Here is a 55,280-nt window from a genome sequence, read left to right as displayed (position 1 = left end):
AGGCCGCGACCGGAGAGGTGGTCACGGCCGAGGATCTGGGCGGCGGCGATGTGCATACGCGCCTCTCGGGCGTGGCGGATTACCTGGCCGAGGATGACGGGCACGCGCTGGCACTGGCGCGGCGCGCGGTGGGCAATCTGGGCGCGGCCCCCCAGCCCATGCAGGACTGGCAGAGCCCGGAGGCACCCGCCTATGACCCCGAGGAGATCCTCGGCGTGGTGCCCGCCGATCTGCGCACGCCCTATGATATCCGCGAGGTGATCGCGCGGCTGGTCGATGGCAGTCGTTTCGACGAGTTCAAGGCGCGGTTCGGCGAGACGCTGGTGACGGGCTTTGCTCACGTAACGGGCTGCCCGGTGGGAATCGTGGCCAATAATGGCGTGCTGTTCTCGGAGGCCGCAGCGAAGGGCGCGCATTTCATCGAGCTGTGTTCGCAGCGCCGCATCCCGCTGGTATTCCTGCAAAACATCACCGGCTTCATGGTCGGGCGCAAATACGAGAACGAGGGCATCGCGCGGCATGGCGCCAAGATGGTGACGGCGGTGGCGACCACGAGCGTCCCGAAGATCACCATGCTGGTGGGCGGCTCTTTCGGCGCGGGCAATTACGGCATGGCGGGGCGGGCCTATCAGCCCCGGTTCCTCTGGACATGGCCCAACAGCCGCATCTCGGTGATGGGCGGCGCGCAGGCGGCGGGGGTGCTGGCCACCGTCAGGCGCGACGCGATGGAAAAGCGCGGCGAGACCTGGTCGGCAGCAGATGAAGAAGCGTTCAAGCGGCCCACGGTGGAGATGTTCGAGCGGCAGTCGCATCCGCTCTATGCCTCTGCGCGGCTTTGGGATGATGGCTGCATTGACCCGCGCAAGAGCCGGGATGTGCTGGCGCTTTCGCTCAGGGCGGCGCTCAACGCGCCGGTGGCGGAGACGCGCTTTGGCGTCTTCCGGATGTGAGGGTGGCGATGATGGGATTTGGATATTTGAGGCAAGATGAAGCTGGGAGCACGGGCCATGTTTGAGCGAATCCTTGTGGCCAACCGGGGCGAGATCGCAGCCCGTGTGATGCGCACGGCGCGCGCGATGGGTGTGGAGGTGGTGGCGGTCTATTCCGATGCCGATGCGGGGGCCGCGCATGTGGCGATGGCCGATCTTGCGGTGCATATCGGCGGCCCGGCCCCAGCGGAGAGCTATCTGCGCGGCGAGGCGATCATCGCGGCGGCGCTGGAGACGGGGGCGGAGGCCATTCATCCCGGTTACGGGTTTCTGAGCGAGAACCCCGATTTCGTGGAGGCGGTGGAGGCGGCGGGGCTCAGGTTCATCGGGCCGTCGGCGCGGGCCATTCGGGCGATGGGGCTGAAGGATGCCGCCAAGGCGCTGATGGAGAAAGCGGGCGTGCCGGTGGTGCCGGGTTATCACGGGGCCAATCAGGACCCCGAGCATCTGGCGGGGGCGGCGGACGCCATCGGTTATCCGGTGCTGATCAAGGCCGTGGCAGGCGGCGGCGGCAAGGGGATGCGGCTGGTCGAGCGGGCGCAGGATTTCATGGATGCGCTGGAAAGTGCGCGGGGCGAGGCCAGGACGGCCTTTGGCAATTCGGATGTGCTGGTCGAGAAATACATCCTCAAGCCCAGGCATATCGAGGTTCAGGTGTTCGGCGACGGCACGCGGGCCGTGCATCTTTTCGAGCGCGATTGCTCGTTGCAGCGCCGCCATCAGAAGGTGATCGAGGAGGCCCCGGCGCCCGGCATGACGCCAGAGATGCGCGCGGCCATGGGCGGGGCGGCGGTGCGCGCGGCGGAGGCGATCGGCTATAGCGGTGCGGGCACGGTGGAGTTCATCGTCGATGGCGCGCATGGGCTGCGCCCCGACGGGTTCTGGTTCATGGAGATGAACACGCGGTTGCAGGTGGAGCATCCGGTGACCGAGGCGATTACCGGCGTCGATCTGGTGGAATGGCAGTTGCGGGTGGCCGCGGGCGAGGCGCTGCCTGCGCGGCAGGAGGATTTGAGCATCACCGGCCACGCGTTCGAGGCGCGGCTTTATGCCGAGGATGTGCCCAAGGGGTTTTTGCCCGCGACGGGGCGGCTCACGCATCTGGCCTTCCCGGGAGGGGCGCGCGCCGATAGCGGCGTGCGGGCGGGTGACGAGATCAGCCCGTTCTATGACCCGATGATCGCCAAGCTGGTGACGCATGGGCCGACGCGCGCGGTGGCGCTGCGGCGGCTGGCGACGGCGCTGGCGCGCACGCAGGTGGCCGGGACGGTGACCAATCTCGGGTTTCTGGGGGCGCTGGCGCGGCATGAGGGGTTCGCGCGCGGCGATGTGGATACCGGGCTGATTGCGCGCGATATCGACGCGCTGGTGGTGGTGCCGGAGCCGGGGCCGCGCGAAGTGGCTTGGGCCGCGCTGGCGGGGCTGGGGCTGTTGGAGGGCGCACCGCAGGATGCGGGCTTTGTCCTGTGGCAGCCGCTGGAGCGCGAGGTGGTGTTGATCCATGCCGGTGAGGAGATCACGGTGCGGTTGCGCACGCTGTCGGCCAGCGCGCATGATCTGCGCGTGGGCGAGGTCTGGGTCGCGGCGCGGCGCGTGGACGGGGGCTGGCGGCTCGACGGGCAGCCTGCGGCCCCGGTGGCGGTGGATGGCGCGCGGGTGACGGTCTTCGCGCAATATGGCCTTGCCTTCGATCTGGTCGATCCGCTGGCGCGCGATAGTGCGGCGGGCGGCGATGCCGCGTTGATCGAGGCCCCGATGCCGGGGCTGGTGAAGGCGGTCCATGCCGTGGCCGGGCAGGCGGTGGCCAAGGGCGACCGGCTGGCGGTGCTGGAGGCGATGAAGATGGAGCACAGCCTTCTGGCCGCGCGCGACGGGGTGGTGGCCGAGGTGCTGGCGCGCGCGGGCGATCAGGTGAGCGCGGGGGCGGCGCTGATCCGGCTGGAGGCGGAGGCGTGATCCGGCTGCACCATGTGCCGCTGGCGCGCTCGCTGCGGGTGATGTGGCTCTTGGAGGAGCTGGGGCTGGACTATGAGGTGGCCTATTACTCGATCCGTGACGGCTCCATGCGCACGCCCGCGTTCCTTGCGTTGTCGCCTGCCGGTCGGGTGCCGGTGCTGGAGCATGGGGGGGATGTGTGGTTCGAGAGCGGGGCCATCGTGCAGATGCTGTGCGAGACCTATCCACAAGCGGGGCTGATGCCGCCGCCGGGCCATCCCGACCGGGCGCGCTTTCTGGAGATCCTGCATTATGCCGAGACGGTGGGGTCTCTGCTGGAAAATCTCAACCTCAACCTCGTTTTCCTGCGCCCGCCCGCGAAGCCCTCTGTGACGGTGGTGAAGCTGCTCAACGCGCGGTTGCGCGCAAGCCTTGCGGCGATGGAGTGGCGGGTTTCGGGCGATCATCTTTTGCCCTCCGGGTTTTCGGCCGCCGACATCATGTTCGGCTATGGGTTCGAACTGGCGCGGTATTACGTCGATCTGGACCAATACCCTCGTCTTGTGGCCTATTGGGAGGGCCTGCGCGCGCGCGCGGCCCATGCCCGCGCCAAAGCGCGCGACGGCGAGCAGGATATCTATACGCGGGAGTTCTATCCCGTGCCGGAGGAGGGGGCATGAGCGGACGGGTAGAAATCTTCGAGGTAGGTCCGCGCGACGGCTTGCAGAACGAGACAGGCCGCATCGCCACGCGCGACAAGGTCGCGCTTGTGGACCTGCTGAGCGACGCGGGCTTTGCGCGGATCGAGGTGGCGAGTTTCGTCAGCCCCAAATGGGTGCCGCAGATGGCCGACAGCGCCGAGGTGTTGCGCGGGATCCGGCGTGCGCCGGGCGTGCGCTATGCCGCGCTCACGCCCAACCTGCGGGGCTTGACCGACGCGCTCGAGGCGGGGGCGGACGAGGTGGCGATCTTCGGGTCGGCCTCGGAAGGTTTCTCGAAGGCCAATATCAACGCCACCATCGACGAGAGCCTTGCCCGCTTTGCGCCCGTCATGGAGACGGCGGGGGCCGAGGGGTTGCGCGTGCGCGGCTATGTTTCCTGCGTGGTGGAGTGCCCCTATGACGGCCCGGTGGCCCCGGCGCAGGTGGCGCGGGTGGCAGAAAACCTGTGGGAGATGGGCTGTTACGAGATCAGCCTTGGCGACACCATCGGGCGCGGCACGCCCGAGGCGGTGGACGCGATGCTTGCGGCGGTGTGCGACGCGGTGCCCGCGGAGCGGTTGGCGGGGCATTTTCACGACACGTCGGGCCGTGCGCTGGGCAATATCGAGGTGGCGCTGGGGCGCGGCCTGCGGGTGTTCGACGCGGCTGTGGGGGGCTTGGGGGGCTGTCCCTATGCGCCGGGCGCGGCGGGTAACGTGGCGACCGAGGCGGTGCATGACCGGCTGGTGGCGCTGGGCTATGAGACCGGGCTTGACCGGCACGTGCTGGCGCGTGCGGCGGACATGGCGCGGGCGATGCGGGTTGCGTCGCAAAAATCTTGAAAAGATTTTTGACAAATTTCTTTTGAAGAAATTTGGCGCGAAGAGGAGAGGGTATGAGCGGAACCATCAGCATCGAGACGGACGCGCGGGGCGTGGCCACGCTCTGGCTGGACCGTGCCGACAAGCACAATGCCATGTCGGCGCAGATGATCGCGGAGTTGCATCGGGCGGCTCTGGATCTGGGGGCTGACGATGCGGTGCGGGTCGTGGTGCTGGCGGCACGGGGCAAGACATTCTGCGCCGGTGGCGATCTGGGCTGGATGCGAGAGCAGTTCGAGGCCGATCCCGCGACCCGGAGCCACGAGGCGGGCAAGCTTGCGCATATGTTGCAGGCGCTCAACACGCTGCCCAAGCCGCTCATTGGCCGGGTGCAGGGCAATGCCTTTGGCGGCGGCGTGGGGATGATGAGCGTCTGCGATGTGGCGGTGGCGGTGGAGGGCGCGCAATTCGCGCTGACCGAAACGCGGCTGGGGCTCATTCCGGCCACCATTGGCCCCTATGTGGCGGCGCGCATGGGCGAGGCGATGGCGCGGCGGGTGTTCATGTCGGGCCGCCGATTTGACGCGGCCGAGGCGGTGCGGCTTGGCCTTCTGGCGCGCGCGGTGCCCGAATCCGCGCTCGATGAGGCGGTGGAGGCCGAGGTCGCACCTTACCTCGACTGCGCGCCGGGGGCGGTGGCGGCGGCCAAGGCGCTGCTCAGGGGCTTCGGGCCGCGCATTGACGAGGATGTGATCGCGGGCACTGTCGCGGCCCTGGCCGGGGTTTGGGCGGGCGACGAGGCTCCCGAGGGCATTGCCGCATTTTTCGAGCGCCGCAAACCACGCTGGCAGACGGGGTGAGTCGCGCGGATTTGCCGCGGCGCGGCGCGCGCGGTCTGAATCCTTGGCCAATTGCGGGAGATTGCCGCATACCACCGCATACAAATTGCAAGAATCCATCGCGGACAGGGGGCAAAGCCGCGCGGCTTCGGTTGACCGCGTGAAGGGGCAGGGGTAAACCCCGAAGGAGTATGCAGCCATCTTGATGCGCGCCGGGTGCGCGCATGAAAGGAGCCACCCCGTGGAAGAGATGCTGAGGGAATACCTCCCCATCCTGATCCTCATGGCCGTTGCCATCGGTCTGGGCCTTGTTCTCATCCTTGCCGCCGTCATCATCGCCGTGCGCAACCCCGACCCCGAGAAGGTGAGCGCCTATGAATGCGGCTTCAACGCGTTTGACGATGCGCGGATGAAATTCGACGTGCGCTTCTACCTGGTGTCGATCCTCTTCATCATCTTCGATCTGGAGATTGCCATGCTCTTTCCCTGGGCGGTGGCCTTCGCGGATCTGAGCATGGCGGCGTTCTGGTCGATGATGGTTTTCCTCGCGGTGCTGACCGCGGGCTTTGCCTATGAATGGCGCAAGGGAGCGATGGAATGGCAGTGATGACAGGGGCCAACACCGCCGGGCCGGACCGCGAGGTGGCGACACAGGCGCTCAATGCCGAGTTGCAGGACAAGGGATTTCTGCTCACCTCGACCGAGGATATCGTGAACTGGGCGCGCACCGGCTCGCTCCATTGGATGACCTTCGGCCTTGCCTGCTGCGCGGTCGAGATGATGCACACCGCCATGCCGCGCTATGACGTGGAACGTTTCGGCTTTGCGCCGCGCGCCTCCCCGCGTCAGTCGGACGTGATGATCGTGGCGGGCACGCTCACCAACAAGATGGCGCCCGCGCTGCGCAAGGTCTATGACCAGATGCCCGAGCCGCGCTATGTGATCTCGATGGGCTCCTGCGCCAATGGCGGGGGCTATTACCACTACAGCTACAGCGTCGTGCGCGGCTGCGACCGGATCGTGCCGGTCGATATCTACGTGCCGGGCTGCCCGCCGACCGCCGAGGCGCTGGTTTACGGGATCCTGCAATTGCAGCGCAAGATCCGCCGGACGGGGACGATCGTGAGATGACCAACGCACTCAGGGAACTTGGCGAATATATCGAGCTCAAGCGCGCGGATTGTGTGCTGGGCTGGGAAATCGCCCATGGCGAACTCACCGTCGATGTGTCGCTGTCCAGTATCGCCGGGCTGGCGGAATTTCTGAAAACCGATCAGAACTGCGCCTTTTCCACGTTGGTGGATATCACGGCGGTCGATTACCCCGAGCGCCCCAAGCGGTTCGACGTGGTCTATCACCTGCTGTCGATGTATCAGAACCACCGCATCCGCCTGCGCGTGGCCACGCGCGAAGAGGATATGGTCCCCTCGATCACGGCGGCCTATCCGGCGGCGAACTGGTTCGAGCGCGAGGTGTTCGACATGTTCGGCATCCTCTTCTCGGGCCACCCGGACCTGCGCCGTATCCTGACCGATTACGGCTTTCGCGGGCATCCGCTGCGCAAGGATTTCCCGACCACGGGCTACACCGAGGTGCGCTATGACGAGGCGCAAAAGCGGGTGGTCTACGAGCCGGTGAAGCTGGTGCAGGAATACCGGCAGTTCGATTTCATGTCGCCTTGGGAAGGGGCGCAATACATCCTTCCCGGTGATGAGAAGGAGGCGGGGAAATGATGGGAGGGTATGGCATGGGCGGCGGCGGTCTGATCATGATGCTGATCGTGGCGGCGCTTCTGGTGATCCCGTTCTGGCGGCTCTTGCCGAAATTCGGAATCCCCAACTGGGTAGCGCTGGCGGCGATCATCCCGCTGGGGGCGCTGGTCCTTTTGTGGGTGATGGCGTTCCGCGACAAGCTTGACGGAGGGCGCGCATGATGGACGGCTCCAAGTTCGAGGACGCGCTCACCGGCGAGCAGAAGATCCGCAATTTCAACATCAACTTCGGTCCGCAACACCCTGCGGCACATGGGGTTTTGCGTCTGGTGCTGGAGCTTGACGGCGAGTTGGTGGAGCGCTGCGATCCGCATATCGGCCTGCTGCATCGCGGCACCGAGAAGCTGATGGAAAGCCGCACCTATCTGCAAAACCTGCCCTATTTCGACCGGCTCGATTACGTGGCGCCGATGAACCAGGAACATGCCTGGTGTCTGGCCATCGAGCGGCTGACCGGCACGCCGGTGCCGCGCCGTGCGAGCCTCATCCGGGTGCTCTATTGCGAGATCGGGCGCGTTCTGAACCACCTTCTGAACGTGACCACGCAGGCGATGGATGTGGGCGCGCTGACCCCGCCGCTCTGGGGGTTCGAAGAGCGCGAAAAGCTGATGGTGTTCTACGAGCGGGCCTGCGGTGCGCGTCTGCACGCGGCCTATTTCCGCCCCGGCGGCGTGCATCAGGACCTGCCACCCGCGCTCATCGACGATATCGAGACCTGGGCCAATGAGTTCCCGCGCGTGCTCGATGACATCGACGGCCTGTTGACCGAGAACCGCATTTTCAAGCAGCGCAACGCCGATATAGGCGTGATCACGCAGCAGGAGGCGCTCGACTGGGGCTTTTCCGGCGTGATGGTGCGGGGCAGCGGCATGGCGTGGGATCTGCGCCGCGCGCAGCCCTATGAATGCTATGACGAGTTCGATTTCCTGATCCCGGTGGGCAAGAACGGCGATTGCTACGACCGCTACCTCTGCCGGATGGAGGAAATGCGCCAGAGCCTGCGCATCATCCATCAGGCGGTCGAGAAGTTGCGCGCGCCCGAGGGCCAGGGCGATGTTCTGGCGCGTGGCAAGATCACCCCGCCGTCGCGCGGCGAGATGAAGACCTCGATGGAGGCGCTCATTCACCACTTCAAGCTTTATACCGAAGGGTTTCACGTCCCCGAGGGCGAGGTCTATGCCGCCGTCGAGGCCCCCAAGGGCGAGTTTGGCGTCTATCTCGTGGCCGACGGCAGCAACCGGCCCTATCGCGCCAAGATCCGCGCGCCGGGCTTCCTGCATTTGCAGGCGATGGACCATGTCGCCAAGGGGCATCAACTGGCCGATGTGGCGGCGATCATCGGCACGATGGACGTGGTCTTCGGGGAGATCGACCGTTGATCGAGTTGGGCCGCCTGAGCGTCGCACTGGCCGGGCTTGGCCTTGTGGCCGGCTGTGTCGTGCCGCCGCAAGGCACCACGCGCGACGATCTGGCGATTTACGAGCAGGCGGCGCAAAGCCTCAACTGCACCCTCGTGACCGAGGGCGATTTTCTGGCCATGGAGATGCAGACGGGGCTGGCGCGCCAGCAACTTCTCGACATCACCGGGCGTTACCTGTCCACCGGGGGGGCCGAACGGTTGCCCGGCGGTGGCGTGAAACTGACCACAGGAGCCTGTGCCTGAGATGCTACGCCGTCTTTACCACGAGCAGCCCGCAAGCTTTGCCTTCACCCCTGCCAATCAGGAGTGGGCCGAGGCGCAGATCAGCAAATACCCCGAGGGGCGGCAGGCAAGCGCGATCATCCCGCTTTTGTGGCGCGCGCAGGAGCAGGAGGGCTGGCTGAGCCGCCCGGCCATCGAGCATGTCGCCGACCGGCTGGGCATGGATTATATCCGCGCGCTGGAAGTGGCCACGTTCTACTTCATGTTCCAGTTGCAACCTGTTGGTAGTATTGCACATTTCCAGATTTGCGGCACGCTTTCGTGCATGATCTGCGGGGCCGAGGACCTGATCGCGGTCTGCCGCGAGAAAATCGCGCCGAAGCCGCATCAGCTCTCGGAGGATGGCAAGTTTTCCTGGGAAGAGGTGGAATGCCTGGGGGCCTGTGCCAATGCGCCGATGGCGCAGATCGGCAAGGATTATTACGAGGATCTGAGTGCCGCGCGGTTCTCCGAGATCATCGACGAATTGGCCGCGGGCAAGGTGCCCGTGCCGGGGCCGCAGAACGGGCGCTATGCCGCCGAGCCGAAATCGGGGCTCACGAGCCTGACCGAGTTCGAGAGCGGGCGCGCGCAGTATAATGCCAGCGCGCAGGCGGCCGTCGATCTGGGCGAGACCGTGAAGCGCATCGACGGCACCGAGGTGCCGATCCTGGCCCCCTGGCGCGAGAAGGGGGCCAATCACAAGCCCGCGCCGTCCTCGGTCACACTCAACGCGGAACCTGTCGCCGTGACGGCAGCGGCAAAGGCCGAAGCCAAGGCCACGCCGATGGCCAAGGCCGAGAAAAAGCCCGAAGAGGCGAAGGCGCAAACGGCCAAGGCCGAGGCATCCAAAGCGGACCCCGCGCCGGACGCCAAGCAGAGCGTCGCCGAGGCCGTGCCCGCCGAGGGCAAGCGCCCCGAGGCGCTGAGCGCCCCGCGTGCGGGCAAGGCGGACGATCTCAAGCGGATCAAGGGGATCGGGCCGAAACTGGAGAAGCTGTGCAATTCCATGGGTTTTTACCATTTCGATCAGATCGCTGCATGGACGGAGGAAGAGGTCAGTTGGGTGGACCTGAACCTTGAAGGATTCAAGGGACGGGTCAGCCGTGACAACTGGGTTGAGCAGGCAAAACTGCTGGCCGAGGGCAAGGAGACGGAGTTTTCCGCCCGGGTCAAGAAAGGCGATGTCTACTGACGCGCCAATCTGAGAACCAACGGGAGAGAGTGACATGTCCACAACGTCGAAACTGAGCACTTGCCAGATTGTTTGCTGGGGCCTGGCGTCCCTGGCCGGCCTGGCCGTTCTGGTCTCTGCAACCGGCTCGGTCGGATTTCTTGCCGCGTTGCTGCTGGCGGTGGCCTTTGCGGCCTTTATCGGGCTGGTTTTCGGTCGGCTCATCTGCACCGGTTATGGGGCCGAGGATCGCGGGATCGAGGCGAAAGACGTCGAGGCAAGCCTGCGTCAGGCCACGGGCATCACGGGTTACAAGGCCCCGTTCGACGAGGATGACGACGCGCCCGCGCCCAAACCCGCCGCCGCCGCCGCATCTGCCCCTGCCCATGCCGCAGAGCCGACGGCGAGCGCTGCCACGGCGGCCCCTGCCGTCAGGGCGGGCACGCTGCTGGACGGCGAAGAAGAGCTGTCGACGCGCAAGGGCGAATGGCGTTATGGAGAGCAAGCGGCCCCGGCCGCAAAGCAGGACGAGGCCGACGTGGGCACCCGCCCCGAGGCGCTGAGCGCGCCCAAGGACGGCAAGGCCGACGATCTCAAGGCGATCAAGGGCGTGGGGCCGAAGCTGGAAAAGCTGTGCAACGAGCTGGGCTTTTATCATTACGAGCAGATCGCGAACTGGACCGCTGCCGAGGTGGCCTGGGTCGATGAGAACCTCAAGGGCTTCAAGGGCCGGGTCAGCCGCGATGGCTGGGTCGATCAGGCGAAAATCCTCGCGGCCGGGGGCGAGACCGAGTTCTCGCGCCGTGTCGGCGAGGGCGATGTATATTGAGCATGAAGGACGATGCCGCAACAGGATCAGGAGATCGCGCGCCTTGGGCGCCGCGCCGCGCTTGTGATTGCGGGGACGGGGGTGCTTTGGGTCCTCGCCTCGCTGATCGGGGCTCAATATGGACTGAGCCTGCGCATGCGCGCGCTGTTCGATCTGATGGCGCTTGGCGGCTTCGTCTACGCCTTCGTGCTGATCTATCAACTCTGGCGCGCGCGTCAGGGCAACCGGAGGTGACGGGATGCTGAAAGACCAGGATCGTATCTTTACCAATCTCTACGGGATGCATGACCGCAGCCTGAAGGGGGCCATGGCGCGGGGCCATTGGGACGGAACTGCGAAAATCCTCCAGAACGGGCGCGACTGGATCGTGAACCAGATGAAGGCGAGCGGGCTGCGCGGGCGCGGCGGCGCGGGCTTTCCCACCGGCCTCAAATGGTCCTTCATGCCGAAAGAAAGCGACGGGCGCCCCGCCTATCTGGTGGTCAACGCGGACGAGAGCGAGCCGGGCACCTGCAAAGACCGCGAGATCATGCGCCACGATCCGCATACGCTGGTCGAGGGGTGTCTGATCGCCAGTTTCGCCATGAATGCCCATGCCTGCTATATCTACATTCGCGGCGAATACATCCGCGAGAAAGAGGCGCTTCAGGCGGCCATCGACGAGGCCTACGAGGCGGGGCTCATCGGCAGGAACGCCTGCAAGTCGGGCTGGGATTTCGACCTCTACCTGCATCACGGCGCGGGCGCTTATATCTGTGGCGAGGAAACCGCCCTGCTGGAAAGCCTTGAGGGCAAAAAAGGCATGCCGCGCATGAAGCCGCCCTTCCCGGCGGGGGCGGGGCTTTATGGTTGCCCCACCACGGTGAACAATGTCGAGAGCATCGCCGTGGTGCCCACCATCCTGCGGCGCGGGCCGGAATGGTTTTCGGGCTTTGGCCGCCCCAACAACGCGGGCACCAAGCTTTTTGCCATCTCGGGCCATGTCAACACGCCTTGCGTGGTCGAGGAGGCCATGTCGATCCCCTTCGAGGAACTCATCGAGAAACATTGTGGCGGGATCCGCGGCGGCTGGGACAATCTGCTGGCGGTGATCCCGGGCGGGTCGTCCGTGCCCTGCGTGCGCGGAGAGAACATGCGCGACGCGATCATGGATTTCGACTATCTGCAAAAGGATCTGCGCTCGGGCCTCGGCACGGCGGCGGTGATCGTGATGGACCGCAGCACCGATATCGTCAAGGCAATCTGGCGGCTGTCGAAATTCTACAAGCACGAGTCGTGCGGGCAATGCACGCCCTGCCGCGAGGGCACCGGCTGGATGATGCGGGTGATGGAGCGGCTGGTGCGCGGCGAGGCCGAGATCGAGGAAATCGACATGCTGTTCGACGTGTCCAAGCAGGTCGAGGGGCACACGATCTGCGCGCTTGGCGATGCGGCGGCCTGGCCCATTCAGGGCCTCATCCGCAATTTCCGCGACGAGATCGAGGACCGTATCCGCGCGCAGAAGGCCGGGCGCATCAGCGCGGTGGCCGCAGAGTGAGCGGGGCAGGCGCATATCGGCGGGCGGGGCTGATCCTGCTTTGTGCGGTGCTTGTGGCGGGATGCGCCAAGCGCGAGGAGCGTGTGCTGTTCGACGGGAATTATTATCCGGCGAAGGCGCGCGCCGAGCGCAGCGACCGGCGTGTCTTCACCGCGTCGGTGGGCCGGGCCGGGCGTGGTGTCGAAGGCGCGCGCAAGGCGGCGGTGCATGAGGCCACGCGCCATTGCATCGCGAATTTCGGCACCTCTGCCATCGAATGGAAAGGGGCGCGCGAGGGGCAGGAGGGGCCTGTTTATACCCGTTCGGGGGATCGCGTGTCGGTGTCGGGGACCTGCGTCATATGGCGTTGACCTTTGTCATATCAGGGGTTTGGTTTGCCTGTTATTGCATGACAGGCCGCTGCCTTCCCATCTGCGACGCAGGTGGGCGGGCCGCGTTGGCCGCGCTCCGGTTTGACGGGAAAGGAGCCATGTCATGCGTGTGATTCTGGGGGCAATTCTGGGGTTCGGGCTGGCGGTGCCGGGGGCAAGTGCGGCCTCTCTGGCGCAGGAGACGGACATCAATCAGCGGCTGATGGAAATGTCTGTGGCCGACGAGATCCGCAAGCGGTGCGACAGCATTTCGGCGCGCATGTTTCGCGGTCTGGGTCTCATGAACGAGTTGAAGGCCGAGGCGGTGGCGCGCGGCTATTCGGAGGCCGAGATCGAGGCCTACGTGAAGGATCGCGAAGAGAAACGGAAGATGCGCGCGCGCGCCGATGCCTATATCCGGGCGCGCGGCGCGGAACCGAATGACGGGCCGAGCCTCTGTGTGCTTGGCCGGGACGAAATCGAGAAGCAAAGCCGGATCGGCGCGCTTCTCAGGGCAAGGTGAGACGGGATGGCGGACCTACGCAAGATCATCATCGACGGGCAGGAAATCGAGGTCGAGGCGGCGATGACGCTGATTCAGGCCTGTGAACAGGTTGGCGTCGAGGTCCCGCGCTTTTGCTATCACGAGCGCCTGTCGATCGCGGGCAACTGCCGGATGTGTCTGGTCGAGGTCCAGCCCGGCCCGCCGAAACCGGCGGCAAGCTGTGCCATGCAGGTGCGCGACATGCGCCCCTTTCCCGATGGCAGCCCGCCGCAGGTGAAAACCAATTCTCCCATGGTCAAGAAGGCGCGCGAGGGGGTGATGGAGTTTTTGCTCATCAACCACCCGCTTGACTGCCCGATCTGCGATCAGGGCGGCGAATGCGATCTTCAGGATCAGGCCATGGCCTATGGCGTGGATTTCAGCCGCTACCGCGAGCCCAAGCGCGCGACCGAGGATCTGGACCTTGGCCCGCTGGTGGAAACCCATATGACGCGCTGCATCTCCTGCACCCGCTGCGTGCGCTTTACCACCGAGGTGGCGGGGCTGCATGTCATGGGTCAGACCGGGCGCGGCGAGGATGCGGAAATCACCTCCTATCTGGGTGAGACGCTCAACAGCAATCTTCAGGGCAATATCATTGATCTGTGCCCCGTGGGTGCGCTGGTCTCCAAACCCTATGCCTTTACGGCGCGGCCGTGGGAGTTGACCAAGACCGAGACCATCGACGTGATGGACGCGCTCGGCTCCAATATCCGCGTCGATTGCAAGGGCCGCGAGGTTATGCGCATCCTGCCGCGCAACCATGACGGCGTGAACGAGGAATGGATTTCCGACAAGACCCGCTTTGTCTGGGACGGGCTGCGGCGGCAGCGGCTCGACAAGCCCTATATCCGCGAGAACGGGCGTTTGCGCCCCGCTGGCTGGCCCGAGGCGCTGGCGGCTGCGGCGGGCGCAATCAAGGGTGCGTCGAAACTGGCCGGTCTGGTCGGCGATCTGGCCCCGGTCGAGGCGGCCTATGCGCTCAAGCTGCTGATCGAGGGGCAGGGCGGCGTGGTGGAGTGCCGCACCGACGGCGCGGCGCTGCCTGCGGGCAACCGCTCGGCCTATGTCGGCACCGCGCTGATCGAGGATATCGACCACGCGAAACACATCACCCTGATCGGCACCGATCCGGGCACCGAGGCGCCGGTTCTGGGGGCGCGCATCCGCAAGGCCTGGCTCAAGGGGGCGGAGATCGTGCATGTGGGCCAGCCGGCCGATCTGACCTTCGGGGCCGAGCAACTGGGCGCGCGCAACAAGTTTCTGGCGCGCCTTCTCAACGAGGCGACCCCGCGCGAGGGCGCGCTGGTGATCGTGGGGCAGGGCGCGCTGCGCGGCGAGAACGGTGCCGGCGTGTTGAGCCTTGCCATGCAGGTGGCCGAAAAGCAGGGTGCCGGCCTTCTGGTGCTGCATACGGCGGCGGGCCGCGTCGGCGCGATGGATGTGGATGCCACCTGCGAGGGCGGTGTCGCGGCGGCGCTCGAGGGCGCCGATGTGGTCTACAACCTTGGCGCCGACGAGATCGAGATCGCGCCGGGGGCTTTTGTGATCTATCAGGGAAGCCACGGCGACCGGGGCGCGCATCGCGCCGACGTGATCCTGCCGGGCGCGGCCTGGACCGAGGAACAGGGCCTCTTCGTGAATACCGAAGGGCGCCCGCAACTGGCGCTGCGCGCGGGCTTCGCCCCCGGCGAGGCCAAGGAGAACTGGGCGATCCTGCGCGCGCTCTCGGGTGAGACGGGCGCGGTGCTGCCCTTTGACAGCCTTGCGCAATTGCGTCAGGGCCTGGTCAAGGCGGTGCCGCATCTGGCGCGGATCGACGAGGTGCCGGAAAACGACTGGCAGCCCTTGCCCGCGACCGAGATCGGCGCGGGGCAGGTCGGGGCCGCCATCGGCGATTTCTATCTGACCAACCCGATTGCGCGCGCCAGCGAGCTGATGGCCGAGTTGAGCGCGCTCGCCCGTGCGCGCAGGCCAGAGCCGGTAGCGGCGGAGTGAAGATGGCCGCGCCCCTGATACCCGCGCTCGCGCTCGGCCTGACGGGCGGGCTTGCGGGGTGCGCCGAGCCGGACGGCGCGGCTGTCATGCCCGATTTTAGGCCCGATTACCGGGGCGTGGAGACGCGGCTTCTGGATGGTGATCTGGTGAATTTTCACGTCACCATGCGGGGCGCGCGCGATGCCTCGGACGTGGAGGCCTATGCCGAGTGCGCCGCGGCGCAATACACGCTGATCCGCGGCTATGGATTTGCCCGCCATGTGCGCACACAGGTGTCGCAAGAGGGTGGTAACTGGCAGGGCGATGCGGTTTATACGATCTCCGAGTCGCTGCCTCGGGGGCTGATGACACTCGACGCCGAAGTCGTCGCCGCGAATTGCGCGGAAAACGGAATACCGATGGTATGAGGACCGGGAGCAAATGGCTGAATTCTTGACAACCCCGTTCGGGACCTTCGTTCTGATCCTCGCGCAATGCCTGGCGATTGTCGGCTTCGTGATGATTTCGCTGCTGTTCCTTGTCTATGGCGACCGCAAGATCTGGGCCGCCGTGCAGATGCGGCGCGGGCCCAATGTGGTGGGCGCTTTTGGGTTGCTGCAATCGGTGGCCGACGCGCTGAAATACGTGGTCAAGGAGGTGGTGATCCCGGCGGGGGCAGACCGGCCGGTGTTCCTGCTGGCGCCGATGACGTCCTTTGTGCTGGCGATCCTGGCCTGGGCGGTGATCCCGATGAACGAGGGATGGGTGCTGTCGGATATCAACGTGGCCGTGCTTTTCGTCTTTGCCGTCTCCTCGCTCGAGGTTTACGGCGTGATCATGGGCGGATGGGCGTCGAACTCCAAATATCCGTTCCTCGGCTCGCTCCGGTCTGCGGCGCAGATGATTTCCTACGAGGTGTCGATCGGCCTCATCATCATCGGCGTCATCATCTCCACCGGCTCGCTCAATTTCAGCGCCATCGTGGCGGCGCAGGACACCGCCTACGGGTTCTTCGGCTGGTATTGGCTGCCGCATCTGCCGATGGTGTTCCTGTTCTTCATCAGCGCCCTGGCCGAAACCAACCGCCCGCCCTTTGACCTTCCCGAGGCGGAATCGGAACTGGTGGCGGGCTATCAGGTGGAATATTCCTCGACGCCGTTTCTTTTGTTCATGGCGGGCGAATATATCGCGATTTTCTTGATGTGCGCGCTCATCTCGCTTCTGTTCTTCGGCGGGTGGCTCTCGCCCGTTCCGGGCCTGCCCGACGGGGTGCTGTGGATGGTCGGCAAGATGGCGTTCTTCTTCTTCCTCTTCGCCATGGTCAAGGCGATCACCCCGCGCTACCGCTACGATCAACTCATGCGGATCGGCTGGAAGGTGTTCCTGCCCATGTCGCTGGCCTGGGTGGTGATCGTGGCGTTTCTTGCGAAATTCGAGGTTCTCGGCGGGTTCTGGGCCCGCTGGGCGATAGGAGGCTGAGCCATGACGCAGATGGATTACGGACGCGCGGCGGGGTATTTCCTGCTCAAGGATTTCTACGTCGGCTTCAAGCTGGGGCTGAAATACTTTTTCGCGCCCAAGGCGACGCTGAACTATCCGCATGAAAAGGGACCGCTTAGCCCCCGCTTTCGCGGCGAGCACGCGCTGCGCCGTTATCCCAACGGCGAAGAACGCTGCATCGCCTGCAAGCTCTGCGAGGCCATTTGCCCCGCGCAGGCCATCACCATCGACGCCGAGCCGCGCGACGACGGCAGCAGGCGGACCACGCGCTACGACATCGACATGACGAAATGCATCTATTGCGGCTTCTGTCAGGAGGCCTGCCCCGTGGATGCCATCGTCGAGGGGCCGAATTTCGAGTTTGCCACCGAAACGCGCGAAGAGCTTTTCTATGACAAGGCGCGGCTTCTGGAGAACGGCGACCGCTGGGAGGCCGAGATTGCCCGCAACCTCGAAATGGATGCACCCTACCGATGAGCGATCCAACCAACCCATTCGAGATGATGATGCGTCAGGCCCAGGAAATGGCCAAGGCGATGAACCCCGCGCTCGAGAGCTTTTCGCCCAAGGGGTTCGAGAAGCTGTGGCCGACCATGCCAAAGGAATTCATGGAGATGAGTTTCGGCAAGGGCGTCAACAAGAACGGGCTTGACGCCAAGACGCGGCTTTTGATCACGCTGGCGGGGCTGACGATGCTGGGCGCGCAGAGCGATACGCAGATCCGCCTGACCGTGCGCCACGCGCTTGAGGCCGGTGCCACCAAGGACGAGATTGCCGAGACCATCGCGCAGATGGCGATGTTTGCCGGCATCCCCTCGATGACCCGCGCGATGGATTTCGCGCGCGAGGTCATGGACGAGGCAGGCGAGAAAGGATCGGAAAAATGACCATAGCGGCGATGTCCTTCTATCTTTTCGCGGCGGCCCTTCTGGTGGGCGGGCTTTTCACGGTGGTGAGCCGCAACCCGGTCCATTCCGTGCTCTGGCTGATCCTGTCCTTCATCAGCGCGGCGGGGCTTTTCGTGCTCTTGGGGGCCGAGTTCGTGGCGATGCTCCTGATCATCGTCTACGTGGGCGCGGTCGCCGTGCTGTTCCTCTTCGTGGTGATGATGCTCGACGTGGATTTCGCCGAGTTGAAGGCCGAGATGGCGAAATACATGCCGCTCGCGCTGCTGATCGGGGTGATCCTGCTCATGCAGTTCGGCATCGCCTTCGGCAATTGGCAGATGGCCGAGGGGGCCGAGGCGGCGCGCCGCGCGGTGACGCCCGAGGGGGTGGAGAACACCGCCGCTCTGGGGCTGCTGCTCTATGATCAATACTTCATCCTCTTTCAGCTTGCCGGGCTCATCCTTCTGGTGGCGATGATCGGGGCGATCGTGCTGACGCTGCGCCACCGCGAGGGGGTCAAGCGGCAGGATGTGCTGGCGCAGATGTATCGCGATCCGGCCAAGGCGATGGAGTTGCGCGATGTGAAGCCGGGGCAGGGGCTCTGAACGGCGCGGGGATGCGGCGCGTCGGCGCGCGCCCCAGGACAAAGACGACAATCGGGCACGGCCCGGAGGGACAGACATGATCGGACTTGAACATTATCTGACGGTGGCCGCCGCGCTGTTCGTCATCGGGATCTTCGGGCTTTTCCTGAACCGCAAGAACGTCATCGTGCTCTTGATGTCGATCGAGCTGATGCTTCTGTCGGTCAATATCAACCTCGTCGCCTTTTCCGCCCATCTGGGGGATCTGGTGGGGCAGGTGTTCACTCTCTTCGTGCTGACCGTTGCCGCCGCCGAGGCCGCCATCGGCCTTGCGATCCTTGTCTGTTTCTTCCGCAACCGCGGCACCATCGCCGTGGAAGACGTCAACGTGATGAAAGGCTGATCCCGATGATCTACAAGATAATCCTCTTCGCGCCACTCATCGGGGCGATCATCGCGGGCTTCGGCTGGCGCGTCATCGGTGACAAGGGCGCGCAATGGCTGACCACGGGGCTTCTGTTTCTGGCCGCGGTGCTGAGCTGGGTCGTGTTCCTGCAAGGCGCGCATGAGGCGCAGGCGGTGCATATCCTTGATTGGGTGCAGTCGGGCACGCTCGATGCCGCGTGGTCGATCCGGGTGGACCGGCTGACGACGATCATGCTGATCGTGGTGAACACGGTTTCGGCGCTCGTGCATCTCTATTCCATTGGCTACATGGCGCATGACGAGAATTTCCGCGAGAACGAGAGCTATCGGCCGCGCTTCTTTGCCTATCTCTCGTTCTTCACCTTCGCCATGCTGATGCTGGTGACCTCCGACAACCTGGTGCAGATGTTCTTTGGCTGGGAAGGGGTGGGCGTCGCCTCCTACCTACTGATCGGTTTTTATTACCGCAAGCCAAGCGCGAATGCCGCCGCGATCAAGGCCTTCGTGGTCAACCGGGTGGGGGATTTCGGTTTCGCGCTTGGGATCATGGCGCTTTATTTCCTGACCGACTCGGTGCGGTTCGACGATATCTTTGCCGCAGCGCCCATGCTGGCCGAGACGCAGTTGACCTTCCTCTGGACCGAGTGGAACGCGGCCAACCTGATTGCGGTGCTGCTGTTCATCGGCGCGATGGGGAAATCGGCGCAGCTTTTCCTGCACACATGGCTGCCCGACGCGATGGAAGGCCCGACGCCCGTGTCGGCGCTCATTCACGCGGCCACGATGGTGACGGCGGGCGTGTTTCTTGTATGCCGCATGTCGCCGCTGATGGAATACGCGCCGGAGGCGATGACATTCGTTGTGTTCCTCGGGGCCTCGACCGCGTTTTTCGCCGCGACCGTGGGACTTGTGCAGAACGACATCAAGCGCGTGATCGCCTATTCGACCTGCTCGCAGCTTGGCTATATGTTCGTGGCCGCAGGCGTGGGCGTATATTCGGTGGCGATGTTCCACCTTTTCACCCACGCCTTCTTCAAGGCGATGCTGTTTCTGGGCGCCGGGTCGGTCATCCATGGGATGCATCACGAGCAGGACATGCGCAACTATGGCGGCTTGCGCCGCAAGATGCCCTATACGTTCTGGGCGATGATGATCGGCACGCTGGCCATCACCGGCGTCGGTATCCCGCTCACCCATATCGGCTTTGCCGGGTTCCTCTCGAAGGATGCGGTGATCGAGAGTGCATGGGCCGGAACGGCGGGCGGCTATGCGTTCTGGATGCTGGTCATCGCGGCGCTCTTCACCTCTTTCTATAGCTGGCGCCTGATGTTCCTGACCTTCTTCGGCACGCCGCGCGGCGACAAGCATACCCATGAACACGCGCACGAAAGCCCTACCGTGATGCTGGTGCCGCTTGGCGTGCTGGCGCTTGGCGCGGTGTTCGCGGGCATGATCTGGTATGGCAGCTTTTTCGGCAGCCATGAGCAGGTGAACCGATTCTTCGGGATTGCAGCCCATGCCGAGGCGAACGACACCCATGGCGAGGCCGCGCCGGTGGCGCATGGCGTGGCACCCGAGGGGGCGATCTTCATGCATCCCGACAACCACGTTCTGGACGACGCCCATCACGCGCCGACATGGGTCAAGGTGAGCCCCTTTGTCGCCATGCTGATCGGCCTCATCACCGCGCTCTGGTTCTATGTCTGGGATCCGGCGATGCCGCGCCGCGTGGCCGAAACCAACCGCCCGCTTTATCTGTTCCTGCTCAACAAGTGGTATTTCGACGAGATCTATGACTTTCTCTTCGTTCGCCCGGCCAAGGCGCTGGGGCACTTGCTGTGGAAGCGCGGCGACGGGGACGTGATCGACGGCTCGCTCAACGGGGTGGCGATGGGGCTGATCCCGCGCCTTACCCGCCTCGCGGGGCGCGCGCAGTCGGGCTATATCTTCACCTATGCCTTTGCCATGGTGCTCGGCATCGTCGCGCTCGTGACCTGGATGACCATCTTCGGGGGGGCCAACTGATGGACAACCTTCTTTCCATCGTAACATTCATCCCGGCCATCGCGGCGGCGATCCTTGCCGTGTTCCTGCGCGGCGAGGATGCAGCGGCGCAGACCAACGCGAAATGGGTGGCGCTGATTGCAACGGTGCTGACCTTCCTTGTCTCGCTCTTCATCCTGTTCGGGTTTGATGCGTCGAATACCGGCTTTCAGTTCGTGGAAGAGCGCGAATGGCTTTTGGGCCTGAAATACAAGATGGGCGTGGACGGGATCAGCGTGCTCTTCGTGATGCTGACCACCTTCATGATGCCGCTGACCATCGCCGCGTCCTGGGGCGTGACGACCCGCGTCAAGGAATACATGATCGCCTTTCTGCTGCTTGAGACGCTGATGCTGGGCGTGTTCATGGCGCTCGATCTGGTGCTTTTCTACCTCTTCTTCGAGGCGGGGCTCATTCCGATGTTCCTCATCATCGGGATCTGGGGCGGCAAGGCGCGGATCTATGCGGCGTTCAAGTTCTTTCTCTACACCTTTCTTGGCTCGGTGCTGATGCTGGTGGCGATGGTGGCGATGTTCGCCGAGGCGGGCACGACCGATATCCCGACGCTCCTGCGGCACGAATTCGCCTCCGACAGTTTCCCGGTTCTGGGGATACATCTCGTGGGCGGGATGCAGACGCTCATGTTCCTGGCGTTCTTTGCCAGCTTTGCGGTCAAGATGCCGATGTGGCCGGTGCATACCTGGCTGCCGGATGCGCACGTTCAGGCCCCCACGGCCGGTTCGGTGGTGCTGGCGGCGATCCTCTTGAAGATGGGCGGCTACGGCTTCCTGCGCTTTTCGCTGCCGATGTTCCCGGTGGGCGCGGAGGTGCTGACGCCGTTCATCCTGTGGATTTCGGCGATTGCCATTGTCTATACCTCGCTCGTGGCGCTGGCGCAGGAGGACATGAAAAAGCTCATCGCCTACAGTTCCGTCGCGCATATGGGCTATGTCACGATGGGGATTTTCGCGGCCAACCAGCAGGGGCTCGATGGCGCGATCTTCCAGATGATCAGCCACGGTTTCATCTCGGGGGCGCTCTTTCTCTGCGTCGGCGTGATCTATGACCGGATGCACACCCGCGAGATCGATGCCTATGGCGGCCTCGTGAACCGGATGCCGGCCTATGCGCTCATTTTCATGTTCTTCACCATGGCCAATGTGGGCCTGCCGGGCACATCCGGCTTCATCGGCGAGTTTCTGACGCTGGTGGGCGTGTTTCAGGTCAACACCTGGGTCGCGGCGGTGGCCACCACGGGCGTGATCCTCTCGGCGGCCTATGCGCTCTGGCTCTACCGCCGGGTGGTGATGGGCGATCTCATCAAGGAGAGCCTCAAGACCATCACCGACATGAGCCGCCGCGAGCGCGCGATCTTTGCGCCGCTGGTGGTGATGACGCTGCTTCTGGGCGTCTATCCGCGGCTTGTCACCGATATCACCGGCCCCTCTGTCGAGGCGCTGATTTCCAATGTCGAGCTTGCCCAATCCGTCGCGCGTGCCGCGACGGCGGTGGCGCAGGTTGCGCACTGATCCCCGGAGGCCCTGATCCATGCAGGCTGATCTGAACGTAATCCTTCCGGAAATCCTGCTGTCTGTCTATGCGATGGCAGCGCTTCTGGGGGCGGTCTATACCGGTAAGGACCGACTTGCGCCGCTGCTCGTCTGGGTGACGGCGGCACTGATGGTGCTGCTGGCGATCTGGATCGGGATGAGCGGCGCGGGCACGCGCACGGCCTTCGGCGGCATGATCAACGATGACGGGTTCGCGCGCTTTGCCAAGGTGGTGATCCTGTTGTCGGCGGCGGCGGTGCTGGTGCTGGGACAGGACTACATGGAGCGCCGCGGCATCCTGCGGTTCGAATATCCCATCCTCATCGCGCTCTCGGTCGTGGGCATGATGGTGATGGTGAGCGCGGGCGATCTGATGGCGCTCTATATGGGGCTCGAGCTGCAATCGCTGGCGCTTTACGTGGTCGCGTCGCTGCGGCGCGACAATCTGAAATCGACCGAGGCGGGTCTCAAGTATTTCGTGCTCGGCGCGCTGTCCTCCGGCCTGCTGCTCTTTGGCGCCTCATTGGTCTATGGCTTTGCCGGCACCACGCTTTTCTCGGGCATCATCGCTGCGGCCGACGGGCAGACCCCGCTTGGCCTGCTGATCGGGCTTGTTCTGGTCATTTCGGGGCTGGCCTTCAAGATCTCGGCGGTGCCGTTCCACATGTGGACCCCCGATGTCTACGAGGGCGCGCCGACACCGATCACCGCGTTTTTCGCCACCGCGCCCAAGATGGCGGCCTTGGGCCTGTTTGCGCGCGTGGTGCATGACGCCTTTGGCGGCGTCGTCGCGGACTGGCAGCAGGTGCTGGCGGCGCTCAGCCTTCTGTCGATGTTCCTCGGCGCGGTTGCGGCCATTGGACAGACCAATATCAAGCGGCTGATGGCCTATTCCTCGATCGCGCATATGGGCTATGCGCTTATGGGGCTGGCCTCGGGCACCGTCTTTGGCGTGCAGGCGATGCTGGTTTATGCGGCGATCTACGTGACGATGAATGTGGGCACGTTCGCCTTCATCCTGTCGATGGAACGCGACGGGCAGCCCGTGACCGATATCCGCAGCCTCAATCTCTACTCGAAGGCCGAGCCGGGCCGCGCGCTGGCCATGCTGATCCTGCTCTTCAGCCTTGCCGGCGTGCCGCCGCTTCTGGGATTTTTCGGCAAGCTCTACGTGCTGCGCGCGGCCTATGAGGCGGGGCTTGTCTGGCTGGCCGTGGCGGGCGTGGTGGCAAGCGTCATCGGCGCGTTCTACTATCTTCGCATCGTCTATTACATGTATTTCGGCGAGGAGGGATCGACGCTGGAAACCGGTCGCTCACTGGTGCAATGGGCCTTCCTGATGGGATCGGCGGCGGTGATGCTGTTGGGCATCGTCAACATGTTCGGCGTCGAGACCATGGCGCAGGCGGCGGCGGCGAGCCTTGTCCGCTGAGGCCTGCGCCTGCTGCGGGGCGGGGATGCCTCCGGCGGGAGTATTTGGGGAACGATGAAACCGGGGGCGCGCAGCGATTGGCCCGAGGGCTATGGGCGGCGGGTGCTGGCGCGGGTGGACAGCACCAATGCCGAGGCCGCGCGGATTGCGTCGCAACTGGCGGGGCCGGAATGGATCCTGGCGCTGGAGCAGAGCGCCGCGCGGGGGCGGCGCGGCAGGGCCTGGGCGAACCCGCCCGGCAATTTCGCGGCAACACTGGTGATGCGCCCGTCGGAGACGCCCGACCGCGTGGCATTGCGGTCTTTCGTGGCGTCGCTGGCGCTCCATGAGGCGGTGGTGGCGGCGACGGGACGGGCGGCGGGGCTGGCGCTCAAATGGCCCAATGACGTGCTTCTGAATGGCGGCAAGCTGGCGGGGATATTGCTTGAGAGCGCGGGCGCGGGGGCACATCTCAGCCATTTCGCCATCGGCATCGGCGTGAACCTCGTGGCCGCACCGGATGCGGCAGAGGTGGAGGCGGGGGCGCTGCGGCCGGTCTCGCTTTTGTCCGAAACCGGGGTGGCGATCGGTCCGGAGGCGTTTCTCGACCTGCTCGCCCCTGCCTATGCGCGGCTCGAGGCGCAGTTCGTCACGTATGGCTTCGAGCCGCTGCGCCGGGCCTGGCTCGACCGGGCGGCGCGTCTCGGTCAGGTGATCACCGCGCGCACCGCCCGCGAGACGCATGAGGGCCGGTTCGAGACGGTGGACGCGGCGGGCAACCTGGTGCTGGCGACGGCACGGGGCCGCGTGTCCATCGCCGCGGCCGAGGTGTTTTTCTGATAACGGGGGGCGGGACATGCTTCTGGCGATCGACTGCGGCAATACCAATACGGTGTTCTCGATCTGGGACGGGACGCGGTTCCTGTGCACGCTGCGCACCTCGACCGAGCATCAGCGCACGGCGGATCAGTATTTCGTCTGGTTCTCGACGCTGATTCAGCATCACGGCATCCGCGCCGAGATCACCGAGATGATCATTTCCTCGACCGTGCCGCGCGTGGTGTTCAATCTGCGGGTTCTGGCGGATCGCTATTTCAACTGCCGCCCGCTCGTGGTGGGCAAGCCCGAATGCCGCCTGCCCGTCGATGTGCGGGTGGATGCGGGCACGCAGGTGGGGCCGGACCGGCTGGTCAACACGGTGGCGGGATTCGATCTGCATGGCGGGGATCTGATCATCGTGGATTTCGGCACCGCCACCACCTTTGACGTGGTCGATACCGACGGGGCCTATATCGGCGGCGTGATCGCGCCGGGGGTGAACCTGTCCTTGCAGGCCCTGCACGAGGCGGCGGCGGCCTTGCCGCATGTGGATGTGACCAAGCCCGAGCGCGTGATCGGCACCAATACCGTCGCCTGCATGCAATCGGGCGTATTCTGGGGTTATGTCGGGCTGATCAATGGGATATGTGAGCGGATAAAGGCCGAGCGCGGACGCGCCATGACGGTCATCGCAACCGGGGGGCTGGCCCCGCTCTTCCAGCAAGGCACGGACCTGTTCGACAGGTTCGAGGATGAACTGACGATGCACGGGCTGACCGTGATCAACGCATATAACAAGGAGGGCTGACGCCCCATGAGCAGCGAACGATTGATCTACCTGCCCCTCGGCGGGGCGGGTGAAGTGGGTATGAATGCCTATGTCTACGGCTATGGCAAACCCGGCAAGGAGCGGCTGATCCTTGTCGATCTGGGCGTGACCTTCCCGGATATGGACGGCTCTCCGGGGGTGGATCTGATCCTTCCGGATATTGCATGGCTGGAGGAGCGCAAGGACCGGCTGGAGGCGGTGTTCGTCACCCATGCGCATGAGGATCACATCGGCGCGGTCGCGCATTACCACGACCGGCTGGGGGCACCCGTTTACGCGCGCGCCTTCACCGCCAATATCGCGCGCCGCAAGATGAAGGAGCATGGCCATCCCGAGCAGGCCGTGCAAACCGCAAGCGTCTGGCCCGGGACGGTGGCGGCGGGGCCGTTCACCGTGGGTTTCGTGCCGATCTCGCATTCCATTCCCGAGGCATCCGGGCTGGTCATCGACACGCCCGGCGGGCGCATCGTGCACACGGGCGATTTCAAGATCGACACCAACCCCGGCGTGGGTGAGCCGTTCGACCGCGATCTCTGGGCCTCGATCGGGGCGGCGGGGGTCAAGGTTCTGGCTTGCGATTCGACCAATGTCTTCAGCCATCACGAGGGCCGCTCCGAGAGCAGCGTGGCGCAGCCGATCACCGATCTGGTTGCCGCCAGCCGGGGCATGGTCGTGGCCACCACATTCGCCAGCAACGTCGCGCGCGTGCGCACGCTGGCCGAGGCGGGCGTGCGGGCCGGGCGGTCCGTCTGCCTGATGGGGCGGGCGATGCAGCGCATGGTGGAAGCCGCGCGCGAGACCGGCGTTCTGCCGGATTTCCCGCAGACCGTGACACCGGAGGAGGCGGGCAACATCCCGCGCGAGAGCCTCATGCTGATCGTCACCGGCTCTCAGGGCGAGCGGCGCGCGGCAAGCGCACAACTGGCCAATGGCAAGTACAACGGGATCACCATGAAGGAGGGCGATACGTTCCTCTTTTCCTCCAAGACCATTCCGGGCAACGAGCGCGGCGTGATCCGCATCATCAACCAGTTTTCCGAACAGGGTGTCGACGTGATCGAGGGCGATGACCGCTATCACGTCTCGGGACATGCCAACTGGCCCGATCTTGACGCGATGCACAAGCTCCTGAAGCCGCAAATGCTCATCCCCATGCATGGCGAGCACCGGCATCTGCGCGAGCATGTCAAGCTGGCGCGCGCGAACCGGATCGAGGGCATTCTGGCCGTCAACGGCATGATGATCGACCTCAGCGGCAACGCGCCCAAGGTTGCTGAATATGTCGAGACGGGACGGACCTATCTGGATGGCTCGGTGACGTTCGGCGCGCTTGACGGTGTCGTGCGCGACCGGATCCGCATGGCGCTCAACGGGCATGTGATGATCAATGTCATTCTCGACGAGGAAAATGCGCCGCTCGGCGATCCATGGGTCGAGACGATGGGGCTTGCCGGCACCGGGCGCAGCCGCGCGCCGCTGCCAGATGTTCTGGAAGAAGAGCTTGCGCAGTTCATGGAGCGCGCGGGAGACAAGGTGCTGCGCGACGATGGCAAGCTCGAGGAAGGGCTGCGCCGGGTGGCGCGGCAGAGCGCGCAGACCGAGATCGGCAAGCGGCCCGAGGTGACGGTGGTCATCAGCCGCCTGACCGACTGAGGCCGGGGCGATGCGGATCGCCTGTGTCATGGCCGGGGGGCGGGGGGATATGGACCTGCTGCTGCACGGTTTCGCCATGCGCGCCATCGCGCGCGGGCGACGGCTATGCGGGACGGTGCAGGTCAATTCCGATTGCGGCGAGGGGCGTCCCTGCGACATGGATGTGCAGGTGCTGCCCGACGGGCCGGTGATACGCATCTCGCAAAGCCTCGGCCCCGGCGCGCGGGGCTGTCGGCTTGACCCGGAGGCGCTCGAACAGGCAGTGGCGGAAGCCGAGGCGCGGTTGAGCGCGGGGGCCGATCTGGTCATCGTCAACAAGTTCGGCAAGCACGAGGCCGACGGGCGCGGGTTTCGCGCCCTCATCGCCGAGGCGGTGGCGCTTGGCGTGCCGGTGCTGGTGGGGGTCAACGCGCTCAACGCGCCACGGCTGGCCGAGTTCGTCGGCGGTGAGGTCACACGGCTTGATCCCACCCCCGAGGCGCTCGACGCCTGGCTGGGGTGATCCGCGCCTCAGGTGAATTGCTCACGCAACAGCCGCTCTTCCAGCCCGTGGCCGGGATCGAACAGGATCCGGTGCGCAATGCCGGTCTCGGAGCGGATTTCCACCCAGAGCACGCTTTCGATCCAGCGGCTGTCGGCATCGGCCATGACCGGGCGCTTGTGCGGCTCGATCACGTCAAAGCGCACCGTCGCCGTCTTGGGCAGGAGCGCGCCGCGCCAGCGGCGGGGACGGAACGCGGCGACGGCGGTCAACGCCAGCACATCCGCGCCAATGGGCAGGATCGGGCCGTGGGCCGAGTAGTTATAGGCGGTGGAGCCTGCGGGCGTCGAGACCAGCGCGCCGTCGCAGATCAGTTCTTCCAGCCGCAGCCGCCCGTCGATGCTGATGCGCAGCTTGGCCGCCTGCGGCCCCGCGCGCAGAAGCGAGACCTCGTTGATGGCCAGCGCCTCGTGGATCGTGCCGTCGCCCGCCTCGGCGCGCATCGCAAGCGGGTTGATCACCTCTTCCTCGGCGCGTGACAGCCGCTCGGGCAGGTCGGTCTCGGAATAGTCGTTCATCAAAAAGCCGACCGTGCCGCGATTCATCCCGTAAACCGGCACGTCAAGGGCCTGTGTGCGGTGCAGCGTGGCCAGCATGAAGCCATCCCCGCCAAGCGCCACGATCACATCCGCCTGCGGCTCGGACACGGAGCCGTAGCGCCCCACAAGGGCCGCGCGCGCGGTCTGTGCCGTGGGCGCCTCGCTGGCGACAAAGGCGATTTTCTGCGTCATGGGCTGTTCCCGGCCTGTCCTGCCCAAGTCCAAGCACAATTCGCGCGCCAAGGCCAGAGATGCCGGTCAGGCGGGGGGATGCGTCGCTTTACAATCTTTCCTTGAGGGCATGTTTGGGCTAGGTGCTTCGCGAGTTGCATCTTCTGGCGGAGGACATGCCATGCCCCATGACGGAAACCGGCCCGTGGCCGATATCGGCTTTTTCACCGAGGCACTCGCCACGCGCGACCCCGAGATCGCCCGCGCGATCGGTCTGGAGCTTGGCCGCCAGCGCGACGAGATCGAATTGATCGCGTCGGAGAACATCGTCAGCGCCGCCGTGATGGAGGCGCAGGGCTCGGTGATGACCAACAAATATGCCGAAGGGTATCCGGGGCGGCGTTACTATGGCGGCTGTCAGTTCGTCGACATCGCCGAAAACCTTGCCATCGAGCGGGCGTGCCAGCTCTTCGGTTGCGGTTTTGCCAATGTGCAGCCCAATTCCGGATCTCAGGCCAATCAGGGCGTGTTCACGGCACTTCTGCAACCGGGCGACACCATCCTCGGCATGAGCCTCGATGCGGGCGGGCATCTGACGCACGGGGCCGCGCCCAACCAGTCGGGCAAATGGTTCAACGCGGTGCAATACGGTGTGCGGCGCGAGGATAACCTCATCGACTACGATCAGGTGCAGGCCCTCGCCACCGAACATCAGCCGAAGCTGATCATCGCCGGTGGCTCGGCCATCCCGCGCCGGATCGACTTTGCGAAGATGCGCGAGATTGCCGATAGCGTGGGTGCCTGGCTGCATGTGGACATGGCGCATTTCGCGGGGCTCGTCGCGGCCGGCGAGCATCCCAGCCCCTTCCCCCACGCGCACGTGGCCACCACCACCACGCACAAGACGCTGCGCGGCCCGCGCGGCGGCATGATCCTCACGAATGACGAAGGCTTGGCCAAGAAGTTCAATTCGGCCATTTTCCCCGGCATCCAGGGCGGCCCGCTGATGCATGTCATCGCGGGCAAGGCCGTGGCCTTTGGCGAGGCGCTGCGCCCGGAATTCAAGGATTACATCAAGGCCGTGATCGCCAATGCGCAGGCGCTGTCGGATCAACTGATCAAGGGCGGGCTCGATACGATCACGCATGGCACCGACACCCATGTGGTGCTCGTGGATCTGCGGCCCAAGGGCGTCAAGGGCAATGCCACCGAAAAGGCATTGGGCCGCGCGCATATCACCTGCAACAAGAACGGCGTGCCGTTCGACCCTGAGAAACCCACCGTGACCAGCGGCATTCGTCTCGGCTCTCCGGCGGGCACGACGCGCGGCTTCGGTGAGGCCGAATTCCGCCAGATCGCCGACTGGATCATCGAGGTGGTCGATGGTCTGGCCGCCAATGGCGAGGATGGCAACGGTGCCGTCGAGGAGAAGGTCAAGGCCGAGGTGGCCGCGCTCTGCACGCGCTTCCCGCTTTATCCAGGCCTCTGAAAAGCGCGCGCGCGGGCGGGATCAGTCCGGAAACCGCCAGCGCGCCCGTCGCGGCACCCGCACGGCGAGCATCGGCTTGAGCAGGGCCGCGCGAAAGCGGTCGAGGTCGAGCGCCTCGTGCACGCCCACGCTTTCCTCGCCGTCGATCACGGTGCGCACAGCCGAGCGGCAGTAGAACGGCGCATCCAGCATCGGTTTCACCTGCCGTGGCGTATGGCCCGGATCGGAGCGGGTCTCGCGCGCCACGGCCCAGAGGCTGCGGGCCATGCGCGCCTTGGGGGGCAGGGGGATGGTGTCGGCGCGGCCCTCCGCGTCAAAATGCACGCCCAATTCAAACGTGCTGCCGTCGCGGCGCGTGGCGTCGTAAAAGCAGGTGCTGCCGCCCGCGCGCGGGAACCGGCCCCAGGTCCAGCGGCTGAAGTCCGCTTCGAGCGCGCGGGTGCCGAAATTGGCGTCGAAATAGCCATGCCCGCGCCATTGCCAGCCGGGAGCCTCGAGATCGACCTCGATATCCGAGGTGGGCGCAAAAGGCCGCCAGACATGCGCCCCGTCATCCGTCAGCGCCACCTCCACGCCGCTGAGCGCTGCGGGCGTGACCACCACCCGCCCGCGCACGCGGCTCACCATCGGCGGCGCGCCCCACTCATTGATCTCGACGATCAGCCGCCCGTCCTGCCAGCGCATCGACGAGGGCCCGACCGTCAGGCAATCGGCGCTCTGGCGCAGCGCGCTTTCGCCCCGGTCGGTCATGGTGAACCGCCCGCCGGGGCCGTAGGTGGCGACGTTGATGCAGCAATGATTGGCCGGGTTGCGCCGCCCCGACCAGGCATACCAGGGCGAGAACACCGACCCGATGAAGCCTATGACCGAGATCGCGCGCGTGCCATCCTCGCTGATCCCGTCGAGATACCACCAGGCGTATCCGTCGGGCGGGACGTCGAGGTTGAAATTCGGTCGCGCATGATCGCCTCGGCCGCGTGCCGACCGGAGAGGGCCGCCATCGGCACCCCCGCCCCCGGATGCGTGCCGCCCCCGGCCAGGTAAAGCCCCCGAATTCCCGTCCGCGCCGTGGGACGCCGCAGGGCCGCCAGCGCCCCGTGCGGGCTCTGCCCGTAAAGCGCACCGTTCGAGGCCGGGAAGAGCGCCGCAAAGCCCGCCGGGGTGGTCAGCGCCGCGCGCGTCGGCTCCGGCGAGAAGGTCAGGCCGAAGCGGGCCAGCGTTGCGAAACATCTCGGATGGCATGGGGCGGTCTCCTCGGGGGGGGCGTCATCGGGGTGCGCGGGCGCATTGGCGATGATCTCGAGACGCTCGGGATCGGGCGGGGTGGCCCCCAGCCCGCGATCCATGGCGCAGACATAAAGCGTGGGATCCGGCACCGTCTCGCCGCGCATGAGGGCAGCGAATTCCGGTGCCGGATCGGCGCGAAAGAACACATTGTGATGCGCAAGGTCCGGGCCAAGGGGGCGCGCGGCGAAGGCCCAGACCTCGGCCGAGAGGCTGCGCGGCGCGCGGCGCGTGACGGAGGCGACCGAGGCGCAATCGGGGCCGAGCGCGCCGGTAGAGAGCGCGCGAGGATCGCCGTTGAAGACGACGCGGGCGCAAGCGATGTGGCGGCCATCGGCCAGGATCACGGCGTGCACCGCGCCGCCCGTGGCCTCGATCCGGGCGACATGCGCGCGCGTCTCAATCACCGCGCCCTTGCGGCGGGCAAGTGCGGCCAGCGCCTCGGCCAGCCGGTGCATGCCCCCCTCGACCGCCCAGACCCCGCCTGCCTCGGCGCGCCATATCAGCGCCAGAAGCGCGGGCACGCCGTCGGGCGTGCCGCCGACATAGGTGGCGTAGCGCCCGAACAACTGGGCAAGGCGGGGATCATCAAAGCTCTCGCGCAAAAGCTCCGCCAGAGATTTGAGCGGGGCCATCTGGCGCATCAGATTGGGGCGCGCGGCGACATGGGCGACAAGGCGCATCAGGCGCGGCGCGGCAGCCCGCATCATCGGCGCGTCGAACCCGTCAAAGAGCGCGCGGGCGCGGGCGTCAAAGGCACGGAACTGCTCGGCGGCGCGCGCCCCGGCGAAATCGGCAATGGCCTGCGCGTTGCGGCGGCTATCGTCGTAAAGGTCGAGCCGGCTGCCATCAGGCCAGAAATGCCGCGCCAGAAGCGGCTGGCGCACAAGGCGGATATGATCCTCGAGCCGCTCGCCGCAATCGGCAAAGAGCGCGTCGAACACGCCCCGCAGCGTGAGCACCGTCGGCCCCGCCGCCACCGGACCGGCGGGCGAGGGCAGGGCGCGCATCTTGCCGCCCACATGGTCGTGACGTTCCAGCAGGGTGACGGCATGGCCCGCATGGGCCAGCCGCGCGGCAGCGACAAGCCCCGCGACCCCCGCCCCGATGATCACTGTCTGATCCTGCGCCCCGGCTGTCATGGGAGGATTGTTGACTCTGCACGGCAATATGTCCAGTATGATTTACACAATGTATGTCATGTATAAATGACACAAGCGGCTCAGGAGGCCCGACATGCAGCTTTCGCACCGGATCGAAGGGGCCATTGGCGCCGCACTCGCGCGCGCAGGAGGGCCGCCTGCGCCCCGTCAACTGGCCGCGGCGCTCAGCCACGCGGTCTTGCCGGGTGGGGCGCGGATCAGGCCCACGATCCTTTTGTCGGTGGCGATGGCCTGCGGTGACGATCGTCCCGCGCTCTCGGATGCGGCGGCGGTGGCGCTCGAGCTCATTCACTGCGCAAGCCTCGTGCATGACGATCTGCCCTGTTTCGACGATGCCGACACGCGGCGCGGTAAGGCGACCGTGCACCGCGCCTATTCCGAGCCGCTGGCTGTGCTGGCGGGTGACAGCCTCATCGTGCTGGCCTTCGAGACGCTCGCGCGTGCGGGCGAGGAGGACGCCGCGCGCGCGCTGCGGCTGACATCGGCGCTGGCGCGGCGCACGGGGATGCCGGGCGGCATTTGCGCAGGCCAAGGCTGGGAGAGTGAGCCGACGGTCGATCTTGCCGCCTATCACCGGGCCAAGACCGGCGCGCTTTTTGTGGCCGCCACGCAGATGGGGGCCATAGCGGCGGGGCATGAGCCCGAGCCGTGGCATGATCTGGGCGCGCTTATCGGCGAGGCGTTTCAGGTGGCCGACGATCTGCGCGACGCGGTGATGGATGCCGAGAGCCTGGGCAAGCCCGTGGGGCAGGATGATCTGCACGGGCGGCCCAATGCGGTGACGCAGCTTGGCGTCAAGGGGGCGGTGTCGCGGCTGTCGGACATCCTCGCGGGTGCCATCGCCTCGATCCCGTCCTGCCCCGGCGAAGCGGCGCTGGCAAAGATGGTGCGGCTTCAGGCCGAGCGGATCATGCCCCGGATGCCCGCCCGGCACAGGGCATGACAGCGGTGGCCGGACCGCCCGCCACGCGGGGCGGGCTTCGGGGCTGGTTCCTGCGGTTGCTCACACGGCCCGAGGTGCAGGCACGGGCGGCGCGATTGCCCTTCGGGCGCGGTTTGGCGCGGCGCGACGGGGCCGAGATTTTCGATATATTGCAGGGGTTTGTGAAATCCCAGGTGCTGCTGGCGCTGGTCGAGACCGGCACATTGCGCGCGCTTCTGGACGGTGCGCGCACGCCGGAGGATCTGGCGCGCGCGGCAGAGATTCCCGCGCCCCGGATGGCCGCGCTCTTGCAGGGGGGGGCGGCGCTTGGCCTGCTCACGCGGCGGCGCGACGGGCGGTTTGCGCTGGACCGGCGCGGCGCGGTGATCCTTGGCGTGCCGGGGCTTGAGGCGATGATTCGCCACAACCGCGCCTTTTATGCCGACATGGCCGATCCGGTCGCGCTGCTGCGCGGCGAGGGTGAGACGGAACTGGCGCGGTTCTGGCCCTATGTCTTCGGGCAGGCGGGCGAGGTCGCGCCCGAGGTGGCGGCGCGCTATTCCGACCTCATGGCGCAGAGCCAGCGGCTCGTGGCCGAGGACGTATTGCGGGCGGTGGGGCTCTCGGGCGCGCGGGTGCTGATGGATGTGGGCGGCGGCACGGGGGCCTTCGTCACCGCGGCGCTCACGGCGCATCCGTCGCTGGAGGTGATGCTCGTGGACTTGCCCGAGGTGCTCGCGGGTGCCCGTCAGCGACTCGGTGCGGCGGGGCTGGCGTCTCGGGTGACACTGTGCCCGATGAGTTTTCGCGAGGCGGACCTGCCCGAAGGGGCCGACACCGTGAGCCTTGTGCGTGTGCTTTATGACCATTCGGACGCGACGGTGCGCGCGCTTCTGGCGAATGTTTACGCTGCGTTGCCCTCCGGCGGGCGGCTCATTGTGGCCGAGCCGATGGCGGGCGGCGTGCGCCCCGAGGCGGCGGGGGATCTCTATTTTGCCTTTTACACCATGGCCATGGGCACCGGGCGCGCGCGCTCTGCCGCCGAGATCGGCGCGCTGTGCCAAGAGGCGGGATTCGTGGTTCGCCACAGCCCGCGTCCGGATCGGCCTTACGTGACCAGCGTCGTTGTCTGCGAAAAGCTGAAACCTTCACCTGACAGTTGACATATCAGGTGTAAACAAAGGTTGACACCAAAGCCTGTCCCTTTAAGATGACATTAGGGAAACTGCTACCCCGCTGCGTCAAACCGGCGCAGGTGCCACCGAGGAGGGGGCCATCATGGAAACCCGCGCAATCTGCCTGAAAGGTCCGGAGGATCTGATCATCGACCTTCTGCCGCTCAAGGCACCGGGCGCAGGTGATATCGTGGTGAAGATTTCCCATTCCGGAATTTCGACCGGCACGGAAAAACTGTTCTGGTCCGGGCAGATGCCCCCCTTTCCGGGGATGGGCTATCCGCTGGTGCCGGGCTATGAGGCTGCGGGCGAAGTGGTCGAGGCGGACCCCGCCACCGGCTTTCGTGCGGGCGATCATGTCTTCGTGCCGGGTGCGGATTGTTTCGAGGGCGCGCACGGGCTTTTCGGTGGTGCCGCCGCGCGGCTGGTGAGTCGCGCGGACCGCGCGGTGCGCATCGACGCGGGTCATGGGCCCGAGGGCGCGCTTCTGGCGCTGGCCGCCACCGCGCGGCACACCATGGCGGGGCTCGACAAGGCCATGCCCGATCTTATCGTCGGTCACGGCGTTCTCGGTCGGCTTCTCGCACGGCTGGCGATTGCGGCGGGCGCGCCCGCGCCGGTCGTGTGGGAGGTCGAGCCCGGTCGGCGCGGCGGGGCCGAGGGCTACGCGGTGATTGCGCCCGAAGATGACCCGCGCCGCGATTATCGCGCGATCTACGACGCCTCCGGCAATGCCGCGATCCTCGATGACCTGATCGGGCGGCTGGCCAAGGGCGGCGAGATCGTGCTGGCAGGGTTCTATCCTGCCGGTCTCAGCTTTGCCTTTCCGCCCGCCTTCATGCGCGAGGCGCGGCTGCGGGTGGCGGCGGAATGGACGCGTGGCGACCTCATCGCCGTGCGCGACCTTGTCGAAACCGGCGCTCTGTCACTCGGCGGTCTCATTACCCATCAGGCGCGGGCCGAAGATGCGCCCCAAGCCTATCGCACGGCCTTCGGGGACCCCGATTGCCTCAAGATGATACTCAACTGGAAGGACGCCGCATGAAAGACGACGTGCCCAATCTCAAGGCATTCGACAAGCGGCTGCGCGACGAGGCGGCCCAGGAGCCGACCCTTGAAGTGCCGCAGGCCCCGCCCTCGAAAAAGACGCAGATCATCGCGATCTACGGCAAGGGCGGCATCGGCAAATCCTTCACGCTGGCCAATCTCAGCCACATGATGGCCGAGCAGGGCAAGCGCGTGCTGCTGATCGGCTGCGACCCGAAATCCGATACCACCTCGCTGCTTTTCGGCGGCAAGGCGTGCCCCACGATCATCGAGACCTCGACGAAAAAGAACCTCGCCGGTGAGCCGGTGAAGATCGGTGATGTGTGTTTCAAGCGCGGTGGTGTCTTTGCGATGGAGCTTGGCGGGCCGGAAGTGGGCCGGGGCTGTGGCGGGCGCGGGATCATCCACGGATTTGAACTGCTGGAGAAGCTGGGCTTTCACGACTGGGATTTCGATTACGTCCTGCTGGATTTTCTGGGCGACGTGGTCTGTGGCGGGTTTGGCCTGCCGATTGCGCGAGACATGGCGCAGAAGGTCATCCTGGTGGCCTCGAACGATCTGCAATCGCTTTACGTGGCCAACAATGTCTGCTCGGCGGTGGAATATTTCCGCAAGATGGGCGGCAATGTCGGCGTCGCGGGCCTTGTGATCAACAAGGATGACCATTCCGGTGAGGCGCAGGCCTTTGCCAAGGCGGTGTCCATTCCGGTTCTGGCGGCCATTCCGCAGGATGACGACCTGCGCAAGAAATCGGCCAATTACCAGATTGTCGGCACCATGCAGAGCCAGTGGGGCAATCTCTTTGCCGGGTTGGCCGAAGCGGTTGGCGTGGCCCCGCCGGTGCGGCCCAACCCGCTCGATCAGGACGGGTTGCTGGCGCTGTTCGACAGCAAGGATACGGGCGGCGACTATGTGCTTGTGCCCGCTACCGATGCTGACATGCGCGGCAAACATGCCAAGCCGAAGCCGAGCCTCGAGGTGATTTATGACGAGGCGTGATCCCTCCCTTCGCCGTGAAACGCTGGCCGAGGTGCAGCGGCTGCTGTCCGAGGCGCGCCCCGAGCAGATCCGGCGTCTGATGGCCGATGTCATGGCCGCGGGCGAGGGGCGCGACGAGACCCCCGAAAGGCGGGCGTCATGAGCGGGCAGGACCATATCCCCGACGCAGGCCTTGGCTGTCACGCCAGGGACGAGATGACCCAGGCCGCGCGCAAGGCGGGGGCGTCAGAGGTGCTCGACCGCTATGCCGCCGATTACCCGCAAGGGCCGCATGACAAGCCGCAGAGCATGTGCCCGGCTTTCGGGTCGCTCCGCGTGGGCCTGCGGATGAAGCGGGTGGCAACGGTGCTCTCGGGCTCTGCCTGCTGCGTCTATGGCCTGACCTTCGTCAGTCATTTCTACGGCGCGCGCCGCTCGGTCGGCTATGTGCCGTTCAATTCCGAGAGCCTTGTCACGGGCAAGCTCTTTGAGGATATCCGCGACGCGGTGCACGAGTTGGCCGATCCCGACCGCTATGACGCGGTGGTGGTGACGAACCTCTGCGTGCCGACGGCCTCGGGCGTGCCGCTGCGTCTTTTGCCGAGCGAGATCAACGGCGTGCGCATCGTTGGTATCGACGTGCCGGGGTTCGGCGTGCCGACCCATGCCGAGGCCAAGGATGTGCTGGCGGGCGCGATGCTGAACTATGCCCGCAAGGAGGCCGAGGCAGGCCCGGTGGCCGCCCCCGAGGGCGGCGTGTCGGATCGCCCCACCGTCACGCTTCTGGGTGAGATGTTCCCGGCCGATCCGATGATCATCGGGCAGATGCTGGCCCCCTTGGGGCTGGCGGTCGGGCCGGTGGTGCCGTGCCGCGAGTGGCGCGAGCTTTATGCCGCGCTCGATTGCGGGGCGGTGGCGGCGATCCATCCGTTCTACACGGCGGCTGTGCGCGAGTTCGAGGCCGCCGGGCGGCCCATCGTGGGCTCTGCGCCGGTCGGGGTGGACGGCACTGAAATGTGGTTGAACAACATCGGCCAATGCTTTGGTTTATCACAGGAAAAGATTTCCGAGGCGCAGAATGCCATCCTGCCCGCGATCCGGGGCGCGCTGGCCGCGGCACCGATCAAGGGGCGGATCACCGTTTCGGGCTATGAGGGCAGCGAGTTGCTGGTCGCGCGGCTTTTGATCGAGAGCGGGGCGGAGGTGCCTTATGTGGGCACGGCCTGCGCGAAATCGGCCTGGTCGGCGGCGGATGCGGAATGGCTCGTGGCGCATGGCGCGCGGGTGAAATTCCGCGCCTCTCTCGAGGATGATTGCGCGGCGATGGAAGCGCTGGAGCCTGACCTTGCCATCGGCACAACGCCGGTCGTGCAAAAGGCGAAAGAACGTGGAACACCAAGCCTTTACTTCACGAACCTCATCTCGGCGCGGCCGCTGATGGGACCGGCGGGCGCAGGCAGTCTGGCCACCGTCGTGAATGCCGCCATGGGCAACCGCGAGCGCATGGGAAAAATGCGCGCCTTCTTCGAGGGGGTGGGCACGGGCGACAGCGCGGGTGTCTGGGAAGGCGATCCGAATATCCGCGCCGATTTCCGCGCCACGAACCTCAAGAAGCTGGAGAAAAAGGCCCGCGCGGCCAAGGCGGAGGAAATGATCTGATGCTGGTGCAGGATCATGACCGGGCGGGCGGCTACTGGGGCGCGGTCTATGCGTTTTGCGCCGTCAAGGGGCTGCAAGTGGTGATCGACGGCCCGGTGGGCTGCGAGAACCTGCCGGTGACATCCGTGCTGCATTACACCGACGCGTTGCCGCCCCATGAGTTGCCCATCGTGGTGACGGGCCTGGGCGAGGGCGAGATGGGCGCGGGCACCGAAGAGGCGATGAAACGCGCCTGGGGCACGCTCGATCCGGCGCTGCCTGCGGTGGTTGTCACCGGCTCGATTGCCGAGATGATCGGCGGGGGCGTCACGCCACAGGGCACCAATATTCAGCGGTTCCTGCCGCGCACCATTGATGAGGATCAATGGCAATCCGCCGACCGGGCGATGACCTGGATTTTCACCGAGTTCGGCATGACCAAGGGCCGGATGCCGCCCGAGAAGAAGCGCGAAGAGGGCGCCGCCCCCCGCGTCAACATCCTCGGGCCGATGTATGGCACGTTCAACATGCCCTCGGATCTGCATGAAATCCGGCGTCTGGTCGAGGGGATCGGGGCCGAGGTCAACATGGTGATGCCGATGGGCGCGCATCTCGCGGAGATGCGCAACCTGGTGAACGCCGACGCCAATATCGTGATGTACCGTGAGTTTGGCCGTGGTCTGGCCGAGGTTCTGGGCAAGCCCTATCTGCAAGCGCCGATCGGTGTCGAGTCGACCACCCTGTTCTTGCGTAAACTCGGCGAGATGCTGGGGCTTGACCCGGAACCGTTCATCACCCGCGAGAAACATTCGACACTCAAGCCCGTCTGGGACCTCTGGCGCTCGGTCACGCAGGATTTCTTTGCCACGGCGAATTTCGGGATCGTGGCCTCCGAGACCTATACGCGCGGCATCCGCGCCTATCTCGAGGACGATCTGGGCCTGCCTTGCGCCTTCGCCATCCCGCGTCTTGCGGGCAAGAAGACCAATAACGACGAGGTGCGCGCCCTGATCCACGGCAAGCGCCCGCTGATCCTGATGGGGTCGATCAACGAAAAGATGTATCTGGCCGAGATGAGCGCGGGCCATGGGCCGCGCCCGGCCTTCATCCCCGCAGGATTTCCCGGTGCCGCGATCCGGCGCGCCACGGGTACGCCGATGATGGGCTATGCCGGGGCGGTGTGGCTCTTGCAGGAAGTGTGCAACGGGCTTTTCGACGCGCTCTTTCATATCCTGCCGCTGGGATCGGAGATGGATGCGGGGGCGGCGACGCCCACCCCGCTGCGCCGCGATCTGCCCTGGGACGCGGAGGCGAGTGCCGCGCTGGCGCGCATCGTCGAGAGCCATCCCGTTCTGACCCGGATTTCTGCCGCCAAGGCGCTGCGCGACAGCGCCGAGGCGGATGCCCTCAACCACGGGGAAGGACGCGTCACGCTGGCCGCCCTCACCCGCGTTTCCCCGAACATGCCATCCGATCAGGAGGAGTGAACCGATGACCGACATGACATCCAGCCCGCCGGTGCGCCGCCGCGCCCCACGGCGCAACAGCGCCGAATACCGGGTCTATTTCTTCTGCATCTTCTTCGTTGCGATCCCCTTCGCTGCTGTGCGTTGGATCCGCGACGTGATCCGGCACCGGACGCTCAACCTCACCGGGCCGCTGGCGCGCGCCTGGCTCGAGGCCGACCGGATCACGCCGATGATTTTCTCGGTCTGAGGCCCATGGCCCCTGACCGAAATCCGAGACTGCACGCCCGAAAGGGCGGACAGACCCTGAAGGGCCATCCGGCCCCGAGGGACCCGGCCGCGGGGTGCCGCGGCGTCAGCATAACATTCCGGAGGAAAGTTCATGGCTGATAAATCCGACCTGTCGTTCACAGGTCTCACAGACGAGCAGGCCCAGGAACTGCATTCAGTGTATATGAGCGGCCTCTGGCTGTTCTCGCTGGTTGCAGTGGTCGCACATATCGCGACCTTCATCTGGTTCCCGTGGTTCTGAGGAAAGGGGTAGAAAATGGCTAAGTTTTACAAAATATGGCTGATCTTCGACCCCCGCCGCGTTTTCGTGGCGCAGGGCGTGTTCCTGTTTCTTCTGGCGGTGATGATTCACCTCGTGCTTCTGAGCACCGACGGTTTCAACTGGTTTGAAATCGCGTCCCAGAAATACGGGCGCTGAAAAGGCGTTCGCCAGAAAAAGCGCCGCGGGCGGAACCCCCGCCCGCGGCAGACGACACCCAAACCAACGGCCGCCCGTGATGCGAACGCGGGGCCGCCATATGCGGAGGCAGAGACATGGCTTTGCTCAGTTTCGAACGCAAATACCGGGTTCGCGGAGGGACGCTGATCGGCGGCGATCTGTTCGACTTCTGGGTCGGACCGTTTTACGTGGGCTTTTTCGGGGTGACGACGGCGTTTTTCGCCACGCTCGGCACCATTCTCATTTTCTGGGGGGCCTCTCAACAGGGGACTTTCAACCCCTGGCTGATCAATATCGCGCCGCCTGACCTGAGCTACGGGCTCGGCCTTGCGCCGCTGATGGAAGGCGGGCTCTGGCAGATCATCACGATCTGCGCAGTCGGTGCCTTTAGCAGCTGGGCGCTGCGCGAGGTGGAGATCTGCCGCAAGCTGGGGATGGGCTATCACGTGCCCTTTGCCTTCAGCGTGGCGATCTTTGCCTATGTCACGCTGGTGATCTTTCGCCCGCTCCTGATGGGGGCCTGGGGGCACGCCTTTCCTTACGGCATCTTCAGCCATCTCGATTGGGTCAGCAACACCGGCTATGCCTACCTGCACTTCCACTACAACCCGGCGCATATGCTGGCGGTGACGTTCTTCTTCACCACCACGCTGGCGCTCGCGCTGCATGGCGGGCTGATCCTGTCGGCGGCCAACCCCGAAAAGGGCGAGGAGATGAAGACGCCGGATCACGAGGACACGTTCTTTCGTGATTTCGTCGGGTATTCGGTGGGCACGCTGGGGATTCACCGTGTGGGCCTGTTGCTCGCGCTCAATGCCGGGTTCTGGTCGGCCGTCTGCATCATCATCTCCGGCCCGGTCTGGACCAAGGGCTGGCCCGAATGGTGGAACTGGTGGCTCGATCTGCCGATCTGGCCCTCTCAGGTGGGGATGTAAATCATGATCGAATATCAGAACATATTCACGCAAGTTCAGGTGCAGGGCGCACCCGAGATGGGCATGGACGACACCGGCGGCCGCCTGATGGAGGAACGTGCGGGCACGCCGCGCTTCTCCACCCTGGTGGGCTGGCTGGGCAACGCGCAGTTGGGGCCGATCAACCTCGGGATGCTGGGGGTCGTGAGCCTTGCCAGCGGCTTTGCCTGGTTCTTCATCGTCGGCTTCAACATGCTGGCGCAAGTGGGCTGGTCGATCCCGGAATTCCTGCGGCAGCTTTTCTGGCTGGCGCTGGAGCCGCCGGGGCCAGAGCATGGCCTGTCGATGCCGCCGCTGAATGACGGGGGGTGGTATATCATCTCGTCGTTCTTCCTCTTGGTCGCGGTGATGGCCTGGTGGGCGCGCAGCTATCAGCTGGCGGCGAGCCACAAGATGGGCAAGCACGTCTTCTGGGCCTTCGGGTCGGCGATCTGGCTCTTTCTGGTGCTGGGCCTCTTCCGCCCCATCCTGATGGGCTCCTGGTCCGAAGCGGTGCCCTACGGGATCTTCCCGCATCTCGACTGGACCACGGCGTTCTCGATCCGCTACGGCAACCTCTATTACAACCCGTTCCACGCACTCTCGATCGTGTTCCTCTATGGCTCGGTGCTGCTGTTTGCCATGCACGGGGCGACGATCCTGGCCGTGACCCGCTATGGCGGCGACCGGGAGCTGGAGCAGATCGTGGACCGTGGCACGGCCTCGGAGCGTGCCGCCCTCTTCTGGCGCTGGACCATGGGGTTCAACGCGACGATGGAGGGGATTCACCGGTGGGCCTGGTGGTTTGCGGTGTTGACGCCCATTACCGGGGGCATCGGCATCCTGCTGACGGGCACGGTGGTTGATAACTGGTTCATCTGGGCACAGGAGCACAATTTCGCGCCCATCTATGACGGCTCTTACGGCTACGAGGCTTACGGCTCCTACGAAGCCTTCATCGGACAGGGAGAGTGAGCCATGTTTCCAAGATGGTTTGACAAATGGAACCGCGACAATCCGCGCGACATCTACGGCCCCGCCATTGCCATCGGCGTGGTGGGGGGGGCGGTCTTCGCCGCCTCCATGCTGGTGGCCTTCGGTCAGCCCTATGCGACCGACAGCCTGCAAACCGGCCCGCGCGGCACGGGCATGTCGGTGCCCGAGTTCAAGACCGATCTGGCACGGCCCGATCCGGGTATTGCGGGATTTCTCGCGACAACCTCGGCACCCGTGGTGCCGCAGGGTGGCGAGCAGACGGCGGGCGAGGCGCGTGAGAACGTGCCTCCGGGCCTCGGCGATCTGACAGTTGAAAATTACGACCGGCTGCTGAACGCGATGCGGGCCTGGACGGGTATCCCCGATCTCTTCGAGGATCCCGACAATTACCAGACCGCCGTGGGCCATACGATGATCGCCATGACCAGGATGCTCAACGAGGAGTGGGGCGGTCATGTCAACGCCAACAAGGAGGTGGGTGTGACCTGTTACACCTGCCATCGCGGTCAGGCAGTGCCCTCGGATATCTGGTTCAGGATCAGCCCGGTCAACGAGAGCGCCGAAGGCTGGTCGGCCAATCAGAACCGGGTGACGGTGCAATCGCAATTCACCTCGCTGCCCTCGGATGCGCTGGAGAAATACCTGCTCGATGGCGAGAGCATCAAGGTGCATGACTTGGAGAGCCGCGTGGCGGGTGTTCCGGGCAAGGACGACTATCCCGGTATCCAGCAGGCCGAGCGGACCTATTCGCTGATGAACTATGTCAGCAACTCGCTCGGGGTGAACTGTGTGTTCTGCCACAACAGCCGCGCTTTCTATGACGGTGCGCAGGTGACGCCGCAATGGGGCACCGAGATCCTCGGGATCGAAATGGTGCTGGGGCTGAACAATGACTGGCTTGTGCCGCTCGAGGGGCTTTTGCCCGAGAACCGGCTTGGCCCGGTTTATGCGGATGCCCCCAAGGCCGCCTGCAAGACTTGTCACAAGGGCTATCAGCAGCCGCTGCAAGGCACCAACGTGATTGCCGACTGGCCGGAACTGGCGACCACCGAAACGCCGGTTTACGGTAACTGACCACAGGGCAGGGGCGCGCGACGCGCCCCTGCCGTATCCCTCGCCGCCCTTCGCGCGGGTGGCGCGCGCCACCCTTGAGAGGAGGCCCCGAGATGACCCATCCCAGACCCTTGACCCCCATCCTGGACCGTGTCGCAGGCCCTTCGGATCTTCGACGGCTGTCGGATCGGGAGCTGAGCCAGCTTGCCGGTGAGGTGCGCGCCGAGGTGATTTCCGCCGTGTCGGAGACCGGCGGGCATCTGGGATCGAGCCTTGGGGTGGTGGAGCTTTCGGTGGCGATTCATGCGGTGTTCAACACGCCCATGGACAAGCTGATCTGGGATGTCGGCCATCAATGCTATCCCCACAAGATCCTGACCGGGCGGCGCGACCGCATCCGCACACTGCGCCAGAAAGGCGGGCTGTCGGGCTTCACCAAGCGGTCGGAGAGCCGGCATGACCCGTTCGGGGCCGCGCATAGTTCCACCTCGATCAGCGCAGCCCTCGGTTTCGCGGTCGCGCGCGACATGGGGCAGGCCACGGGCGACGCCATCGCCGTGATCGGCGACGGGGCGATCAGCGCGGGCATGGCCTATGAGGCCTTGAACAACGCCGGGGCCGAGGGGCGGCGGCTGTTCGTGATCCTCAATGACAATGAAATGAGCATCGCGCCGCCGGTGGGGGCAATGTCGCGCTATCTGAGCCGTCTTTATGCGAGCGAGCCGGTGGCGCGGATAACCTCGCTGGCCGAAGGGTTCGAGGCGGCGCTGCCCGCGCCCCTGCGCGAGAGCGCCAAGCGCGCGCGGCAATTGGTGACCGGGCTGACCGGGTCGGGGACGCTCTTCGAGGAATTGGGATTTCAATATGTCGGCCCCATCGACGGGCATGACATGGGCCAGCTTCTGCCCGTGTTGCGCGCGGCGCGGGCGCGGGCGACGGGGCCGGTGCTGATCCATGTCTGCACCGTCAAGGGCAAGGGCTATGCCCCCGCCGAGGGCGCGGCGGACCGGGGCCATGGCGTGTCGAAATTCGACCCCGCCACCGGGGCGCAGGCGAAATCCGCGCCTGCCGCGCCGTCCTATACCGCCGTGTTCGGCGAGAGCCTTGCCGATGAGGCGGCGCGCGACGAGCGCATCGTCGCGGTGACGGCGGCCATGCCCGATGGCACCGGCGTGGGAAAGATGGCCGCGCGGTTCCCGTCCCGCGTCTTTGACGTGGGCATCGCCGAACAGCATGGCGTAACCTTCGCCGCCGGGATGGCGGCTGCGGGGCTGAAGCCCTTCTGCGCGATCTACTCGACCTTCCTGCAACGCGCCTATGACCAGGTGGTGCATGACGTGGCCTTGCAGCGCCTGCCGGTGCGCTTTGCCATTGACCGGGCCGGGCTGGTCGGTGCCGATGGCGCGACCCATGCAGGCGCGTTCGATATCGGCTATCTTGGCAACCTGCCGGGCATGACCGTGATGGCCGCCGCCGACGAGGCGGAACTGGTCCATATGGTCGCCACCGCAGCGGCGCATGACGACGGGCCAATTGCCTTTCGCTATCCGCGTGGGGCGGGGACCGGCGTGGCGTTGCCCGAGCGGGGGCAGGTGCTGGAGATCGGGCGCGGCCGCGTGATCGAGGAGGGCACGGACGTGGCGATCCTGAGCTTTGGCGCCCATCTCTTCGAATGCCAGGTGGCCGCCGACATGGTGCGCGACGACGGCATCTCCGTCACGCTGGCCGATGCGCGCTTTGCCAAGCCCCTCGATACCGATCTGCTGATGCAGCTGGCGCGCCATCACCGCGCGATCATCACGGTCGAGCAGGGGGCCGAGGGCGGGTTCGGCTCCATCGTGCTGCACGAGTTGGCGCGGCGCGGCGCGTTCGACCGGGGGCTGGCGATCCGCACCATCTGTTTGCCGGACCGCTTCATAGATCAGGCGAGTCCGGCGGACATGTATGCGGATGCCGGCATGACGGCGGGCGATATCGCGGCAAGCTTGCGCGCGGTGATGGCGGCGGGGCGCGGCGAAGTGGTGCCGCTGAGCGTCGCCCGATAGGGCGCGTTTCCCGCTTGCCCTGCGCGCACACGCAGGCAACAAAGGGCGCATGGACGCGCCTGCATTCCCCGAGCTTTTCCGCAGCTTCGCGCGGATCGGACTGCTGAGTTTCGGCGGGCCGGCGGCGCAGATATCGGTCATGCATGATGAGTTGGTGACGCGGCGCGGCTGGCTGCGCGAGGAGCAGTTCCTTGGCGCGCTGTCGTTCTGCATGCTCTTGCCGGGGCCGGAAGCGATGCAGCTTGCCACCTATGCGGGCTGGCGGTTGCGCGGCGTGGCGGGCGGGCTCATGGCGGGGCTGCTCTTCGTGCTGCCGGGGGCGGCCGTGATCCTTGCGCTCGGACTTGGCTATGCGGTCTGGGGTGGCATGCCCTTGGTGCAGGCGGTGTTTCTGGGCATCAAGGCGGCGGTGGTGGCGATCGTGATGCAGGCGCTGGTGCGGCTGGCCGGCAAGGCGCTGGCCGGCCCTGCGCATTGGGTGGTGGCGGGACTGGCCTTCGTGGCGATGTTTGCGCTGTCGGTGCCGTTTCCGGCGATCATCCTGGCGGCCGCTCTCTGGGGCGCGTGGCGCGCGCGCGGCGCCGCGGCGGGGCCGGTGCCGGTGGCCCTTGCGGTGCGGCCCGCCGACACGCTGCGAACCGCCCTCACATGGGGCGCGCTCTGGGTCGCGCCGATTTTCGTCGCCTGGGCGATGGGGGCCACGTTCCTCACCGAACTGGCGCTTTTCTTCTCGAAACTGGCGGTGGTGACGTTTGGCGGGGCTTATGCGGTTCTGGCCTACATGACCGACACTGTGGTGGGGGTCAAAGGCTGGCTCGGCACGCCGCAGATGATCGACGCGCTGGGGCTGGCCGAGACGACGCCGGGGCCGCTCATCCTGGTGACGCAGTTCGTGGGGTTGCTCGCGGGCTATCTTCAGGGCGGCATCGGGCTGGCGGTCACGGCGGCGGCGCTCACGCTCTGGGTGACCTTCGTGCCGTGCTTCCTGTGGATCTTCACCGGCGCGCCCTATGTCGAGCATATTCTGGCCAGGCCGCGTCTGAAGGGGGCGCTTTCGGGCATCTCGGCGGCGGTGGTGGGGGTGATCCTCAACCTGTCGGTGTGGTTCGCGCTGCATGTCGTGTTCGGCGAGATGCGCGGCGGCACCCTCTTGCCGGTGCCAGTCTGGGCGTCGTTTTCATGGCTCGGGGCAGGCTTTACAGCGCTGTCGGTGGCGCTGCTTCTCGGGGCGCGGCTCTCGATGGGCCGGGTTCTGGGGCTGATGGCGGGGCTTGCGGGGGCATGGCATCTTGTGATGTGAGAGGTGCCAGAGGCTCTTTTGTTTTGATCCGAATCCCCTATGCTGACCATGAAAGCGGACCCGAGGTAAGGCATGACGCGCTCCATCGATTACGGAAACCTGATGCATCGCGCGATGCGGGGCCTCATTCAGGAGGTTCTGACCGATGTGGCCGCGAACGGGTTGCCGGGGGCGCATCATTTCTTCATCACCTTCGACACGACCCACCCGGAGGCCCGGCTTGCCGGCTGGCTGCGCGAGCGCTACCCATCCGAGATGACCGTGGTCATGCAGCACTGGTATGAGGCGCTGGACGTGGGCGATGACGGCTTTGGCATCACCCTCAATTTCGGCGATGCACCCGAGCCGCTCTTCATCCCCTATGACGCGATCCGCACGTTCGTCGATCCCTCGGTGGAATTCGGCCTGCGCTTCGAGACGCAAGAGAGCGACGCGGATGACGACGACGAGGAAGATGAGGACAGCCCCGAACCGGACCCGCATGACGGCGGCGAGGTGGTGAGCCTCGACAAGTTCCGCAAGTAACCGCCGGTTCCATGAAATTTCGGTAACGCCAATCGCCCGGTTATGCGGCTGTCACAGTCGCGCCTTAGCTCTGATTCGAACATGGATCAGGAGGCCGGCATGGCAAAGGATTTCGGGCTTTTCATCGGCGAGATGCTGCGCCATCCCGGCGAGGTCGTGGCAATCGCGCCCTCGTCCGGGGCGGTGGCGCGGCGCATCACCGAGGGGCTTGAGGGGGTAGAGGGCCCCGTTGTCGAGATCGGGCCGGGCACCGGCAGCTTTACCCGCGCGATCCTTGCGCGCGGGATCAGGCCGGACCAGTTGACGCTGCTGGAGACGAATGCACGTTTCTGCGCGGCGCTGGCAGAGCGGTTTCCGGGCGTGCGCGTGCTCAATCGCCCGGCACAGGAGATTGCCGGGATCGGATTGAGCGGCATCGGCGCGGTCATTTCCGGCGTACCGGTTCTGGCCCGCCCGACAATCCAGCGTGAAGTGGTGGGCCGCGCCTTCGAGGTGATGGCACCGGGTGGGTTCTTCGCGCAGGTCACCTATAGTCCCAAGGCCCCCATCGCGCCCGAGATGCAGCGCGAACTGGGCATCCGCGCCGAGAAACGCGGCACGGTCTGGGGAAATCTGCCGCCTGCGCGGGTCTTTGTATTCCACCGTATACAGCATTGATCTTTTCACCGCCTGCGGTATGAACGGGCAAACCGCCAAGGAGATCCCGCCATGACCGCCACCCGCACCGAATCCGACAGTTTCGGCCCTCTGGACGTTCCCGCCGACAAATACTGGGGCGCGCAGACGCAGCGCTCGATCCTGAATTTCCCGATCGGCTGGGAAAAGCAGCCCGTGGCCATCGTGCGCGCGCTTGGCGTGATCAAGAAGGCCTGCGCCGAGGCCAACAAGGCCTCGGGCAAGCTCGACGCGCGGCTGGCGGATGCCATCATCCAGGCGGCGGGCGAGGTGATCGAGGGTCGCTTCGACGACAATTTCCCGCTGGTCGTGTGGCAGACGGGATCGGGCACGCAGTCCAACATGAACGCCAACGAGGTGATCGCCAACCGCGCCATCGAAATTCTGGGCGGCACCATCGGCTCCAAGGACCCTGTGCATCCCAACGACCATTGCAACATGGGGCAGTCCTCGAACGACACCTTCCCCACCGCCATGCATATCGCCGCCGCCACCACCTGCCACGAGGTGCTGATCCCCGGCCTCGAGAAACTGGCCGCAGGCCTCGAGGCCAAGGCGGAGGCGTTTGCCGACATCATCAAGATCGGCCGCACCCATACGCAGGACGCGACCCCGCTCACGCTGGGGCAGGAGTTTTCGGGCTACGCCATGCAGGTCCGGAACGGCATTGCGCGCATCAGGCTGGCGCTGCCGGGCATCTACGAGCTGGCGCAGGGCGGCACCGCCGTTGGCACCGGGCTCAACACCGCAAAGGGCTGGGACACGACCGTGGCCGCCCATATCGCCGCCATCACCGGCCTGCCTTTCGTCACCGCGCCGAACAAGTTCGAGGCCCTGGCCGCCCATGATGCGATGGTGTTCATGTCGGGCGCGATCAAGACTGCCGCCATGGCCTGCTACAAGATCGCCAATGACATGCGCTTTCTCGGCTCCGGCCCGCGCTCGGGTCTGGGCGAATTGATCCTGCCCGAGAACGAGCCGGGCTCATCGATCATGCCGGGCAAGGTCAACCCGACGCAGGCCGAGGCGATGACGCAGGTCTGTGCCCATATCCTCGGCAATGACGCGGCGATTTCCTTTGCCGGCAGCCAGGGCCATTTCGAGCTGAACGTCTACAACCCGATGATGGCCTACAACCTCTTGCAGTCCATGACGCTTCTGGGCGACGCCGCCGACAGTTTCACGCTGCGGATGCTGGAGGGCACGCAGGCGAATGTGGAGCGGATCGAAAAGCTGATGCGCGAATCCCTCATGCTGGTGACGGCGCTGGCCCCCACCATCGGTTATGACAACGCCACCAAGGTCGCCAAGACCGCGCACAGGAACGGCACCACCTTGCGCGAGGAGGCGATCGCGCTCGGCTTCGTCGACGGCGAGACCTTTGACCGCGTGGTGCGTCCCGAAGACATGATCGGCCCGAAATGACCGACGGCCCGGTGAACCTCAACCGGGTGCGCAAGCAAAGGGCGCGGGCCGAGCGACAGGCCCGCGCCGACGAGAACGCCGCGAGGTTCGGGCGGACCAAGGCACAGAAAAAACTGGAAGAGGCGGAGGCTGACAAGGCGCGCCGCACGCTTGATCAGCACCGCCGCGAGGAGGACTGATGCGGGTTTCTTCTGGCCTGAAATATCCCGGGGGAATCGCCGCGTGCGGCGATGGGGGCAGCGCCCCCCGGCACGGCCGGCCATGAGCGCGCGGCCGGTCAAGCGCTCCCTCACCCTGCAAGGGCACCGCACCAGCGTTTCGCTCGAGGATGATTTCTGGCAGGCCTTCCGTGACATCGCGCAGGCGCAGGGGCGCGCGCTCAATGCGCTTGCGGCCGAGATCGACGCCACGCGCGATCCCGAAACGGGGCTGGCCTCGGCGATCCGGGCCTATGTGCTCGCGCATTATCGCGCGCAGGCGGGCGAAAACCGCAAACTGTGACGACCCATGTCGTTTTTCGCATGAATCCGACCGCGCCCGGTTGAAGGCCGGACACAAGGCTTGTTACGGTGAGGGGGCGCGCAGATCGTCCCTCGGGGCGGTCTTTCGATCCCGGAGGCACCGACCGCCACCGGATCCCTGTCCGTCCGGCACGCGCGGCGTGCCGTGCCCCATCCGCCGGAGGCGGAGAGAGGGTGAGTGCGGCGACAAAGAGAAAACAGGAGGGACGGCATGTCAGACGACACCGCCAATCAGGGCATTCCCGCGCCGGAGGGCGCGTCGGATATCATCGAGACCGAGTATGAGATCGGTCAGGACAATATCCAGACACGGATCGGGCCATTCGGCCTCGATATCCACAACCCGGTCTTTGCGATCTCGGGTTTGGCGATCATCGCTTTCGTCGCCTATGCGATGGTGGCGCCGCAGCAGGCGGGGGATTTCTTTGGCTGGCTGCGTCCGGCGCTGACCTCGACATTCGACTGGTTCTTCCTGTTGTCGGCGAATGTCTTCGTGCTGTTCTGCCTCCTGCTGATCGTGACACCCTATGGTTCGGTGCGGCTCGGCGGGTCGGATGCGACGCCGGATTACAGCTATGTCGGCTGGTTCGCGATGCTCTTTGCCGCCGGCATGGGCATTGGCCTCATGTTCTTTGGCGTGTTGGAGCCCGCCTATTACTTCGGCACGCCCTGGGGCGATGCGCCTCTGGGCACGGTGCGGCCCTTTACCGAGGATGGTCAGTTGATCGAGGCCAATGTCGCGGAGGCGCGCCGTATGGCGCTGGCCGCGACCTCCTATCACTGGGCGCTGCATCCGTGGGCGATCTATGCGGTGGTGGCGCTGGCCTCGCGCTCTTCAGCTACAACAAGGGCTTGCCGCTGACGATCCGCTCGGCGTTCTACCCGCTCCTGGGCGAGCGGGTCTGGGGCTGGTGGGGCCATGTCATCGACACGATGGCGGTGTTTGCCACGCTCTTCGGTCTCGCCACCTCGCTTGGCTTCGGGGCGCAACAGGCCAATGCGGGGCTGGAATATGTCTATGGCATCCCCAACAACGTGACGGTTCAGGTGATCCTGATTTGCGCGATCACGGCGGTGGCGCTCGTCTCGGTGCTGCGTGGGCTCGATGGCGGCGTCAAGGTGCTCTCCGAGATCAACATGGTGATCGCGCTGGTGCTGCTTGTCTTTGTGATGTTCGCGGCCGGTGCGGTCAGCATCCTGACCGAATTTGTCGCGGGCGTCGGGGCCTATTTCCGCGAGGTCATTCCGCTCTCGAACCCGTTCGGGCGCGAGGATACCGGCTATATGCAGGGCTGGACGGCGTTCTACTGGGCCTGGTGGATCAGCTGGTCGCCCTTCGTGGGCATGTTCATCGCCCGCGTGAGCCGGGGCCGCACGGTGCGCGAATTCGTCACCTGCGTGCTGATCATCCCGTCGCTGGTCTGCGTGTTCTGGATGGCCACCTTCGGCGGGGCTGCGATCAACGACATGATCGCCGATCCGGCGGCAAGCGCGGTCAAGGCGCAGGTCATCGACAGCTACAACCCGCCACTGTCGCTCTTTGCGATGCTGGACGGGCTGCCGCTCTCGTCGATCACCTCGACCATCGGCATCGTGCTGGTGATCGTGTTCTTCGTCACCTCGTCGGATTCGGGCAGCCTTGTGATCGACACGATCACGGCGGGCGGCAAGGTCGACGCGCCGGTGCCGCAACGGGTGTTCTGGTGCACCTTCGAAGGGCTGGTGGCCATCGCGCTTCTGATCGGCGGGGGCCTTGGGGCCTTGCAGGCGATGGTGATTTCCACCGGCCTGCCGTTCACGGTCATCCTGCTGCTCATGTGCGTGGCGATCTGGAAGGGACTTGCCGCAGAAAAACGCGGCTGAGACCGCGCCGCGGCGCAATCGACGCTCAGGGCCCTCCGGCTGTTGCAGGCCGGGGGGCTTTGGTGTTTTGTGACATCGTCATCAGCGGAAGGGATGAGCATGACGCTTGATCTGGAGTTTGTGCGCACGCAGTTCCCGGCTTTTGCCGAGCCATCGCTTGCGGGCCAGGCGTTTTTCGAGAACGCGGGCGGGTCCTATACCTGCGCGCCGGTCATTGCCCGGCTGGAGCGGTATTACCGGCAACGCAAGGTGCAGCCTTACGGCCCCTATGACGCAAGCCGTCTGGCGGGCGAGGAGATGGACGAGGCGCGCACGCGGCTGGCGGCGATGATGGGCGTGGCCACCGATGAGCTGAGCTTCGGCCCCTCGACCACGGCGAACACCTATGTTCTGGCGCAGGCGTTCCGGCAATGGATGGATCCGGGCGATGCGATCATCGTCACCAATCAGGACCATGAGGCCAATTCCGGCCCCTGGCGGCGGCTGGCCGAGGCGGGGTTCGAGGTGCGCGAATGGAAGATCGACCCCGAGAGCGGCCTGCTCGACCCCGAAGATCTTGAACACCTGCTGGATGAGCGGGTGCGGCTGGTCTGTTTCCCGCATTGCTCGAACGTGGTGGGCGCGGTCAACCCGGTGGTCGAGATCACCGCGCTGGCGCATGCTGCCGGGGCCTTTGTCTGTGTCGATGGTGTCAGCTACGCGCCCCATGGTCTGCCCGAGGTGGGCAAGATGGGGCCGGATATCTACCTCTTTTCGGCCTACAAGACCTACGGGCCGCATCAGGGGATCATGGTGATCCGGCGCGAATTGGGCAATCTCCTGCCCAATCAGGCGCATTATTTCAACGAGGGCACGCTTTACAAACGCTTCACGCCTGCCGGCCCCGACCATGCGCAGGTGGCGGCAAGCGCCGGCATGGCCGATTATATCGACGCGCTGGCGGCGCATCACGGCATTGCAGGCGATGCCGTCACGCGCAATGCGGCTGTGCATGATCTCATGCGCGCGCATGAAACGGCCCTTTTGCAGCCGCTTCTCGATTACCTCAAGGACCGCAATTCCGTCCGCCTCATCGGCCCGACCGACGCCGCAGAGAAGGCCCCCACCGTGGCGGTCGCGCTCAATCGTCCGGGGGCCGAGGCGGCGGCAGACCTGGTCGCGCATGGCATCATGGCGGGGGGTGGCGATTTCTACGCCGTGCGCCCGCTTCAGGCGATGGGGGTGGATCCCGCCCGCGGCGTGCTGCGGCTGAGTTTCGTGCATTATACGAGCGCCGACGATGTTGACCGGCTGATGACGGCGCTTGATGATGTTCTTTGATCCAACCCGCCGCAGCTTGCGTAACAAAAGGTAAACAAGGGGCGGGGATGGGACAGAACCAGGCCACATTGCTTTGGCTGCGTCGGGATTTGCGTCTGGGTGATCACCCGGCGCTTCTGGCGGCCTGCGCGGGTGGCGGCCCCGTGGTCCCCGTGTTTATCCACGATGAGAGCGTGAGCGCGCTTGGGGCAGCCGCGAAATGGCGGCTGGGCCTGTCGCTGGCATCACTTGCGCGCGAGCTTGAGGCGCGGGGCAGCCGCCTCATCCTGCGGCGCGGTGCGGCGCGCGACGTGCTGCTGGCCTTGGCCGAAGAGCTGGACGCGGCGGCGGTTCATTGGTCGCGCCTCTATGATCCCGAGACGATCGCACGCGACAGCGCGATCAAGACGGCGCTGAAGGCGCGCGGCATCGAGGCGCAGAGCCACAATTCCCACCTCCTCTTCGAGCCTTGGACGGTCGAGACCGGCACGGGCGGGTTCTACCGCGTCTACAGCCCGATGTGGCGCGCGGTAAAGGACCGGGACGTGCCCGGGCCGATGGCGGCCCCGTCACGCATCCCCGCGCCGGACGCCTGGCCCTTGAGCGAACGCCTCGACGACTGGCAGATGGGCGCGGCGATGCGGCGCGGCGCGGCGGTTTGCCTGCCCCATCAATGCGTGGGCGAGGCGGCGGCGCAAGACCGGCTGGCCGAGTTCGTCGGCGGTGCCATCGGGCCTTACAAGGACGCGCGCAACAATCCCGGTATCAGCGGCACCTCGGGCCTGTCGGAAAACCTGACCTATGGCGAGATTTCGCCGCGCACCTGCTGGCACGCGGGGCTGCGCGCGCTGCATGAGGGGGCGCAGGGGGCCGAGCATTGGCTGAAGGAGCTCGTGTGGCGCGAGTTTGCTTATCACCTGATGTATCACACGCCCGAGATACTTGCCCGCAATTGGCGGCGGGAATGGGATGCGTTTGCCTGGACGCAGGGGCGCGCGGAGGACGTGCTGCGCTGGAAACAGGGGCGCACCGGCGTGCCCTTTGTCGATGCGGCCATGCGCGAGATGTATGTGACGGGAAAGATGCACAACCGCGCGCGCATGAACGTGGCGTCTTATCTCACCAAGCACATGATGGTGCATTGGACGGTGGGACGCGACTGGTTCGCCGACTGCCTGACCGACTGGGACCCGGCGTCGAACGCGATGGGCTGGCAATGGGTGGCGGGTTGCGGGCCGGATGCCGCGCCCTATTTCCGCATATTCAACCCGGAGACGCAGCTTGCGAAATTCGACCCCGACGGGGCCTATGCGCGGGCGTGGATTGCCGAGGGGCAGATGCGGCCATCGCAAACGGCGCTGAGTTATTTCGACGCCATTCCAGAGAGTTGGGGGCTGCGTCCAGAGGATGCATACCCCGCGCCGCTGGTGGGTCTGGCGGAGGGACGCAAGCGGGCCCTTGAGGCTTATGAACAAAGGGAGGTCCGGGCATGAAGGACATGGCGGCCGAGGCGGGCCTTGTGGGCACGGTGCTGACATCGACGCAAGGGGCGCAGCACCTGCCGCGCTATTTCGCGCGGTGTTTTTCAGTGGCGTTGGCGATGCGGGCGGGGCGGCTCGATATCCGGCTGCCCGATGGCCGGGTGTTCCGTGCCGAAGGACGCACGGCAGGCATCGAGGCGGAATTGCATGTCCACGATACGGAGGTCTTCGCGCGGCTGGTGCGCGAGGGCTATCTGGGGTTTTGCGAGGCCTATCTTGACGGCGGCTGGTCGACCCCCGACCTGCAAGCCTTTCTCGACCTGCTGAGCGATGACAATGACGCCATCTATTGTGGCTATCCGGGGCAGAAAATCGCGCAGATCTACGAGCGGATCCGCTTCTGGTTCAAGCGCAATTCCAAGGAACAGGCACGGCGCAACATCGAATATCATTACGATCTGGGCAACGATTTCTACGCGCTCTGGCTCGATGACACGATGACCTATTCGAGCGCGGTTTTCGACACCGGCACCGAGAGCCATGAGGCCGCACAGCGCGAGAAATACCGCCGCATGGTCGATGCGATGGGGGTGAAACCGGGCGATCATGTGCTTGAGATCGGTTGTGGCTGGGGCGGCTTTGCCGAATATGCGGCAGGCGAGCGGGGGCTGCGGGTCACCGGTCTGACGATAAGCCCGTCGCAACTTGCCTATGCGCAAAAACGCATGGTGGATGCCGGTTTGAGCAATAAAGTCACCCTGAAATTGCAGGACTACCGCGACGAGACCGGCCAATATGACGGCGTGGCCAGTATCGAGATGTTCGAGGCGGTGGGGGAAAAATACTGGCCCGTGTTTTTCGATACCCTGCGCGCGCGGCTGAAACCCGGTGCGCGGGCGACACTCCAGATCATCACGGTCGAGGATCGCCGCTTCGAGAGCTATCGCAAGGATATCGATTTCATTCAGAAATATATCTTTCCCGGCGGGATGCTGCCGGGGCCATCGGTGCTTCGGCATGAGGTGGCGCGCGCCGGATTGCACGAGATCGGATCGGTCGAGTTCGGCCAGAGTTATTCGGAAACGCTGCGCCGCTGGCACGCCACGTTCAACGACAAATGGCCCGAGATCGCCGCCATGGGCTTTGACGCG

The 55,280-nt window shown here is 65.6% G+C and carries 58 protein-coding genes and 1 pseudogene (2 of these 59 running past the window's edge); 56 read left to right on the top strand and 3 right to left on the bottom strand.

The window, feature by feature from the left end:
- The 31 genes from ACSSV8_RS03465 to ACSSV8_RS03315 all read left to right on the top strand — a co-directional run.
- On the top strand, positions 1-950 hold the 3' portion of the coding sequence (locus ACSSV8_RS03465; protein WP_454281505.1) for a carboxyl transferase domain-containing protein. It extends 655 nt beyond the left edge of the window; only the last 950 of its 1,605 coding nucleotides appear in the window; its start codon lies off the left edge, out of view; the stop codon is at positions 948-950.
- A gap of 57 nt (positions 951-1,007) precedes the next feature.
- Positions 1,008-2,945 (top strand): acetyl/propionyl/methylcrotonyl-CoA carboxylase subunit alpha, encoded by a 1,938-nt coding sequence (locus ACSSV8_RS03460; protein WP_454281504.1) that lies wholly within the window; start codon positions 1,008-1,010, stop codon positions 2,943-2,945.
- Positions 2,942-3,604, top strand: coding sequence for a glutathione S-transferase family protein (locus tag ACSSV8_RS03455; protein WP_454281503.1), 663 nt, complete (start codon positions 2,942-2,944; stop codon positions 3,602-3,604). The genes ACSSV8_RS03460 and ACSSV8_RS03455 overlap by 4 nt, the downstream gene beginning before the upstream one ends.
- Positions 3,601-4,467: a hydroxymethylglutaryl-CoA lyase gene (locus ACSSV8_RS03450; RefSeq protein WP_454281502.1), complete on the top strand. Its 867-nt coding sequence runs from the start codon at positions 3,601-3,603 to the stop codon at positions 4,465-4,467. Before ACSSV8_RS03455 ends, ACSSV8_RS03450 begins: the two co-directional genes overlap by 4 nt.
- A gap of 53 nt (positions 4,468-4,520) precedes the next feature.
- Positions 4,521-5,306, top strand: a complete 786-nt coding sequence (locus tag ACSSV8_RS03445) for a crotonase/enoyl-CoA hydratase family protein (protein WP_454281501.1) — start codon at positions 4,521-4,523, stop codon at positions 5,304-5,306.
- Between the two features lie 220 nt (positions 5,307-5,526).
- Positions 5,527-5,892 carry an NADH-quinone oxidoreductase subunit A gene (locus tag ACSSV8_RS03440; RefSeq protein WP_354537240.1) on the top strand — a complete coding sequence of 122 codons (366 nt, stop codon included), beginning with the start codon at positions 5,527-5,529 and terminating at the stop codon, positions 5,890-5,892.
- Entirely contained in the window at positions 5,883-6,416 is a 534-nt protein-coding gene (locus ACSSV8_RS03435; RefSeq protein WP_354537239.1) for a NuoB/complex I 20 kDa subunit family protein, read from the top strand. Before ACSSV8_RS03440 ends, ACSSV8_RS03435 begins: the two co-directional genes overlap by 10 nt.
- A complete protein-coding gene (locus ACSSV8_RS03430) occupies positions 6,413-7,018 on the top strand; it encodes an NADH-quinone oxidoreductase subunit C (protein ID WP_454281500.1) in 606 nt (201 codons plus the stop codon). Before ACSSV8_RS03435 ends, ACSSV8_RS03430 begins: the two co-directional genes overlap by 4 nt.
- Positions 7,015-7,218, top strand: a complete 204-nt coding sequence (locus tag ACSSV8_RS03425; protein ID WP_354537237.1) for a hypothetical protein — start codon at positions 7,015-7,017, stop codon at positions 7,216-7,218. The genes ACSSV8_RS03430 and ACSSV8_RS03425 overlap by 4 nt, the downstream gene beginning before the upstream one ends.
- Complete coding sequence (locus ACSSV8_RS03420) at positions 7,218-8,435, top strand: NADH-quinone oxidoreductase subunit D (protein ID WP_354537376.1); 1,218 nt, start codon at positions 7,218-7,220, stop codon at positions 8,433-8,435. The genes ACSSV8_RS03425 and ACSSV8_RS03420 overlap by 1 nt, the downstream gene beginning before the upstream one ends.
- On the top strand, positions 8,432-8,719 hold the full coding sequence (locus ACSSV8_RS03415) for a hypothetical protein (RefSeq protein WP_354537236.1): 288 nt from the start codon (positions 8,432-8,434) through the stop codon (positions 8,717-8,719). Before ACSSV8_RS03420 ends, ACSSV8_RS03415 begins: the two co-directional genes overlap by 4 nt.
- 1 nt (position 8,720) lies before the next feature.
- Positions 8,721-9,932 carry an NADH-quinone oxidoreductase subunit E gene (locus ACSSV8_RS03410; protein WP_454281499.1) on the top strand — a complete coding sequence of 404 codons (1,212 nt, stop codon included), beginning with the start codon at positions 8,721-8,723 and terminating at the stop codon, positions 9,930-9,932.
- 34 nt (positions 9,933-9,966) lie between these two features.
- The gene (locus tag ACSSV8_RS03405; protein ID WP_454281498.1) at positions 9,967-10,740 is read left to right on the top strand and encodes an NADH:ubiquinone oxidoreductase; all 774 of its coding nucleotides are present in this window, start codon (positions 9,967-9,969) and stop codon (positions 10,738-10,740) included.
- Between the two features lie 12 nt (positions 10,741-10,752).
- On the top strand, positions 10,753-10,974 hold the full coding sequence (locus ACSSV8_RS03400; RefSeq protein ID WP_354537233.1) for a DUF5337 domain-containing protein: 222 nt from the start codon (positions 10,753-10,755) through the stop codon (positions 10,972-10,974).
- A 4-nt stretch (positions 10,975-10,978) separates the two neighbouring features.
- Positions 10,979-12,277 (top strand): NADH-quinone oxidoreductase subunit NuoF, encoded by a 1,299-nt coding sequence (nuoF, locus tag ACSSV8_RS03395; protein WP_354537232.1) that lies wholly within the window; start codon positions 10,979-10,981, stop codon positions 12,275-12,277.
- Complete coding sequence (locus tag ACSSV8_RS03390) at positions 12,274-12,627, top strand: hypothetical protein (RefSeq protein ID WP_454281497.1); 354 nt, start codon at positions 12,274-12,276, stop codon at positions 12,625-12,627. Before nuoF ends, ACSSV8_RS03390 begins: the two co-directional genes overlap by 4 nt.
- A 124-nt stretch (positions 12,628-12,751) precedes the next feature.
- On the top strand, positions 12,752-13,150 hold the full coding sequence (locus ACSSV8_RS03385; RefSeq protein WP_354537230.1) for a DUF5333 domain-containing protein: 399 nt from the start codon (positions 12,752-12,754) through the stop codon (positions 13,148-13,150).
- Positions 13,151-13,156: 6 nt separating this feature from the next.
- Positions 13,157-15,169 (top strand): NADH-quinone oxidoreductase subunit NuoG, encoded by a 2,013-nt coding sequence (nuoG, locus tag ACSSV8_RS03380; RefSeq protein ID WP_454281496.1) that lies wholly within the window; start codon positions 13,157-13,159, stop codon positions 15,167-15,169.
- Between the two features lie 2 nt (positions 15,170-15,171).
- On the top strand, positions 15,172-15,576 hold the full coding sequence (locus ACSSV8_RS03375) for a hypothetical protein (protein ID WP_454281495.1): 405 nt from the start codon (positions 15,172-15,174) through the stop codon (positions 15,574-15,576).
- 13 nt (positions 15,577-15,589) lie between these two features.
- Positions 15,590-16,627, top strand: coding sequence for an NADH-quinone oxidoreductase subunit NuoH (gene nuoH, locus ACSSV8_RS03370; RefSeq protein ID WP_354537227.1), 1,038 nt, complete (start codon positions 15,590-15,592; stop codon positions 16,625-16,627).
- Positions 16,628-16,630: 3 nt separating this feature from the next.
- Positions 16,631-17,125 carry an NADH-quinone oxidoreductase subunit NuoI gene (gene nuoI, locus ACSSV8_RS03365; RefSeq protein ID WP_354537226.1) on the top strand — a complete coding sequence of 165 codons (495 nt, stop codon included), beginning with the start codon at positions 16,631-16,633 and terminating at the stop codon, positions 17,123-17,125.
- The gene (locus ACSSV8_RS03360; RefSeq protein ID WP_354537225.1) at positions 17,122-17,535 is read left to right on the top strand and encodes a carboxymuconolactone decarboxylase family protein; all 414 of its coding nucleotides are present in this window, start codon (positions 17,122-17,124) and stop codon (positions 17,533-17,535) included. Before nuoI ends, ACSSV8_RS03360 begins: the two co-directional genes overlap by 4 nt.
- Positions 17,532-18,140 carry an NADH-quinone oxidoreductase subunit J gene (locus tag ACSSV8_RS03355; RefSeq protein WP_454281494.1) on the top strand — a complete coding sequence of 203 codons (609 nt, stop codon included), beginning with the start codon at positions 17,532-17,534 and terminating at the stop codon, positions 18,138-18,140. Before ACSSV8_RS03360 ends, ACSSV8_RS03355 begins: the two co-directional genes overlap by 4 nt.
- 76 nt (positions 18,141-18,216) lie before the next feature.
- Positions 18,217-18,522: an NADH-quinone oxidoreductase subunit NuoK gene (gene nuoK / locus ACSSV8_RS03350; RefSeq protein WP_354537223.1), complete on the top strand. Its 306-nt coding sequence runs from the start codon at positions 18,217-18,219 to the stop codon at positions 18,520-18,522.
- A 5-nt stretch (positions 18,523-18,527) separates the two neighbouring features.
- A complete protein-coding gene (gene nuoL, locus ACSSV8_RS03345) occupies positions 18,528-20,570 on the top strand; it encodes an NADH-quinone oxidoreductase subunit L (protein ID WP_454281493.1) in 2,043 nt (680 codons plus the stop codon).
- The gene (locus ACSSV8_RS03340; RefSeq protein ID WP_454281492.1) at positions 20,570-22,117 is read left to right on the top strand and encodes an NADH-quinone oxidoreductase subunit M; all 1,548 of its coding nucleotides are present in this window, start codon (positions 20,570-20,572) and stop codon (positions 22,115-22,117) included. Before nuoL ends, ACSSV8_RS03340 begins: the two co-directional genes overlap by 1 nt.
- 19 nt (positions 22,118-22,136) lie before the next feature.
- Positions 22,137-23,570, top strand: coding sequence for an NADH-quinone oxidoreductase subunit NuoN (gene nuoN, locus ACSSV8_RS03335; RefSeq protein WP_454281491.1), 1,434 nt, complete (start codon positions 22,137-22,139; stop codon positions 23,568-23,570).
- A gap of 54 nt (positions 23,571-23,624) precedes the next feature.
- Positions 23,625-24,389 carry a biotin--[acetyl-CoA-carboxylase] ligase gene (locus tag ACSSV8_RS03330; RefSeq protein ID WP_454281490.1) on the top strand — a complete coding sequence of 255 codons (765 nt, stop codon included), beginning with the start codon at positions 23,625-23,627 and terminating at the stop codon, positions 24,387-24,389.
- A 16-nt stretch (positions 24,390-24,405) separates the two neighbouring features.
- Entirely contained in the window at positions 24,406-25,176 is a 771-nt protein-coding gene (locus ACSSV8_RS03325; protein WP_454281489.1) for a type III pantothenate kinase, read from the top strand.
- A 6-nt stretch (positions 25,177-25,182) separates the two neighbouring features.
- Complete coding sequence (locus ACSSV8_RS03320) at positions 25,183-26,850, top strand: ribonuclease J (RefSeq protein WP_454281488.1); 1,668 nt, start codon at positions 25,183-25,185, stop codon at positions 26,848-26,850.
- 10 nt (positions 26,851-26,860) lie between these two features.
- Entirely contained in the window at positions 26,861-27,352 is a 492-nt protein-coding gene (locus ACSSV8_RS03315) for a DUF2478 domain-containing protein (protein ID WP_354537217.1), read from the top strand.
- An 8-nt stretch (positions 27,353-27,360) separates the two neighbouring features.
- On the opposite strand, the gene ACSSV8_RS03310 is transcribed toward ACSSV8_RS03315, so the two are convergent.
- A complete protein-coding gene (locus tag ACSSV8_RS03310) occupies positions 27,361-28,122 on the bottom strand; it encodes an NAD kinase (RefSeq protein ID WP_354537216.1) in 762 nt (253 codons plus the stop codon).
- 160 nt (positions 28,123-28,282) lie between these two features.
- On the opposite strand from ACSSV8_RS03310, the gene glyA reads away from it, so the two are divergent.
- Positions 28,283-29,590, top strand: coding sequence for a serine hydroxymethyltransferase (gene glyA / locus ACSSV8_RS03305; RefSeq protein ID WP_454281487.1), 1,308 nt, complete (start codon positions 28,283-28,285; stop codon positions 29,588-29,590).
- Between the two features lie 21 nt (positions 29,591-29,611).
- Here the strand turns inward: glyA and crtC are convergent, their stop codons facing one another.
- Both crtC and crtD read right to left on the bottom strand, forming a co-directional pair.
- Complete coding sequence (crtC, locus tag ACSSV8_RS03300; protein ID WP_454281516.1) at positions 29,612-30,487, bottom strand: carotenoid 1,2-hydratase; 876 nt, start codon at positions 30,485-30,487, stop codon at positions 29,612-29,614.
- The gene (crtD, locus tag ACSSV8_RS03295) at positions 30,451-32,016 is read right to left on the bottom strand and encodes a 1-hydroxycarotenoid 3,4-desaturase CrtD (RefSeq protein WP_454281486.1); all 1,566 of its coding nucleotides are present in this window, start codon (positions 32,014-32,016) and stop codon (positions 30,451-30,453) included. Before crtD ends, crtC begins: the two co-directional genes overlap by 37 nt.
- 94 nt (positions 32,017-32,110) lie before the next feature.
- Between crtD and ACSSV8_RS03290 the strand changes: the two genes are divergently transcribed.
- The 24 genes and pseudogenes from ACSSV8_RS03290 to ACSSV8_RS03175 form a co-directional block, all read left to right on the top strand.
- On the top strand, positions 32,111-32,980 hold the full coding sequence (locus ACSSV8_RS03290) for a polyprenyl synthetase family protein (protein WP_454281485.1): 870 nt from the start codon (positions 32,111-32,113) through the stop codon (positions 32,978-32,980).
- Complete coding sequence (locus ACSSV8_RS03285; RefSeq protein ID WP_354537212.1) at positions 32,977-34,122, top strand: methyltransferase; 1,146 nt, start codon at positions 32,977-32,979, stop codon at positions 34,120-34,122. Before ACSSV8_RS03290 ends, ACSSV8_RS03285 begins: the two co-directional genes overlap by 4 nt.
- A gap of 115 nt (positions 34,123-34,237) precedes the next feature.
- Entirely contained in the window at positions 34,238-35,179 is a 942-nt protein-coding gene (gene bchC / locus ACSSV8_RS03280; protein WP_454281484.1) for a chlorophyll synthesis pathway protein BchC, read from the top strand.
- The gene (locus tag ACSSV8_RS03275) at positions 35,176-36,180 is read left to right on the top strand and encodes a chlorophyllide a reductase iron protein subunit X (RefSeq protein WP_354537210.1); all 1,005 of its coding nucleotides are present in this window, start codon (positions 35,176-35,178) and stop codon (positions 36,178-36,180) included. Before bchC ends, ACSSV8_RS03275 begins: the two co-directional genes overlap by 4 nt.
- Positions 36,167-36,322 (top strand): hypothetical protein, encoded by a 156-nt coding sequence (locus tag ACSSV8_RS03270; RefSeq protein ID WP_354537209.1) that lies wholly within the window; start codon positions 36,167-36,169, stop codon positions 36,320-36,322. The genes ACSSV8_RS03275 and ACSSV8_RS03270 overlap by 14 nt, the downstream gene beginning before the upstream one ends.
- Complete coding sequence (gene bchY / locus ACSSV8_RS03265; RefSeq protein WP_454281483.1) at positions 36,319-37,818, top strand: chlorophyllide a reductase subunit Y; 1,500 nt, start codon at positions 36,319-36,321, stop codon at positions 37,816-37,818. Before ACSSV8_RS03270 ends, bchY begins: the two co-directional genes overlap by 4 nt.
- A complete protein-coding gene (gene bchZ, locus ACSSV8_RS03260) occupies positions 37,818-39,284 on the top strand; it encodes a chlorophyllide a reductase subunit Z (RefSeq protein WP_454281482.1) in 1,467 nt (488 codons plus the stop codon). Before bchY ends, bchZ begins: the two co-directional genes overlap by 1 nt.
- Positions 39,285-39,288: 4 nt before the next feature.
- Entirely contained in the window at positions 39,289-39,513 is a 225-nt protein-coding gene (gene pufQ / locus ACSSV8_RS03255; protein WP_354537206.1) for a cytochrome PufQ, read from the top strand.
- Between the two features lie 132 nt (positions 39,514-39,645).
- Entirely contained in the window at positions 39,646-39,795 is a 150-nt protein-coding gene (gene pufB, locus ACSSV8_RS03250) for a light-harvesting antenna LH1, beta subunit (protein WP_354537205.1), read from the top strand.
- 15 nt (positions 39,796-39,810) lie between these two features.
- Positions 39,811-39,972 (top strand): light-harvesting antenna LH1, alpha subunit, encoded by a 162-nt coding sequence (gene pufA, locus ACSSV8_RS03245; RefSeq protein ID WP_354537204.1) that lies wholly within the window; start codon positions 39,811-39,813, stop codon positions 39,970-39,972.
- 116 nt (positions 39,973-40,088) lie between these two features.
- Entirely contained in the window at positions 40,089-40,928 is an 840-nt protein-coding gene (pufL, locus tag ACSSV8_RS03240) for a photosynthetic reaction center subunit L (protein ID WP_354537203.1), read from the top strand.
- Positions 40,929-40,931: 3 nt separating this feature from the next.
- A complete protein-coding gene (pufM, locus tag ACSSV8_RS03235; protein ID WP_354537202.1) occupies positions 40,932-41,921 on the top strand; it encodes a photosynthetic reaction center subunit M in 990 nt (329 codons plus the stop codon).
- Between the two features lie 3 nt (positions 41,922-41,924).
- On the top strand, positions 41,925-43,016 hold the full coding sequence (gene pufC / locus ACSSV8_RS03230; protein ID WP_354537201.1) for a photosynthetic reaction center cytochrome PufC: 1,092 nt from the start codon (positions 41,925-41,927) through the stop codon (positions 43,014-43,016).
- Positions 43,017-43,108: 92 nt separating this feature from the next.
- On the top strand, positions 43,109-45,040 hold the full coding sequence (dxs, locus tag ACSSV8_RS03225) for a 1-deoxy-D-xylulose-5-phosphate synthase (protein ID WP_454281481.1): 1,932 nt from the start codon (positions 43,109-43,111) through the stop codon (positions 45,038-45,040).
- Positions 45,041-45,089: 49 nt separating this feature from the next.
- A complete protein-coding gene (gene chrA / locus ACSSV8_RS03220; protein WP_454281480.1) occupies positions 45,090-46,340 on the top strand; it encodes a chromate efflux transporter in 1,251 nt (416 codons plus the stop codon).
- Positions 46,341-46,412: 72 nt separating this feature from the next.
- Positions 46,413-46,865, top strand: coding sequence for an SspB family protein (locus ACSSV8_RS03215; protein ID WP_354537198.1), 453 nt, complete (start codon positions 46,413-46,415; stop codon positions 46,863-46,865).
- A 99-nt stretch (positions 46,866-46,964) separates the two neighbouring features.
- Positions 46,965-47,522 carry a class I SAM-dependent methyltransferase gene (locus tag ACSSV8_RS03210; protein WP_454281479.1) on the top strand — a complete coding sequence of 186 codons (558 nt, stop codon included), beginning with the start codon at positions 46,965-46,967 and terminating at the stop codon, positions 47,520-47,522.
- 51 nt (positions 47,523-47,573) lie between these two features.
- Entirely contained in the window at positions 47,574-48,965 is a 1,392-nt protein-coding gene (gene fumC / locus ACSSV8_RS03205; RefSeq protein ID WP_354537196.1) for a class II fumarate hydratase, read from the top strand.
- Positions 48,962-49,144 carry a DUF4169 family protein gene (locus tag ACSSV8_RS03200; protein WP_354537195.1) on the top strand — a complete coding sequence of 61 codons (183 nt, stop codon included), beginning with the start codon at positions 48,962-48,964 and terminating at the stop codon, positions 49,142-49,144. The genes fumC and ACSSV8_RS03200 overlap by 4 nt, the downstream gene beginning before the upstream one ends.
- Positions 49,145-49,226: 82 nt before the next feature.
- Positions 49,227-49,466 (top strand): ribbon-helix-helix domain-containing protein, encoded by a 240-nt coding sequence (locus ACSSV8_RS03195; protein ID WP_354537194.1) that lies wholly within the window; start codon positions 49,227-49,229, stop codon positions 49,464-49,466.
- A 341-nt stretch (positions 49,467-49,807) separates the two neighbouring features.
- Positions 49,808-51,349, top strand: a pseudogene (locus tag ACSSV8_RS03190) (BCCT family transporter); the annotation flags it as partial.
- A gap of 99 nt (positions 51,350-51,448) precedes the next feature.
- The gene (locus ACSSV8_RS03185; protein ID WP_354537192.1) at positions 51,449-52,669 is read left to right on the top strand and encodes an aminotransferase class V-fold PLP-dependent enzyme; all 1,221 of its coding nucleotides are present in this window, start codon (positions 51,449-51,451) and stop codon (positions 52,667-52,669) included.
- 47 nt (positions 52,670-52,716) lie between these two features.
- Positions 52,717-54,141 (top strand): cryptochrome/photolyase family protein, encoded by a 1,425-nt coding sequence (locus ACSSV8_RS03180; RefSeq protein ID WP_454281478.1) that lies wholly within the window; start codon positions 52,717-52,719, stop codon positions 54,139-54,141.
- Positions 54,142-54,146: 5 nt separating this feature from the next.
- On the top strand, positions 54,147-55,280 hold the 5' portion of the coding sequence (locus tag ACSSV8_RS03175) for a class I SAM-dependent methyltransferase (protein ID WP_454281515.1). 102 nt of this gene lie beyond the right edge of the window; the window shows 1,134 of its 1,236 coding nt (coding positions 1-1,134); it begins with the start codon at positions 54,147-54,149; its stop codon lies off the right edge, out of view.

Source organism: Roseovarius sp. MBR-79 (assembly GCF_053628555.1).
This window is presented reverse-complemented; position numbering and strand designations above follow the sequence as displayed.

What these genes read in the sequence shown, in the direction of transcription:
- ACSSV8_RS03275 (WP_354537210.1), top strand. Translation starts at nt 35,176, where the DNA reads ATGAAAGACGACGTGCCCAATCTCAAGGCATTCGACAAGCGGCTGCGC.
- ACSSV8_RS03185 (WP_354537192.1), top strand. Translation starts at nt 51,449, where the DNA reads ATGACGCTTGATCTGGAGTTTGTGCGCACGCAGTTCCCGGCTTTTGCC.
- nuoG (WP_454281496.1), top strand. Translation starts at nt 13,157, where the DNA reads ATGGCGGACCTACGCAAGATCATCATCGACGGGCAGGAAATCGAGGTC.
- dxs (WP_454281481.1), top strand. Translation starts at nt 43,109, where the DNA reads ATGACCCATCCCAGACCCTTGACCCCCATCCTGGACCGTGTCGCAGGC.
- ACSSV8_RS03270 (WP_354537209.1), top strand. Translation starts at nt 36,167, where the DNA reads ATGACGAGGCGTGATCCCTCCCTTCGCCGTGAAACGCTGGCCGAGGTG.
- pufB (WP_354537205.1), top strand. Translation starts at nt 39,646, where the DNA reads ATGGCTGATAAATCCGACCTGTCGTTCACAGGTCTCACAGACGAGCAG.
- pufM (WP_354537202.1), top strand. Translation starts at nt 40,932, where the DNA reads ATGATCGAATATCAGAACATATTCACGCAAGTTCAGGTGCAGGGCGCA.
- fumC (WP_354537196.1), top strand. Translation starts at nt 47,574, where the DNA reads ATGACCGCCACCCGCACCGAATCCGACAGTTTCGGCCCTCTGGACGTT.
- ACSSV8_RS03430 (WP_454281500.1), top strand. Translation starts at nt 6,413, where the DNA reads ATGACCAACGCACTCAGGGAACTTGGCGAATATATCGAGCTCAAGCGC.
- ACSSV8_RS03290 (WP_454281485.1), top strand. Translation starts at nt 32,111, where the DNA reads ATGCAGCTTTCGCACCGGATCGAAGGGGCCATTGGCGCCGCACTCGCG.
- ACSSV8_RS03460 (WP_454281504.1), top strand. Translation starts at nt 1,008, where the DNA reads ATGTTTGAGCGAATCCTTGTGGCCAACCGGGGCGAGATCGCAGCCCGT.
- ACSSV8_RS03215 (WP_354537198.1), top strand. Translation starts at nt 46,413, where the DNA reads ATGACGCGCTCCATCGATTACGGAAACCTGATGCATCGCGCGATGCGG.
- nuoF (WP_354537232.1), top strand. Translation starts at nt 10,979, where the DNA reads ATGCTGAAAGACCAGGATCGTATCTTTACCAATCTCTACGGGATGCAT.
- ACSSV8_RS03375 (WP_454281495.1), top strand. Translation starts at nt 15,172, where the DNA reads ATGGCCGCGCCCCTGATACCCGCGCTCGCGCTCGGCCTGACGGGCGGG.
- ACSSV8_RS03410 (WP_454281499.1), top strand. Translation starts at nt 8,721, where the DNA reads ATGCTACGCCGTCTTTACCACGAGCAGCCCGCAAGCTTTGCCTTCACC.
- ACSSV8_RS03200 (WP_354537195.1), top strand. Translation starts at nt 48,962, where the DNA reads ATGACCGACGGCCCGGTGAACCTCAACCGGGTGCGCAAGCAAAGGGCG.
- pufC (WP_354537201.1), top strand. Translation starts at nt 41,925, where the DNA reads ATGTTTCCAAGATGGTTTGACAAATGGAACCGCGACAATCCGCGCGAC.
- ACSSV8_RS03320 (WP_454281488.1), top strand. Translation starts at nt 25,183, where the DNA reads ATGAGCAGCGAACGATTGATCTACCTGCCCCTCGGCGGGGCGGGTGAA.
- ACSSV8_RS03405 (WP_454281498.1), top strand. Translation starts at nt 9,967, where the DNA reads ATGTCCACAACGTCGAAACTGAGCACTTGCCAGATTGTTTGCTGGGGC.
- ACSSV8_RS03315 (WP_354537217.1), top strand. Translation starts at nt 26,861, where the DNA reads ATGCGGATCGCCTGTGTCATGGCCGGGGGGCGGGGGGATATGGACCTG.
- bchZ (WP_454281482.1), top strand. Translation starts at nt 37,818, where the DNA reads ATGCTGGTGCAGGATCATGACCGGGCGGGCGGCTACTGGGGCGCGGTC.
- pufL (WP_354537203.1), top strand. Translation starts at nt 40,089, where the DNA reads ATGGCTTTGCTCAGTTTCGAACGCAAATACCGGGTTCGCGGAGGGACG.
- ACSSV8_RS03330 (WP_454281490.1), top strand. Translation starts at nt 23,625, where the DNA reads ATGAAACCGGGGGCGCGCAGCGATTGGCCCGAGGGCTATGGGCGGCGG.
- crtD (WP_454281486.1), bottom strand. Translation starts at nt 32,016, where the DNA reads ATGACAGCCGGGGCGCAGGATCAGACAGTGATCATCGGGGCGGGGGTC.
- ACSSV8_RS03360 (WP_354537225.1), top strand. Translation starts at nt 17,122, where the DNA reads ATGAGCGATCCAACCAACCCATTCGAGATGATGATGCGTCAGGCCCAG.
- ACSSV8_RS03325 (WP_454281489.1), top strand. Translation starts at nt 24,406, where the DNA reads ATGCTTCTGGCGATCGACTGCGGCAATACCAATACGGTGTTCTCGATC.
- ACSSV8_RS03210 (WP_454281479.1), top strand. Translation starts at nt 46,965, where the DNA reads ATGGCAAAGGATTTCGGGCTTTTCATCGGCGAGATGCTGCGCCATCCC.
- bchY (WP_454281483.1), top strand. Translation starts at nt 36,319, where the DNA reads ATGAGCGGGCAGGACCATATCCCCGACGCAGGCCTTGGCTGTCACGCC.
- pufA (WP_354537204.1), top strand. Translation starts at nt 39,811, where the DNA reads ATGGCTAAGTTTTACAAAATATGGCTGATCTTCGACCCCCGCCGCGTT.
- nuoN (WP_454281491.1), top strand. Translation starts at nt 22,137, where the DNA reads ATGCAGGCTGATCTGAACGTAATCCTTCCGGAAATCCTGCTGTCTGTC.
- ACSSV8_RS03310 (WP_354537216.1), bottom strand. Translation starts at nt 28,122, where the DNA reads ATGACGCAGAAAATCGCCTTTGTCGCCAGCGAGGCGCCCACGGCACAG.
- ACSSV8_RS03340 (WP_454281492.1), top strand. Translation starts at nt 20,570, where the DNA reads ATGGACAACCTTCTTTCCATCGTAACATTCATCCCGGCCATCGCGGCG.
- nuoH (WP_354537227.1), top strand. Translation starts at nt 15,590, where the DNA reads ATGGCTGAATTCTTGACAACCCCGTTCGGGACCTTCGTTCTGATCCTC.
- ACSSV8_RS03285 (WP_354537212.1), top strand. Translation starts at nt 32,977, where the DNA reads ATGACAGCGGTGGCCGGACCGCCCGCCACGCGGGGCGGGCTTCGGGGC.
- ACSSV8_RS03450 (WP_454281502.1), top strand. Translation starts at nt 3,601, where the DNA reads ATGAGCGGACGGGTAGAAATCTTCGAGGTAGGTCCGCGCGACGGCTTG.
- ACSSV8_RS03195 (WP_354537194.1), top strand. Translation starts at nt 49,227, where the DNA reads ATGAGCGCGCGGCCGGTCAAGCGCTCCCTCACCCTGCAAGGGCACCGC.
- ACSSV8_RS03425 (WP_354537237.1), top strand. Translation starts at nt 7,015, where the DNA reads ATGATGGGAGGGTATGGCATGGGCGGCGGCGGTCTGATCATGATGCTG.
- ACSSV8_RS03445 (WP_454281501.1), top strand. Translation starts at nt 4,521, where the DNA reads ATGAGCGGAACCATCAGCATCGAGACGGACGCGCGGGGCGTGGCCACG.
- ACSSV8_RS03435 (WP_354537239.1), top strand. Translation starts at nt 5,883, where the DNA reads ATGGCAGTGATGACAGGGGCCAACACCGCCGGGCCGGACCGCGAGGTG.
- glyA (WP_454281487.1), top strand. Translation starts at nt 28,283, where the DNA reads ATGCCCCATGACGGAAACCGGCCCGTGGCCGATATCGGCTTTTTCACC.
- chrA (WP_454281480.1), top strand. Translation starts at nt 45,090, where the DNA reads ATGGACGCGCCTGCATTCCCCGAGCTTTTCCGCAGCTTCGCGCGGATC.
- ACSSV8_RS03420 (WP_354537376.1), top strand. Translation starts at nt 7,218, where the DNA reads ATGGACGGCTCCAAGTTCGAGGACGCGCTCACCGGCGAGCAGAAGATC.
- ACSSV8_RS03400 (WP_354537233.1), top strand. Translation starts at nt 10,753, where the DNA reads ATGCCGCAACAGGATCAGGAGATCGCGCGCCTTGGGCGCCGCGCCGCG.
- nuoK (WP_354537223.1), top strand. Translation starts at nt 18,217, where the DNA reads ATGATCGGACTTGAACATTATCTGACGGTGGCCGCCGCGCTGTTCGTC.
- nuoL (WP_454281493.1), top strand. Translation starts at nt 18,528, where the DNA reads ATGATCTACAAGATAATCCTCTTCGCGCCACTCATCGGGGCGATCATC.
- ACSSV8_RS03385 (WP_354537230.1), top strand. Translation starts at nt 12,752, where the DNA reads ATGCGTGTGATTCTGGGGGCAATTCTGGGGTTCGGGCTGGCGGTGCCG.
- pufQ (WP_354537206.1), top strand. Translation starts at nt 39,289, where the DNA reads ATGACCGACATGACATCCAGCCCGCCGGTGCGCCGCCGCGCCCCACGG.
- ACSSV8_RS03355 (WP_454281494.1), top strand. Translation starts at nt 17,532, where the DNA reads ATGACCATAGCGGCGATGTCCTTCTATCTTTTCGCGGCGGCCCTTCTG.
- bchC (WP_454281484.1), top strand. Translation starts at nt 34,238, where the DNA reads ATGGAAACCCGCGCAATCTGCCTGAAAGGTCCGGAGGATCTGATCATC.
- nuoI (WP_354537226.1), top strand. Translation starts at nt 16,631, where the DNA reads ATGACGCAGATGGATTACGGACGCGCGGCGGGGTATTTCCTGCTCAAG.
- ACSSV8_RS03180 (WP_454281478.1), top strand. Translation starts at nt 52,717, where the DNA reads ATGGGACAGAACCAGGCCACATTGCTTTGGCTGCGTCGGGATTTGCGT.